This is a genomic window from Variovorax sp. GW821-FHT09B05 (assembly GCF_059418265.1).
On sequence record NZ_JBWKPN010000005.1, the window covers coordinates 485,006 to 529,111 of the forward strand.

Sequence of the window (44,106 nt, forward strand, 5' to 3'; positions counted from 1 at the left end):
CCATGAAGGACTCCAACATGAAAAAGACCCTCTTCATCCTCGCGGCCGCCCTCGGCCTGCTCGCTTCCTCCGGCGCCGTCATGGCCCAGCCCCATGGCGGCCCCGGCTACGACCGACCGCACATGGCACCGCACCACCGCAAGCACAAGGTCTGGGTGCCGGCCCACCGCGAACACGGCCGGCTGGTGCGCGGGCACTACGTCTGGCGCTGAGCCAGCCCAACGAAAAAGCGGCGCCGAGGCGCCGCTTTTTTCTTGATCGGTCGAACCCGGTTCAGGAGCGCCGCATGGGCGCCTGCGCCAGCACGCGGCACTGGCCGAACTCGCAGCGCACGGCCCAGCTGCCACCGTTCTCGCACGGCACGGTGTAGGCCTCGTAGCCCGGGCCCTTGGCCGTGAGCTCGGCGCGCGGCTGCAGGTTGCAGCGGCCGTTCTTCGCGATCCGCTCGACGTTGTAGGTGTCGACGCCGGTGCGGCGCGGCGCGAACGACTCGACCGGCGAGTAGCCGTAGGCATAGAAGCTGTCGCGCACGTTGGGGTCGAGGTTGCGGTAGCCGCGCTTGGCCATGCAATGGACCACGGCGATCTGCTGGTGCTCGGCGATCACGGCTTCGGGCGGGCGCGAAGTCATGTCGGCCACGACCGCGGCAACGCTGGTCCAGGCGGCGGCGCCCGCGATGCCCTGGCCGTGCACGGTGATCAGGCCCAGGCCGAAGGCGGCCCACATGCCGTTGTTGTCCTCGTTGCGTGCGGTGATGCGCAGGGCGGAGGTGCGGCAGTCGGCCACGTCGGCGTCGTAGCGCGCCTTGTCCACGCCCTGCATCGCCACCATGGGCACATAGGACAGGCCGCGGCCGGTTCCGGGCTCGGTCGGCGTCGGCGGCGTGCTGACGCAGCCGGCCAGGGCCACGACCGCGCACGCAAGGCTCAACAGCAGCTTCATGGGATCCCTCGTCCTCTACTTCGCGTAAGTTGCGGCGGATTTAACCATACATAAAGTTACTTTTGCATCGCCTCGTTGCGGATCAGCGACGCGCGCGTGCCGCGCTCCTACGCCGGGCGACCCTCGGCCTTGGGCACACTGCCCCCATGCAATCCACGAGCACCCGGCCCGGCAGCGCCATCCGCGAACTCTATGCAGCCCTGTGGCACTTCGCCGCCGGCGCGCGAGGCCAGCTGCTGGGCGCCACCGCGCTGCTGGCCAGCTCGCAGCTGATCCGCCTCACCCTGCCCTACCTGGCGGGCCAGGCCATCAACGCGCTGCAGCGCGGCGACTTCGGTGGCGCCGGCCGCTGGATCGCCACGCTGGCCGGGGTCTACGTGGGCGCCTGGGCGCTGCACGGGCCGGGCCGCATCCTCGAGCGCAACGTGGGCGTGAAGGTGCGCGAGACGCTGGCCGACCAGCTCTATGCGCGCATCGCCGCGGCACCGCTGGCCTGGCACGACGGCCACCATTCGGGCGAGCTGCAGCACCGGGTACACCAGGCCAGCCGCGCGCTGTCGGACTTCGCGCAGAACCAGTTCATCTGGCTCACCAACCTCGTCAACTTCGTCGGGCCGCTGGTGGCGCTGGCGCTGCTGTCGCGCACCAGCGGGGCCACGGCGCTCGCGGGCTACGTGCTGATCGCGGTCGTGATCCTGCGCATCGACCGCGCGCTGATGCGGCTGGCGCGCACCGAGAACGATGCCGACCGCCGCTACGTGGCGGCGCTGCTCGACTTCCTCGGCAATGCCTCGACCGTGATCGGACTGCGGCTGCAGGGCGCCTCGCGGCTGCTGCTGCGCCGGCGCATGCGCGCGGTGTCAGAACCGCTGAAGCGCACCGTGGTGCTCAACGAGGGCAAGTGGTTCGCGGTCGACCTGATGGGCCTGGCGCTGACCTGGGGGCTGGTGGTCATCTACGTCTGGCAGTCGCGCACGCCGGGCCAGGCCGTGATGCTGGGCGGCGTGTTCATGATCTACCAGTACGCGCAGCAGGCCGCGGGCGTGGTCACCTCGGTGGCGGCCAACTTCAGCTTCTTCGCGCGCATGCACACCGACTACGGCAGCGCCGCGCCGATCTGGGACGCGCCGAAGGGCGACTCGCTGACCACGCCACCCGAGCAGGTGCCCGCGGCCGAGCGCATCGATGCCGAGGCCGCCTGGCAGACGCTGGCCGTCGATGCGCTGGACTGGAACTACGCACCGCGCGGCGGCGCACCCACGACGACGACGGCCCCCAGCGAGGAGCGCCCGCGCGGCGGCCTGCACGCGGTGTCGCTCGCATTGCGGCGCGGCGAACGCGTGGCGCTGGTCGGCCCGAGCGGCGGCGGCAAGAGCACCTTGCTGCGCGTGCTCGCAGGCCTCTATGCGCCGCAGGGCGGCGTGCTCGCGCTCGACGGCCAACCCGCCGACTGGACGCAGCTGCGCCGCATCGCCACGCTGATCCCGCAGGAGACCGAGCTGTTCGAGGCCAGCGTGCGCGAGAACCTCGCCTTCGGCCTGCCCCTCGACGACGACGCGCTGCGCGCCGCGCTGCATGCGAGCACCTTCGACGAGGTGCTGGCCGCCACGCATGGCGACCTCGACACGGCGGTGTCGGAGCGCGGCTTCAACCTCTCGGGCGGCCAGCGCCAGCGGCTGTGCCTGGCGCGCGGCGTGCTCGCGGCCCAGGGCAGCTCGCTGCTGCTGCTCGACGAACCCACGAGCGCGCTCGACGCCGCCACCGAGGCGCGCGTGCTCGAACGCATCGCGCAGGCCTTTCCACGCGCCTGCGTGGTGGCCTCGGTGCACCGGCTGAGCCTGCTCGAGCGCTTCGACGCGGTGGTGCTGATGGAGGCCGGCCGCGTGGTCGATGCCGGCCCGCGCGACGCGGTGTTCGCGCGCCAGCCCTTCCTGCAACGCATGGTGGCGCCCGCGGCCGCGGCGCCCTGAGCCGGACCCCGCTGCATAGAATCTCGCGCTTTCGGGCACGAGCACCGCACTGCGCATGAAACCCAAGGCCGGCAAGGCGAGCATCAAGGACGTGGCCACGCTCGCCGGCGTGTCGCTGGGCAGCGTCTCGCGCGTGATCAACAAGGTCGAGAACGTGAGCCCCGCGCTGCGCGAGCGCGTCGAGCGCGCGATGCGCGAGCTCGACTACCGACTCAACCATGCGGCGCAGGCGCTGCGCTCGCGCAGTTCGCGCACGGTGGGCTGCATGTTCACCGATGTCGCCAATCCGCTCTACGCCAAGCTCTACCGCACCTTCGAGGCCAAGCTGCGCGAGGCCGGCTACATGGTGCTGCTGGCCAACAGCCTCAACGATCCGCAATGGGAACTCGAGATCCTCTCGATGTTCCAGGGCCGCCGCATGGACGGCGTGATCATCGCGCCGGGCAACGAACGCGACCCGGCGGTGCTCGAGGCGGTCGAGAAGCTCGGCATCCCGGCCGTGATCCTCGACCGCGACATGGACGTGGCGCAGGACCAGCTGCTGTTCGACCATCCGCGCGGCGTGAAGGAGGCCGTGCTGCACCTCGCAAGCCTGGGCCATCGCGAGATGGGCCTGGTGGTGGCCGACATGCAGAACCGGCCGATGCGCCGCCGCATCGAGGGCTTCGAGGCCGGGCTCGAGGCCAGCGGCCTGGCGGCGCGGCCCGCGCACATCGTGCGGCTGCCGACCTCCACCAGCCCCGCCTTCGACGCGGTCACGCAACTGCTCGAGGGCGCGGTGCGGCCCACCGCGCTGGTCACGCTCGGCACCAGCGTGCTGGCCGACGTGCTCAACGCCATCGCCGCGCAGGGCCTGCGCATTCCGCGGGACATCTCGCTCGTCACCCTGGGCGACCCCGACTTCGCGCGCAGCCACCGCCCGCCGATCAGCAGCGTGACGGTGGACCTCGACCGCGCGGCCGAGGACGGCGTGCGGATGCTGCTCGAGCGCATGCGCGACGCGCCCGATGCGCCGCCGCGCCATGTGCTCGCACCCACGCGGTTCGTGCTGCGCGGCTCGTGCGGGCCGGCGCCCGCGCAGGCCGCCCCGAAGCCGCGCAAACGCGCGGCCTGATCCTCTTCCACGGTGGCCCGTCCGAGCGCCCTACACCGATCGATGAAACGATTCACCCTGGGAGAAACACCGTTCGTCGGTGCCGGCCTCGCGACTTAAGCTGCGGACCATTCCATCCACCGTCCCCGGCCCCGCGCCCGCACCGTGAACACATCCACCGCCTCCACACCCCATGCCGAAGCCGCCAGCAGCAGCCTCGAAGGCCGCGTCGCGATCGTGACCGGCGCCGGCTCGCGCAGCGCCGAGATCGGCAACGGCCGCGCCGCCGCCCTCCTGCTCGCGCGCCGCGGCGCGCGGGTGCTGCTGCTCGATGCGCAGCTCGACTGCGCGCGCGAGACCGAACGCATGATCGTGGCCGAGGGCGGCAGCGCGCTCGCCCTGGCCTGCGACGTGTCGGACGCCGCGCAGTGCCGCCAGGCCGTGGCCCGTGCGGTCGAGGCCTGGGGCCGCGTCGACATCCTGGTCAACAACGTCGGCATCGGCGGGCCGGCCGGCAATGCGGTCGATCTCGACCTCGAGGAATGGGACCATGCGCTGCGCGTCAACGTCACCTCGATGATGCTGATGGCGAAGTACGCGATCCCCGAGATGCGCAAGCTGGGCCGCGGCGCCATCGTCAACATCGCCTCGGTCGCGGGCCTGATCGGCGGCACGCCGGCGCTGCTCTATCCGACCTCGAAGGGCGCGGTGGTCAACATGACCCGCGCCATGGCCGCGCACCACGGCGTCGAGGGCATCCGCGTCAACTGCGTGGCGCCCGGCATGGTCTACACGCCGATGGTCGCGGGCCGCATGACGCCCGAGGTGCGCGAGCAGCGCCGCAAGCGTTCGCTGCTGCAGACCGAGGGCTCGGGCTGGGACGTGGGCCAGGCCGTGGCCTACCTCGCGAGCGACGAGGCGCGCTGGGTCACGGGCGTGATCCTGCCGGTCGACGCGGGCGCCACGGCCGGCAACGTGCCCTCGCCCGGCCTGCGGCCCGACACCCGCGCCGCCTGACATCCACCGACCGAGGACCCAACACCATGCCCCGCGTTCCCCTGCTGCCCGAGCATCCCGAGGATCCCGCCGCTGCGGCGCTGTTCGAGCGCGTGCGCGCCGCGCGCGGGCCGGACTTCCACCTGCCCCATCTCTACCGCGTGCTGGGCACCGCGCCCGAGCTGTTCCGCGGCTGGCTCGACTTCGCGTGGCCGCTGCGCCTGAATGCGAAGACGCCGCGGCTGCTGCGCGAGCTGATGATCCTGCGCGGCGCGCAGCTCTCGGGCACCGCCTACGAATGGGCCCATCACCTGCCGATGGCCACCGAAGCCGGCGTGAGCGAGGCGCAGATCGATGCGCTCGCGCACTGGCGCGACAGCGATCTCTTCGATGCCGACGCGCGCGCGGTGCTGCAGCTCGCCGAGGAGGTCACGCGCGGTCCCTCGGCCTCGGCGGCCACCGTGGCGCAGCTCAGGGCGCGCGGCTTCGACGACGCGGCCGTGGTCGAGCTGGTGCTGACCGCGAGCTTCTATGTCTGCGTGAGCCGCTTCCTGCAATCGATGGACGTCGAGCTCGAGCCCGGCTACGAGGCGCATCGCGCGCGCATGTGAACGCCGTCAGGCAGCAGCAGACGCTTCGCTGAGCAGCCCCATGAAGATCGGCCGCACGTAGAGCGCGACCACCGAGGCCTCGCTCGCATCGGGCACCCAGCGGTGCAGCTCGGCCGCGCCGTTGATCAGGCCCACCACCAGCTGCGCCGCGATCGCCGCATCGAGCGGCCGCAGCGATCCGTCGACGAGACCGTCGACCAGCATCGCCGCCATGCGCTCGATGCGCTGTTGCAGCGTCCGGTGAATCCGCGCGCGGTCGGCCGCCTCGGGCAGCGCGCTGGTCGACGACAGGCGCAGCAGCGGGCCCTCGGCCGAGAGCTGGAAGCGCACGAGCATGCGCGCCGCCAGGCCCGCGCGCTGCCAGCCGCTGCCGCCCGTTTGCTCGGCGAGGTCGAAGGCGCGGCGGATGACCTCGAAGGTGCGCTCGAAGCAGGCCGAGATCAGGTCCAGCTTGTTGTCGTTGTGGTGATAGAACGAGCCCTTGGTGACATTGAGCCGCGCCGAGATCTTGTCGACCGAGGCGCCGCGGTAGCCCTGCTCGTTGAGCAGCGCAGTGGCCGCGCGCAGGAAGGCATCCATCGCGGGGTTGTCGGTGGGCGCGTGCAGCGCGGCGTCCTCGGACAGCGCCGCCGCTTCCCATCGTGCCGCCGGCGCACCGAGCCCATGGAGCACGATGTCGGCCACGCGCGCGGCCATGCGCGGGTACTGCGCCGGCTCGTAGCGGTCGAACCAGGCCGGCAGCCAGTGCACCAGCGACAGCAGCAGGTGGGTGCGCGCATTGCGCATCTCGCGCGGCCAATGTGCCGTCGCCCCGTCCTTGAGCAGCCCGCGCACGCGGCGGAACATGCCGGTGTAGGCGGTGTGCACGGTCTCGAGCTGCGGGCTCGGCAACGCGCGCACGTCGCTGAAGGCCACCACCGGCGGATGCTCGCCGAGCGCCACCGTCGCCAGCAGCGCGGCATGGCCCGCGAGGAAGGCACGCACCCGCGCCTCCACCGTGGCCTCGCGCGTAGCGGCCTCGGCGATGCCGTCGAACAGCACGATGGCGCGCAGGAAGCAGGCGGTGGCCAGGTCTTCCTTCTTGCGGTAGTAGTAGGTGACGCTGTTGGTCACCAGGCCCACGCTGGCCGCGATGCCGGCCAGGGTCGCGCCCTTGACGCCCTGTGCGTTGAACTGCGCCGCGGCCGCGTTGAGGATGGCATCGCGCTTTTCCTGGAAACGCGCGGTCTGCGGCTCGCGGGCGGTGACGGCGGTCATGGGGGCAAGCTTCTTCGGCGGCGGGAAGGACGGTGGGCCGCGATGATACCGAGCAGGAATCGAAGAACAAGTATTCGCGCATTCATCGGCATCAGCCATGCGAGTCACCTATGTTCCACCATTTTGGAATGACCGGTTTGTACTGGAACGGCGCCCTTGCTATCGTCGCCAGGCCCGGCTCGCGCCGGATCCGACCAACGAAGAAAGAGGAGACCGTCATGGACTTCACCCTGTCCGACAAGCAAGTGCACTGGCGCGATCGCGTGATCGCGTTCATGAAGGCGCACGTGTACCCCGCCGTGCCCACCTACATGGCGCAGATGCAGGGCTTCGGCGAGAACCGCTGGCAGGTCGTGCCGATCGTGGAGGAGCTCAAGGCCAAGGCGCGCGAGGCCGGGCTGTGGAACCTGTTCCTGCCGCTCGATTCGGTGCCCTCCGACAGCCCCTACAGGGGCGCCGGGCTCACCAACCTCGAGTACGCCGTCTGCGCCGAGGAAATGGGCAAGGTCGGCTTCGCCTCCGAGGTCTTCAACTGCTCGGCGCCCGACACCGGCAACATGGAAGTGCTGATCCGCTACGGCAGCGACGAGCACAAGAAGCGCTGGCTGCAGCCGCTGCTCGAAGGCCGGATCCGCTCGGCCTTCCTGATGACCGAGCCCGACGTGGCCTCGTCCGACGCCACCAACATCGAGACCTCGATCCGCCGCGACGGCGACCACTACGTGATCAACGGCCGCAAGTGGTGGTCCTCGGGCGTGGGCGATCCGCGCTGCGAGATCGCCATCGTGATGGGCAAGACCGATCCCGAGGCGCCGCGCCATTCGCAGCAGTCGCAGATCCTGGTGCCGTTGAACACGCCCGGCATCGAGATCGTGCGCATGCTGCCGGTGTTCGGCTTCGACGACGCACCGCACGGCCATGCCGAGGTGGTGTTCCGCGACGTGCGCGTGCCGGCGGCGAACCTGCTGCTCGGCGAGGGCCGCGGCTTCGAGATCGCGCAGGGCCGGCTCGGCCCCGGGCGCATCCACCACTGCATGCGCTCGATCGGCGGCGCCGAGGTGGCGCTCGAGAAGATGGTGCGCCGGCTGCAGTCGCGCACCGCCTTCGGCAAGCGCATCGCCGACCAGTCGGTGTGGGAGCAGCGCGTGGCCGAGGCCCGCATCGACATCGAGATGACGCGCCTGCTGTGCCTCAAGGCGGCCGACCTGATGGACCGCGTGGGCAACAAGGTGGCGCGGCTGGAGATCGCGATGATCAAGGTGGCGGCACCGCGCACCGCGCTGCGCATCATCGACATGGCGATCCAGGCCCACGGCGCGGCCGGCGTCACCACCGACTTCGGCCTGGCCAAGCAGTACGCCAGCATGCGCACGATGCGGCTGGCCGACGGACCCGACGAGGTGCACAACCGCTCCATCGCGCGCATGGAGTACGGGCGCTACGCGGACTGACAACTTCGAGGAGACACAAAACCATGTCCTTGTTCTCGCTGGCCGGCAAGGTGGCCATCGTCACCGGTTCCTCGCGCGGCATCGGCCGCGCCATCGCCGAGCGCCTGGCCGAGCACGGCGCGAAGGTCGTGATCTCGTCGCGCAAGCCCGAGCCCTGCGCCGAGGTGCGCGACGCCATCAACGCCGCGCACGGCGCGGGCGCGGCGATCTCGATCCCGGCCAACATCTCGTCGAAGGAAGAGCTGCGCCACCTGGTCGAGGAGACCACGCGCCAGCTCGGGCGCGTCGACGTCGTGGTGTGCAATGCTGCCTCGAACCCCTACTACGGCCCGCTGGCCGGCATCGAGGACGACCAGTTCCGCAAGATCCTCGAGAACAACGTGATCGCCAACCACTGGCTGATCAACTTCGCGGTGCCGCAGATGATCGAGCGCAAGGAAGGCTCGATCATCATCGTCTCGTCGATCGGCGGCCTGCGTGGCTCGCCGGTGATCGGTGCCTACAACGTCTCGAAGGCGGCCGACTTCCAGCTCGCGCGCAACCTCGCGGTGGAGTACGGGCCGCACAACGTGCGCGTGAACTGCATCGCGCCGGGACTGATCAAGACCGACTTCGCGCGCGCGCTCTGGGAAGACCCTGAGAACCTGCGCCGCCGCACCGAGAGCACGCCGCTGCGGCGCATCGGCGAGCCCGACGAGATCGCGGGCGCGGCGGTGTTCCTGGCTTCGCGCGCGGGGGCCTTCATGACCGGGCAGAGCCTGGTCATCGATGGCGGCGTGACCTGCTGAGCGCCGCGGCGCCGGGACCGAGCCGGGCTCAGTCGGCGCTGCAGGTCCAGGCGCGGACGAACTGGACCGCCTTGGACTGGGCGCGCTGGAAGGCGATGTCCCAGGTCGGCTGCTCGGAAATCACCAGGGCGCAGCGCGGGACGCCGTCCAGGAAGATCTCGGCCACTCCGGCGCAGGAGCCGTCGGCGTTCATCGTGGGTTCGAAGGCGCCGGTCCAGTGGTCCGGCAGTTCGAGAACGAGGGATGGGGCGTGCATGTGCGACCAATCTTAGGACGCACGCCCGAAATCGACAACAAAAGTTAACATTCCCGCCGGAACAAAGTCACGCTTCCCGCGCAAAAGCGGAAATGATTTGCTAGCAATCCGACGGGATTTCGCTGGGGGTTCCGATCTTCGGGCCGCCAGCGGGTGGCCGATGGCCCCGACTCAGGGCCGCGGCAGGCTCGAGAGAAAGGTCGAAACGAACAGCGACGCGGCGCGACCGACGTCGAGCACCTCCGACAGGTCGAAACGCTGCGGCGTGGCGCCGCTGTCGTCGCCCGCGTGCCTGACCTCGATCAGGACCTCGCTCGCGAGCTCGCGGTCGCCGCGGGCTTTTCCATTGGGCATCAACCAGGTGTCGAGCGTCTCGTGTGGAATCCGGCGAAAGATGGCGACCGCCGGAACATAACGAAAACACCGCTCTTCGGCCGTGGCGATGGGCATGCTGACGCGACAGGCGAAGCTGTCCTGCAATGTGTTTGTCACTCCCTGTACCTTTTTTATGTGACGAGTTACGTAAGTTAATTCCTCCCCGCATGCCAGAGAAGAATCAGGTTACGTTTTGCACTGGCTGTTTGTGAATAACACACGCTTGGGGATTCACAGTTCACGTTTTCACAGCCACATCGCGCGCCCTCCACGCGCTGGAGCGGCTCGATTCACAAGGCTTGGCAGTCCGGCGCTAAGGTTTTGACCTTCGTCACGTGCGCGATTCGGCCTACAGCCGAAGACATCAGGTAACTGACGGCAACGTTTGTTAAACGGCCCGACCATCGCTCCAGCCCATCGACAACAGGAGGTACTGATGAGCTTCAAGGAGATCAACGATCGTTTCGGCCTGCAGTTCCAACGCGGCAGCCGCGTGTTCTGCGACGGACGCCTGGGCACCATCACCGGCGCGACCCACTCGCACATCCGCGTGCGCTTCGACGGCCGCCAGAACGGCGCGCCCTGCGATCCGCTGGAAGTGCGACTGGTGGACAGCATGCCGGCGGTGCTGCCCGCCATGCCCGCTGCACCGCTGTCGGCGCTCGGGCAATAGGCGAAGCGATCGGGCGGCGGTGCGATACCGCTGCCGTGCTGTCAGGCCGCGAAGGAACGAAAAGAAGGAAGCGCCACCCAGAGCGCATTCCGAGCGGCCAAGAAAAAAGCCCAGAAGCAGCGATGCTTCTGGGCTTTTCCGTCCTTGGACTTTTGTCCTCGGCACGGGTCTTGGCGGAACCGGAGGGATTCGAACCCTCGATGAGGCTCTACACCCCATACTCCCTTAGCAGGGGAGCACCTTCGGCCACTCGGTCACAGTTCCTGAAAGAAGCCGAGATTATGCCATCACTCAGGCGGCTGGTTGGTCCAGATCGAAGGCTTTGTGCAACGCGCGCACTGCCAACTCCATATATTTTTCGTCGATCACGACCGAGGTCTTGATCTCGCTGGTCGAAATCATCTGGATGTTGATGCCCTCTTCGCTCAGCACGCGGAACATCTTGCTCGCCACGCCCACGTGGCTGCGCATGCCGATGCCCACGATGCTGACCTTGCAGATCTTGGTGTCGCCGACGATCTCGGTCGCGCCCAGCGAAGGCATGACCTTGGCCTGCAGCAGGTCGACGGTGCGCGCGTACTCGTTGCGATGCACCGTGAAGCTGAAGTCGGTCTTGCCGTCCTTGCTAAGGTTCTGGATGATCACGTCGACTTCGATGTTGGCGTCGGCCACCGCACCGAGGATGTGATACGCGATGCCCGGCTTGTCGGGCACGCCGAGCACCGAGATCTTGGCTTCGTCGCGGTTGAAAGCGATGCCGGATACGACGGCTTGTTCCATGTTTTCGTCTTCCTCGAAAGTGATCAGCGTGCCGGACTTGGCCTCTTCATTGATGTCGATGTCCCACGGCGTGAAGCTGGACAGCACGCGCAGCGGCACCTTGTACTTGCCGGCGAATTCCACCGAGCGGATCTGCAGCACCTTGGAGCCCAGGCTCGCCATCTCCAGCATCTCCTCGAAGCTCACGGTCGAGAGGCGACGCGCATCGGGCTCGACGCGCGGGTCGGTGGTGTAGACGCCGTCGACGTCGGTGTAGATCAGGCACTCGTTGGCCTTCATCGCGGCCGCGATCGCCACCGCCGAGGTGTCGCTGCCGCCGCGGCCCAGCGTCGTGATGTTGCCGGCATCGTCCACGCCCTGGAAGCCGGTGATGACGACCACGCGGCCCACCGCGAGGTCGGCGCGCACGCGGGCGTCGTCGATGCTCTCGATGCGGGCCTTGGTGTAGGAGCTGTCGGTGCGCACCGACACCTGCCAGCCTGCGTAGCTCACGGCCTCCACGCCCTCGGCCTGCAGCGCGATCGCCAGCAGCGCCGACGAGGCCTGCTCGCCGGTGGAGGCGAGCATGTCGAGTTCGCGGTTGTGCGCCTCGGCCGGTTTGCTGGGTGCGAGCTCTTTCGCCAGGCCGAGCAGGCGATTGGTTTCGCCGCTCATGGCACTCGGGACCACGATCATCTGGTGGCCGGCGCGCGCCCACTTGGCGACGCGCTTGGCGACATTGCGGATGCGCTCGGTCGAGCCCATCGACGTGCCGCCGTATTTGTGAACGATCAATGCCATGGGTGAATTCTGAGAGAAGAAAAATCCCGCGCTTCAACCATATGCGGCGCATGCGGCGAAGGCGGCGCCCCGCAGGCTGTCAGCGCGAGGCTGCTGGCGAGGGCGGGGCATTGTACCAATGCAGCCGATCCCCCCTGCGTTCGGCGAAACCGTCGGCCACCTTGAGGTGGATCCGGTGGCCGCGCGTGGTGCAGGCGCGGACCTGGTCGAGCAGTTGGTCGAGCTGCGCCGCGCTCGGTGCACGGCCATGCGTGCGCGCGAGCCAGTGGCGCAGCAGATTGGCCTGGCGTGCGCGCGACAGCGCCTGCAGCGCGGCGATCCGCGGCGGCTCGCCGGCGGTCTCCAGATCCTGCGCAGCGACCTCGTCGAGCAGCTGCTGCGCCTGCGCCGCATGGCCGGCACTGCGCGCGAAGGTGCCGCGGAATTGCGGGAAGGCCTCGGTCAGCGCGGGCAGCAGCACGGCGCGGATGCGGTTGCGCGTGAAGCGCGCGTCGCTGTTGGTCGGGTCCTCGATCCAGGGCAGCCCGGTGGCCGCGAGCCATGCGCGGATCTCGCTGCCTGGCACCGCGAGCAGCGGCCGGTGGAAGTCGATGCCGCCGCGCAGCGCATGCGCGGGCATGGCCGAAAGACCCGGCAGCCCCGCGCCACGCGACAGCGCCAGCAGCAGGGTCTCGATCTGGTCGTCGGCGTGATGGCCCAGCGCGATGGCGCGCACGCCCTGCTCGCTCGCCATCGCGGCCAAGGCCTCGTAGCGCGCGCGCCGCGCCGCATCCTCGGGGCTGTCGCCGGCCGCATGGCGCGCATCGACGCGCCGCACGCTCACGGGCACGACTAGCCGCTCGCAGACCGCGCGGCAATCGCGTTCGAAATCGTCGGCCGCCGACTGCAGGCCGTGATGCACGTGCAAGGCACGCACCTGGCCCGGCCAGCGCTCGGCACAGGCGGCCAGCAGTGCGGTGGAATCGGCGCCGCCGCTGAAGCCCACGGCCAGCGGCAGATGCGCCGGCTCGAACGCGGCCATGGCCCGTTCGAAAGCGGCGGTCATGGCGGTGCCGCGGCCGGCTCAGCGGCCGGCGTCGGCCTTGGTGTCGGTGAAGCGGCCGTAGCTTTGCAGGCGCTCGTAGCGGCGGTCGAGCAGTTCGCGCGGCTTCAGGTCGCTGACCTGGCGGAACGCATCGTTGAGCGCGCGCTTGAGGAAGGCGGCCATCTGGCGATGGTCGCGGTGCGCACCACCCACCGGCTCGCTCACGATCTTGTCGACCAGGCCCAGGGCCTTGAGGCGGTGCGCGGTGATGCCGAGCGCGTCGGCGGCTTCCTGCGCCTTCTCGCTGGTCTTCCAGAGGATCGATGCGCAGCCTTCGGGGCTGATCACCGAATACACGGAGTACTGCAGCATCAGCACCTGGTCGCCGACCGAGATCGCCAGCGCGCCGCCGGAGCCGCCCTCGCCGATGATGGTCACGATGATCGGCACCTCGAGCTGCGCCATCTCGAAGATGTTGCGGCCGATGGCCTCGGACTGTCCGCGCTCCTCGGCGTCGATGCCGGGATAGGCACCGGGCGTGTCGACGAAGGTGAAGACCGGCAGCTTGAACTTCTCGGCCGTCTTCATGAGGCGCAACGCCTTGCGGTAGCCCTCGGGCTTGCTCATGCCGAAGTTGCGCGCGGTGCGCTCCTTGGTGTCGCGGCCCTTCTGGTGGCCGAGCACCATGCAGGGCGTGCCGTTGAAGCGCGCGAGGCCGCCGACGATCGAGAGGTCGTCCGAGAAGTGGCGGTCGCCGTGCAGTTCGACGAAGTCGGTGAAGATCTCGTGGACGTAATCGAGCGTGTAGGGGCGTTCCGGATGCCGTGCGATCTTGGTGATCTGCCAGGGCGTCAGGTCGCTGTAGATGTCCTTGGTGAGCTGCTGGCTCTTTTTGCCGAGCTGATCGATTTCTTCCGAGATGTCGACCGCGGATTCGGTCTGCACATAGCGCAATTCTTCGATCTTGGTTTCGAGCTCCGCGATGGGTTGCTCGAAGTCTAGGAAGGTTCGTTTCGCCAACGTCTTCTCCTGTTTTTCAGTATGCGACGACCGGCGCCGGGTCGAGAGAGCGCCAAATATACCAAGTCGCCACGCTGCAATACGGGGCCCAGGCCACGGCCACGTCGCGGGCATCGCTGCGGCTAACCGGATCACCCGAAAAATAGTTGACGCTGATGCCGTTGAGCAGCCCCAGGTCGTCCACGGGCAGCACGTTGGGCCGCATCAGGTGGAAGATCAGGAACATCTCGGCGGTCCAGCGGCCGATGCCGCGGATGGCGACGAGCTCGTCGATGATGAGCTCGTCGGCCATGTCGTTCCAGGCGTCGACGTGCACCTTGCCCGAGTCGAAGTGCAGCGCCAGGTCGACCAGGTAGTCGATCTTGCGCACAGACAGGCCGGCCGCGCGCATGTCGTCGACCTTGAGCTTGAGCACGTTGCGCGGCGTGAGCTTGCGCGGCAGTGCGGCGAAGCGGTCCCAGACCGATTGTGCGGCCTTCACCGAGATCTGCTGCCCGACGATGCTGCGCGCCAGCGTGACGAAGGCGTCGCCATGCGATTCGAGGCAGGCATCGCCGAACTGCGGAATCAACCGCTTCATCACGCGGTCCTTCTTGGACAGGTGCCTGCAGGCCTCCTCCCAATAGTCCGGCGTGATGATCTCGACGCTCGTCTTGGGCAGGGTGGGCATGGGATTGGTCGTTCCGTTCACTGGGCAACGGCCCAGGTGGTGCCGGTGGGCGAGTCCTTGAGCACGATGCCCTGGTCGAGCAACTCCTTGCGGATGCGGTCGGCCTCGGCGAAATTCTTCGCGGCCTTGGCATCGGCACGCTGTGCGATCAGCACCTGGATGGCCGCGTCGTCGAGCGCGCTGCCCGCCTGCAGGAAGGCCTGGGGGCTGTCCTGCAGCAGGCCGAGCACGCCGCCCAGCGCCTTGAGCAGGCCCGCGCTCTCGGCCGAGCGCGTGCGATTGACCTCGCCCGCGAGTTCGAACAGCACGGCGATCGCCTCGGGCGTGCCGAAGTCCTCGTCCATCGCGGCCTTGAAGCGTGCCGCGTGCGGCTGCGTCCAGTCGAGCACGACCTCGGCGGGCGCCACCAGGTCGAGCGCGGTGTAGAGGCGCTTGAGCGAGTTGCGCGCATCGTCGAGATGCACGTTGCTGTAGTTCAGCGGGCTGCGGTAGTGCGTGCGCGCGACGAAGAAGCGGATGGTCTCGGCGTCGTACTTCTTGAGCACGTCGCGGATCAGGAAGAAGTTGCCCAGGCTCTTGGACATCTTCTCGTCGTCGACGTTGATGAAGCCGTTGTGCATCCAGGTGCGCGCGAACGGCGCCAGGCCGGTCGCGCCTTCGGATTGCGCGATCTCGTTCTCGTGGTGCGGGAACTGCAGGTCGGCGCCGCCGCCGTGGATGTCGAAGCGTTCGCCCAGCAGGTCGCAGGCCATGGCCGAGCATTCGATGTGCCAGCCCGGGCGGCCGGGTCCGAACTCGCTGGCCCACTTCACCTCGTCGGGCTCGCTGGGCTTGGCGCTCTTCCAGAGCACCGGGTCGAGCGGATCGTCCTTGCCGTCGAGCACGGCCACGCGCTCGCCCGCATGCAGCTCGTCGAGCGACTTGCCGCTGAGCTTGCCGTAGCCGGGGAACTTGCGCACCGCGTAGTTCACGTCGCCGTTGGGCGCGCGGTAGGCCAGGCCCTTCTGCTCGAGCGTGCCGATCATCGACAGCATCTGCGGAATGAACTCGGTGGCGCGCGGCTCGTGCGTGGGGCGCTCGATGCCCAGCGCATCGGCGTCCTCGTGCAGCGCATCGATCATGCGGTCGGTCAGCGAGCGGATGCTCTCGCCGTTCTCGACCGCGCGGCGGATGATCTTGTCGTCGATGTCGGTGATGTTGCGCACGTAGGTCACGGCGAAGCCGCTGGTCTTGAGCCAGCGCTGGACCACGTCGAAGGCGATCATCGAGCGCGCATGGCCCAGGTGGCAGAAGTCGTAGACCGTCATGCCGCAGACGTACATGCGCACCTGACCGGGCCGCAAAGGGGAGAACTCCTCCAGTTCACGCGAAAGCGTGTTGTAGATGCGCAGACTCATGAGATTCGGAAAGCGTCGTGTCGCGCTCGTGCGATGCGGGCGAACGACGGTGTTTTCAGGGGTGATGGGGCTGTGGCGACGAGGCGGCTGGACAGGGCCCCTCGGCTACAATGCCGGGCAGTATAAACGGCTGCCGCCGAGTCTTCTTCCGGGTGTTTTCGAGCCCTTGCGCAGCGCAAGGCTTGCTCCCGACCCGGCTCCACCCCGCCCCCAATTCCGCAGCATTCGTGCCGCACTTTTGCAGAGGCTTCATGAAGAACGCCGTGTTTCCCAGACTTTCGATCGCCATCGCCCTGCTGTTCGGCCTGTGGGCCTCCGCGGCCCAGGCCAACGACTACGACGACGTCAACCTGCTGCTGCGCCAGGGCAAATCGAACGAGGCGCTGGCCAAGGCCGACACCTACATCGCCGGCAAGCCGCGCGATCCGCAGATGCGCTTCCTGCGCGGCGTGATCCTCACCGAGCAGGGCAAGAAGGACGAGGCCGTCAAGACCTTCACCCAGCTCACGCAGGACTTCCCCGAGCTGCCCGAGCCCTACAACAACCTCGCGGCGCTCTATGCCTCGCAGAGCCAGTTCGACAAGGCGCGCGATGCGCTCGAGACCGCGCTCAAGCTCAACCCCAACTACGCCACGGCCGAGGAAAACCTCGGCGACGTGTATGCGCGTCTCGCCGCCCAGTCCTACACCAAGGCGCAGCGCTTCGCGACCACCAACACCAGTGTCGCGCCGAAGCTGGAACTGATCCGCCAGATCTTCACGCCGAAGACCGAGGCCGACGCGGCCGCACTGCCCGGCGCCGCGCCCGTGGTGCGCAAGCCGGTGGGCCGCACCAGCAAGTAGGCGGCGAAAGCCAGCCGCTCGCACGCACCCGCGCAGCCGCACGCCGGAACGTTTGCCGCAGGCTCGTGCTCTCACGGCCAGCCTTCATCCTTTTCATCCCTCGGACACGGAGCTCTTCCTTGACGATCCAAGCCCTCTCCCGTTTCAGCCGCCGCGGCGCCCTCGTGCTCGCGGCCACCCTCGCCATCGCCGCCACGGCCCATGCCCAGGCGCAGCAGCGCGTGAAGCTCGCGACCTCGGCCGGCGACATCGTGGTCGAGCTCGATGCGGCCAAGGCGCCGAAGACGGTCGAGAACTTCCTGCAGTACGTCAAGGACAAGCACTACGACGGCACCGTCTTCCACCGCGTGATCGACGGCTTCATGATCCAGGGCGGCGGCTTCACGGCCGACCTGCAGCAGAAGCCCACGCGCGCGCCGATCCCGCTCGAGGCGAGCAACGGCCTGAAGAACGACAAGTACACGATCGCCATGGCGCGCACCGGCAACCCGAACTCGGCCACCTCGCAGTTCTTCATCAACGTGAAGAACAACGACTCGCTCAACGCCCCCAACCCCGACGGCTACGGCTACACGGTGTTCGGCAAGGTGGTGGCGGGTACCGACGTGGTCGACAAGATCCGCGGCGTCGCCACCGGCAACAAGAACGGCATGCAGAACGTGCCGGTCACGCCCGTCGTGATCCAGTCCGCCACCCTGGCGAAGTAAGCCGGCCCCGCCAGGCATCCACCCCTTTCAAGGAGCATCAGCATGAGCAATCCCCAAGTCGACCTGCATATCCAGAACCTCGGCGTCATCACGCTCGAACTCGACGCCGCGAAGGCGCCGAAGTCGGCCGCCAACTTCATCGAGTACGTGAAGAAGGGCCACTACGACAACACGGTGTTCCACCGCGTGATCCCCGGCTTCATGGTGCAAGGCGGCGGTTTCGAGCCCGGCATGAAGCAGAAGCCCACCGGCGCCGAGATCGAGAACGAAGCCAACAACGGCCTCAAGAACGATGTCTACACCGTCGCCATGGCCCGCACCAGCGCGCCGCACTCGGCCACCGCGCAGTTCTTCATCAACGTGGCCGACAACGGCTTCCTCAACCACACCGCGCCCTCGGCCCAGGGCTGGGGCTACGCCGTGTTCGGCAAGGTGGTCAAGGGCACCGAGGTGGTCGACAAGATCAAGGCCGTGAAGACCGGCCGCAAGGGCTTCCATGACGACGTGCCGCTCGAGGACGTCGTGATCGAGAAGGCCGTCGTCGTCGGCGAATGACGGCACGGCCGACGGCGGCATGAACACGGCAGCCACGCCTCCCGCGGCCTTCGCGGAACTGGTGGCGCCTGCCGCATGGCGCACCGTCGACCTGATCTCCGACCTGCACCTGCAGGCCGGCGAGCCCGCCACCTTCGAGGCCTGGCGCGGCTATCTCGAGACCACGCCGGCCGACGCGCTGGTGATCCTCGGCGACCTGTTCGAGGTCTGGGTCGGCGACGACGCGGCCGCCGAACCAGGTTTCGAGGCCCAGTGCGCCGAGCTGCTGCGCCGCACGGCCGCGCGGCTGCCGGTGTTCTTCATGCACGGCAACCGCGACTTCCTCGTCGGCGCCGCGCTCGCCGCCCAAAGTGGCCTCACGCTGCTCGACGATCCCACGGTGCTGGTGCTGCACGGCGAACGCTGGCTGCTGAGCCATGGCGACGCGCTGTGCCTGGACGACACCGACTACCTGCGCTTTCGCGCCCAGGTGCGCACGCCCGAATGGCAGTCGGCCTTTCTCGCGCGCCCGCTCGCCGAGCGCCGCGCCCTGGCACGTGCGATGCGCGTGCAGAGCGAGGACCGCAAGCGCGATCCCTCGGTGGTCTGGGCCGATGTCGATGCCGATGCCGCGCGCGACTGGCTCGCGCGCGCCGATGCACGCACGCTGATCCACGGCCACACGCACCGTCCCGCCGACCACGACCTCGGCGGTGGCCTGCGCCGCCTCGTGCTCAGCGACTGGGATGCCGCCGCGCATCCGCCGCGCGCGCAGCTGCTGTGCCTGTCTCCCGCGGGCGCCCAGCGCGTCGATCTGCGCTAGGGGTTGCCGACGCAATGCTCGACTGGCTGCGCCGCCTGCGCCATCCGCGCGCCCTGCCCCCGATTCCCGAAGCCACCTGGCAGGCCACGCTCGCGCGCTATGCCTTCCTGGCCGAGCGCCCGGCCGCCGACGTCGAGCGGCTGCGCGTGCTCACGGCGCAGTTCCTGCGCGACAAGCAGTTCCATGGTGCCCAGGGCTTCGTCATCACCGACGAGGTCGCGCTCGCGATCGCGGCGCAGGCCGTGCTGCCGGTGCTGCACCTGCGCGGCGGCCTGGTCTGGTACGACGATTTCGTCGGCATCGTGGTGCATCCCTCCGAGGTGGTCGCCCAGCGCAAGGTGGTCGACGAGGCCTCGGTGGTCCACGAGTACGAGGAAGTGGTGGCCGGCGAAGCCATGGACCACGGCCCGGTGATGCTGAGCTGGCAGGACGTGCTGGCCAGCGGCGTCACCAGCGAGGGCGGCTACAACGTCGTGATCCACGAGTTCGCCCACAAGATCGACATGCGCGGCGGTGATGCCGATGGCTGCCCGCCGCTGCCGCCGGGCTTCGCGGGCAGCCGCAATGCGCGCGAGGCCCGCGCGGCCTGGCTCGGCGTGCTGCAGCCCGCCTACGAGGCCTTCCGCGAGCAGACCATCATGGCCGAGCGCTTCGGCGCCGAGCCGCCCTGGCTCGACGACTATGGCGCGACCTCGATCGGCGAATTCTTCGCGGTGGCCTGCGAGGCCTACTTCGTGAACCGCGCGAACTTCGGGCGCGATTTCCCGGGCGTGCTCGAACTCTTCGACCGCTTCTTCGGGCCGCCGCAGAGCCGAGGCTAGACGGCGACCCGCGCGCCCGGCGCGATCGTCGACGGCGCCGCGTTGAGGGTCTCGATCGCGAAGCCGGCCGCGGCCTTGTAGCGCGCCATGTAGGCCTCGCGCTCGGCCGCCGGAATGACCTGCTCGATGTCGTCGAACACGCCGCCGCAGCGCTCGTCGACCAGTCCCAGCAGGCCGAACGGGCCGGCACCGCGGTTGCGCAGCACCAGCGCCGAGATGTCGGCGCACAGGCGCTCGTCGTAAGCGCGCAGCGCCGCCGGCGTCACGCCGTGCGAGAGCATGGAAGCGCCGAGCACGCGCGCATCGACGATGGCCTGGCTCGCGCCGTTGGAACCCACCGGGTACATCACGTGCGCGGCGTCGCCGAGCAGCGCGACATGGCCGTCGACCCAGGTCGGCACCGGGTCGCGGTCGATCATCGGGTACTCGAAGACCTCCTTCGCGCCGCGCAGCATCGAGGGCACGTCGAGCCAGCCGAAGTCCCAGCCCTCGAAGTGGTGGGCGAAGTCGCTCAGTTCGACGCGCCGGTTCCAGTCGCCCTGCGTCCAGCCCTCGGCGTTGTCGACCGTGATCTCGGCGATCCAGTTGATGGTGGCCAGGCCCGTGGCGGGATCGGGCGGCGAGATCGGATAGAGCACCACGCGGTGCCGCAGCGAGCCGAGGCCGACGAAGGACGCGCCGCTGCGCACCGGCACGCCCGGCGTGGTGCCGCGCCACATGATGGCGCCGCCCCACTGGATCGGCGGCTGCTGCGGATGCATCTGCGCGCGCACGGCCGAATGCAGGCCGTCGGCCGCCACCAGCAGGCGGCCCTCGACCTCGCTTCGCTGGCCGTCGCGCGACTCGATCAACGCGGTGACGCCGTGCTCGCCGTTGCGATAGCCCGCGACCCGCTGGCCGAGCTGGATGGCCTCCGGCCCGAGCCGCTCGAGCGCCGTGCGGTACAGCAACATCTGCAGCTCGCCGCGATGCACCGAGTACTGCGGCCAGCGGTAGCCCGCGCGCAGGCCGCGCGGCTCGGCATAGACCTCGTTGCCGTTGCGCCCGACCAGCGCCCACTCGCGCGCCTGGATGCCGATGCGGTCGAGCACGTCGTTGCCGATGCCGAGCTCGTGCAGCTCGCGCACCGCGTTGGGCTGCAGGTTGATGCCCACGCCCAGCGGTTGCAGCGCGGGCACCGCCTCGAACACGCGGCAGGGCACGCCGATCTGATGCAGGGTCAGCGCGAGCGAAAGGCCGCCGATGCCGCCGCCGGCGATCAGTACGGGGGAAACGTCGGGGGTGGAGGCCATGCGGCGATCGTCGGAAGTCGGAAAAAGGAGGGGCCGCACGAGGCGGCCCGAGGAATGCCGGGCTCGCCACGGGCGCTCGGGCCCGCGGCGGCGCGCCGGTCTCTTACTTGCGCAGCAGCGCCTTCAGCGCGTTCTGCAGACGCCGTGCGCTGGTCGCGTCGTGCGCCGCCGCCAGCACCTTGCCCGCGTCCTGGCCCCAGGTCTGGGCCGGCGCCGGATCGCCGCGCTTGGTCAGCAGCTTGAGCTGCAGCGCACGGCGCGCCTCGAGCTGCTCGGCGGGCGTGGGCACTTCCGCGGCCATCTCGAGGCGCAGCAGCGCTTCGGCGGCCTCGTCGGCCCGCGCGGCCGGCGAGGCACCGATCGCCTGCGACCAGCTGCTGCGCACCGCCGGCGTGACCGCGCGGCCGAGCTCCTGCACGCTCGGCAGGCGCGCGGCATCGCGCTGCTCCCAGGCACCGAGCACCTGGGTCAGGGCTTCGCCATGGGCCTGAGCCGCCAGCTTGCGCAGCGCCATGTCGGCACGCTCGAGCGCCTCGCGCTGGGCGCGGAAGGCGGTGTCGCCCAGGCGAGGACCGCGGTCCTCGCGCGGCGGGTAGTCGCCGAAGCGGCCGCCCGGTGCGCCACGGTCGCCACCGCGATCGCCGCGGCCATCGGGACGCGGGCCGCCGCGGTCGCCGCCCGGACGGCCAGGGCCGCCAGGACCGCCGGGTCCGCGCCGGTCGCCGAAGCGGCCGCCGCCGCGGGTCGCGGGTGCCGCGGGTTCGGACTTGCGGTTGCCCGGACGGTCGTCGCCGCGCACGGCCACCACGGGGCGGGGCGCGGGCTTCGGCGGCGCGGCCGGTGCCGGGGGTTCGGCAGCGGCGGCTTCGCCGGCATCGTGCGCCGCGCTGTCGGCGCGCGCCGAGGCGTCGGCACCGTCGGCCGGTGCCACGAGGTCGGGCGTGGCGGCGGATTCATGGGCCGGCACGGCCGCGGGCGAAGCCTCGGCATCGCTGGGCGACGGCGCCTGCTCGGCGCTCTCGCCGAACTCGGCGGCGGCCTGGTCCGGTCCCGACACCTCGGTCGCACCGACCGAGGGGCCATCGCCCGATGCGGCCCGCTGCGGCGCCGGGGCTGGCGCCGGTGCCGGAGGCGGCACCTCGCCGCGCAGCGCGCCTTCGAGCTGGGCGATGGCGCTGCGGATCTTCTGCGCGTCGCCGCTGGCATTGGCCGCGTCGAGCGCCTTCGAGGCGTTGAGCACGTGGCGGTCGCGGTCGCTCATCGCGGCCGAGGCCTTCTCGCGTTCGGCCGACTTGCGGTTGAAGGCTTCGTCGATGGGCGCGCGGAAGGCGTCCCAGAGCTTCTGTTCCTGGCGGCGGTCGAGCGGCACGCCCTGCGCCTCGGCCTGCCAGCGCTGCTGCAGCGCCTTGACGGCATCGATGCGCAGCACGGGCTGGGCGCCCAGCTCGGTGGCCTCGGCGATCATGGCCTGGCGGCGTTCGATGCTGGCCTTCTGCGCGGTCTCGAACGGCGCGCGGGCGGCACCGAAGGCTTCGTTCCATTGCGGCTGCAGCTCGGCGAACACCTTCTCGCCCACGTGGCCGGCATCGCGCCAGCGGTCGGCGAACTGGTGCAGCGCGCGGTTGTGCGCCTTCAGGTCGGTGGCGCCCGCATGCTCGGCGGCCCAGGCCTTGACCTCCTCGATCAGGGCCACGCGCAGCGCGCGGTGTTCGGCCGCGTCGGCACGCACCTTCTCGAGCCAGGCCTCGACCACCTTGTGGGCCTCGTTGCAGGCCTCGTCGAAACGCTTCCACAGCGCGTGGTTCGGCACGCCGCCCTGGTCGGCCTGCTTCCACTGGTCGCGCAGCGCGCGCAGGGTTTCCTGCATCTTGCGGCCGCCCAGCGCCTGGCCTTCGGGGCGCTTGAGCAGGCCCTCGGCCTTGGCCACGAGGTCTTCACGGACCTTGTCGGCGCTCCAGCGCTGCCAGCCTTCGAGTTCGCCGGCCGCGACCAGCGCGGCATGCACGCGCGCCTCGAGCGGGGCCTCGACCAGCTTGCCGTGTTCCTTCAGCACCGCGCGCAGCGCGGCGGCGGCGCCGGCGCTGGCCTTGCCATGGCCCTCGGCGGTTTCCTGTTCGAGCTTGGCCAGCGCGGCCTGCACGGCGTCCTGCGCGGCGGCACGCACCGCGGGATCGACCTTGGGGGCCGGCGGACGCGCGGGTGCCGCGGCCTTGGGCGCGACGGCCTCGCCACGCGCGGCACGCAGTTCGTCGGCCCAGACCGGGACGGGCGGCAGCGGCGCGGTGGCATCGGCCGCGGCGGCAATGGCCTGCGCCAGCGCGCTGTGGAAGGCGTCGGACACGACGAGCAGCTGCGCCTTCGACGACTCGAGCTGCGGCGCGAACTTGGCGTCGAGGCTGGTCCAGTTGGCGTCGGCGACGATGTCGGCGGCCTGTTGCTGCCAGTGGGTGACGTCGGTGCGCAGCGATTCCTCGGCGACCTGGGCGTCCTGCCAGCCCTTGGTGGACAGCACCTCGAAGCGCTGCGCCAGCAGCACGGCGGCCTCGCGGTGGACCTGGGCGCGGTGCTGCAGGTCCTCGATGCCCTTGATGCGCTCGGCCAGCCGCACCTTGAAGCCGGCCAGCGGCTCGCGCGACAGCGGCGCGCCGGCCTTGGCGGCATCGCGCTGCCAGGCGAGCGCGTCGGCGATGTTGAGCTTGGACTGGCCCAGCAGCCCCTCGGCCTTCTGGGCCCATTCGGCGGCGATGGCCTCCTGCCCCTTGGCGCGCTTGAGCTCGTCGAGTTTCTCGCGCAGCAGGCGGGCGGCACCCTTGTCGCGGCCGCTCAACTCCTTGAAGACTTCCTGCATCTGCTCGGGTGCCGGGTTGCTCGCGAGCCAGTCGCGGATGCGCGAGGCACGCTCGCCCGAGGTCGGCGCGGTGAAGGCGCCGCCGGTCAGCGAATCGAGGGCCTGAAGGTCGTGTGGCTTGGAAGAATTAGAGGTCACGTGCGCGAGATCGTTGTCTGAAGAGAGAAAGCGAAGGCGCCGGCAGAGGCCGGCGCAGACCGCCATTTTGACCCACTTGCCGCGCGCCGTCGAAATCCACCTTGCGGCGCGGCCCGGCGATGCGGCGAAACGACGCCTGGATCGGTCGCGCCGCAGGGGGAAACGGTGCCTGCATATATAGCAGTGCCCCGTGAAAAACCAAGGGGCGCCGCGCGGCGCCCCTTTCGATGCTCAGCGCATCGCGAGCTTGAGCTCGGCGCCCGGCTTCCAGTCGTCGCCGCTGGCCGTGGTGCGCACCGCGCCGAGGAACAGGCGCTCGCTGGTGAGCTTCTGCGACAGCAGGTAGTCGCGCACGGCGGCGCCGCGCGCCACCGCCAGCTGGCGCATCGACTCCTCGTCGACCGGCACGCTCGCGAGCAGCAGGTTCTCCATCTCCTTGAGCGGCAGGTCCTTGGCCAGGCCGACCATGTTGCGCGGCTTGGTGATGTCGGCGCGCTTGTAGACGGCGGTCAGCAGCTCGGGGTACTCGGCGTCGGTGACCGGCGGCACGTCGGTGCCGGCCTGGCCCCCGCGCACCACGGCACGGCGCTTCTCGGCCAGGGTCATCTGGCGCAGGCGCTGGCGCTGGTAGGCATCGCGCTCCTTCTCGAGGCTGGCGGTGCCGATCACGGTCATCTCGAGCGTCGGCCGCTCGGCCAGCGCCTTCACGACCTTGTCGAGGCTTTCCTCGGACGAGGCGCTCAGCTCCGAGCTGCCGGGCTCGAAGGTGATGGTGCTCGACTCGCTGCTGCCGCCGCCGCCCAGGCCGCCGGTCAGCAGGCTGAACGGCGCGGTCACGGCCTTCACGATCAGGTTGACCACCGCCTTGAAGATCAGCGGCCCGATGCTGAACTGCGGGTCGTTAAGCGAGCCGCGCAGCGGCAGGTCGACGTCGATCACGCCGTTGCGGTCGGCCAGCAGCGCCACCGCGAGCTTGACCGGCAGGCTGTTGGGCGCGCCGGCGACCTCCTCGCCAAACTGCAGCTGGTTGAGCACCAGCTTGTTGGTGGCGGTGAGCTGGCCGTCGGGCGCGATCTTGTAGTTGACGTCCATGCTCATCTTGCCGCGCTCGATGCCGTGGCCGGCGTAGCGCACCGAGTAAGGCGACAGCGGCGCGAGGTCCAGGTCGCGCATCTTCGCGGTGATGTCGAGCTCGAGCGGCTTGGCCAGCGGATTGAGCTTGCCGGTGATCTCGAGCGCCGCGGTCTGCTGCGCCTTGCCGCGCAGCTCGAGCTCGGCCAGCGCCGGCCGGCCGCCCTGCCCGTTCGGCGGATTCGACGAGAAGGAGCTGAGCTTGCCGGTCAGCTCGCTGAGGTCGGCCGAGTAGTTGGGCTTGACGAACAGGTCGGTGAAGTCGATCTTGCCGTTGACCAGGCTCATCGGGCCGAAGTTGATGACCGGCGCCGGGCCACCGGCGGCCGGCGCGGCCTGGGCCACCGCGGCGGGCGCGGAGGCCGGCTTGGCCGGTTCGGAGGCGCCGCCGACCATCAGCTCGGCCGGCACCGGCGCGCCGCCCGTGGGTCGCTCCGGTCCACGCGTGGTGGTGGTCGTGCCGCCCAGGCTGCGGCGCGAACGGGTTTCGACGGCCGCGGCCGTGGCCGCGTTGGCCTCGGCCTCGCCCTTCTTGGTCAGGCTCAGCAGGTTGAGCTGGCCGTTCGGATCGACGATCACGCGGGCGAAGAAGTCGGTCAGCGTGGTCTCGCGCACGTCGACGGTGGGCGCCGCATTGGGCGCCAGGCCCACCTGCAGGCCGCGCAGGCTCAGCGTCTTCCAGCTCAGCAACTGGTTGTTGTTGCGGTCGAAGCCCGGCGACTGGGTCAGCGACACGCTGTTGGCGCGGAAGTCGTCGAGCGCGGTGTCGCCCGCCAGCTTGACGGTCATGCCCGCCGGGGCGGTCGCGTAGTTCACGCTGCCGCGGTAGCTGACGAAGGCCCGGCGGATGTCGACGTTGAGCGCGTCGGCGTAGTAGGCCTTGAAGGCATGGGCCGGGAACGAGGCCACCTCGAGCCGGCCTTCGGCGGCCAGCGGCTTGAGCACGATGTGGCCCTTGTAGTCGAAGCGGCCCGGGTCGGCGCGGCGGCCCGAGCCGATGCGACCCGACACCTGCAGCGGCGACTTGGTGGCGGTCTCGGGCGCGAGCTTCTCGGCATTGAGCTTGAAGGCCGTGATCTCGACCGCGACCGGCGTGGCGCTGGCCTTGTCGGCATACGAGAGGCTGCCGTTGTCGACCGCGAACGTGCCGACGGTCAGCGCCCAGGGCTTGGTGTTGGCGCCCGGCGGTGCCGATTCGGGGCCGCTGCCGGCCGGCTTGGGCGCGGCCACCTTGGCCTCGGCTTCGGGCCTGCCGCCCGCGGCGGCCGGCGTCTTGAGCCAGCGCTCGAACATCCAGCGCTTCTCGCTGTCGCGCTCGATGCTGACCTTGGGATTGGTGGCGGTGAACGAGCCCACGGCCAGCGTGTGCTTCGCCATGTCGACCTCGGTATCGCGCAGCTCGAAGCGGCCGACGCTCGCGAGCGCGGTCTTGGCCTGGGTCAGCGCCAGGTTGTCGGCCGCCACCCGCTTGGCCTTGAAGCGCAGGTCGGGCGGTGCCCAGGCGATGTCGATCTCGCCGCTGAGCTTGCCGTCGAGCGTGGGTTCCAGGCTGTGGGCCAGGTAGGGCGCGGCCAGCGAGAGCGGCAGCGCGTCGACCTCGGTCTGCACGTCGGCCGCCTTGTCGGTGCCGCTGCCCTTGAACTTGAGCGTGGCGCCGCCGACCGCGGTGCTGCCGCTGAACTGGGCCGGCTTCTCCATCGGCCAGGTGAGGGCCGTGACGTCGATGCCGAGCTCGGTGACGTCGATCGCCGCGCCGGGCTGCACGGTCTCGTCGCGCCAGCCGATGCGCCCGCCGCTGAGGGCGACCTTGTCGACCTGGACCTTGAGCGTGGGCTTGGGTGCCGCCGCGCCCGCCGCGCCGCTCGCGGCACTGACGGGCGGTGCCGGCGGCTTGGCCGCGACCACCTTCTCGGTCTGGCCCGTGGCCGGATCGCGCGCCATCAGGTTGAGCTGGCCCGAGGCATCGCGCGCCACCACCAGTTGCGGGCTCGCCAGCGCGACCTCGCTGAGGTGGAACACCGATTCGAGCGGCCGCACGTCGGCCAGCGCGAGCTTGAGCGAGTCGAAGGCCAGCAGGTCGCGCCCGCGCGCATCGGCCAGCTTGGCGCCGTGAGCCTCGACCGTGCCGGTGACCTTGAGGCCGACCGTGGTGGCCTGCTGGAAGTCGATCTTGAGGTCGGCGTCGAGGCTGCCGGCCTGCAGCTGCACCGGCAGGCCGCCCGGGATGTAGCCCAGATAGGGCGCGAGGTCGAGCCCCTTGAACTGCACGTGGGCGTCGGTCTTGCGGCTGGCGGCGAAGGGCGTGGTCAGCGCGGCCGAGTCGAACTTGCTGCCGTTGAGCGCGAAGGCCAGCTTGGGCTCGGTGTTGACCTCGCGCTGCGAGGCCAGGTTGCTGAGGAACGGCACCTTGAGCACGAAGTCGCGCAGCTCATGGCGGCGCTTGACGGTCTGGTCGTCGAAGTCGACCGCGCCCTCGGTGATCGCGATGTTGTAGATGGCGAAGCGCGCGGGCTCGGCCTTGGGGTCGGGCGGCGGGCCGGAGGCCAGCTTGGCCAGGATGTCGTCGATGTCGTACTTGCCGTCGGCCTGGTGGGTCAGCAGGATGGCCGGTGCCTCCACCGTCACCGCGTCGATCACGGGCGCGAGCCGGAACAACGACTGCAACTCGGCATCGGCATAGATGCGCCGCACGGCGACCTGGGTGTTCTTGCCGTCGGCGGTGGCGATGCGCAGGTTGTTGAGCGTGAGCTCGAGGGTCCAGGGCTTGAAGCCGATGCGCTCCACCGTGACCTGGCGGCCCAGCTTCTCGCTCGCGATCTTCTGCAGCTGGCTCTTGGCGATCGGCGGCACCGCCAGCCAGGCCAGGACCCAAAGGCCCAGAAGCACGAGCAGTGCAACGATCCCGCGTCGCACCCATTTGTTCTTTCTTAAGCTTTGTATCGAGGCGGCAGCATTCATTCGCGCGAGTGTGCCCCAAACAGGCGGCAAGCCAGAAACAAGAAAGCCCGGCGACGCGACGAATGTCATGTCACCGGGCTTGATGGCGGGCATAGACCCATTGCCATCGTTTCGCTCGACCGGAAGTCGATGGTTCCTGTCGTGCTGGCAGCAAGAGATTGCCGCCGTGGATCCTCCGCCGTTCGAGCCCGCGGCTTGCACCGTGACTGCCTGGCTTCGGAAAGCACCTGAAAACCTCAGGCCTGTTCAGCTTAGGCGCCCCTTCCCGGCTTTTCAAACCCGATTTTTCAAGGGATTTCCCTTAAGAAGGACGCGGTCCCAGACACGGATTTGAAACATTTGTTCGACACTTTTAAGAATTAAGACTGAATTCCTTATGCTTGACCGGGTATTTAGCAACGATAGAATCCCGCCTGCTCCGATCGCCCGACGCGACGGAACCACCCTGTATCCGCTGCCGACTCCCCCCGGCTTGATCAGACGGCCGCGCACCTTATCCCCCTGAGCGCGGAATCTGATTGGTACCAATCCAAGCGCCGCTGCCTCCATCCCATCGCCCTTCCCGGCGCTGCGACAGGTGCCGCACAGAAAGGAAGAGCGATGAACAAGGCGTTTGATGCCACGGCCCGCGGGCTGAGGACCTTCGTGTCCGATGTGGCAGACGGCTTTTTTGAAATCACGCACAACGGTTTCGCCCTGCTGGGCCTGGCCATCGTGTTCGCGGTCCTCGCCCTCGTGGCGCGGCCCGACCTGCGCCATCAAGGCGAAGAACAGCTCATGGGCTGGCTGCAGTCGCGCAAACCCGCGCCCGAAGCCACTGACCTCGAGCCGACCGCGATCGAGCGCACGACGGCCGCGAGCCCCGGCGACCTGCCCAAGCAGCAGGCCGCCGTGGCCTACTGGCTCAGCAAGAAGTACCGCGTCGCGGCCGAGCCGCTGAGCGTGCTCGTGGCCGAGGCCTACAACATCGGCAAGCACACCAAGCTCGATCCGACGCTGATCCTCGCGATCATGGCGGTCGAGTCCAGCTTCAACCCGTTCGCGCAGAGCCAGGTCGGCGCGCAGGGCCTGATGCAGGTCATGACCCGCGTGCACGGCGACAAGTACGAGCCGGCCGGCGGCACGCTGACCGCCTTCGACCCCGTGACCAACATGCGGGTCGGCGTGAAGGTGCTGCAGGAATGCATCGCCCGCGCCGGTTCGCTCGAAGGCGGCCTGCGCTACTACGTGGGCGCGGCCAACCTCGAGGACGACGGCGGCTATGCCGGCAAGGTGATGGCCGAGCGCGAGCGCCTGCTGCAGGTGGCCAGCGGCCGCGCGCCCTCGCCGTTCGCGCCGACGCCGCCGGTGCTGCGTCCGCAGCCGCTGCCCCTGCCGGTGGTGGCCCCGGCCAAGCCCGACGAGGCGACCGAGCCGGCCAACGGCCCCACGCCACCCAAGGTGGCGCTGCTGTCGGCCGTGTCCTGAATCTCCTTTCGCCCGCCGCCGGGCCGGTCCGATCCGCTACACTCGACCGGGTACGCGACTGGCGATAGGCGCGGTGCCGACAAGGCACCCGCGCTGACGTGGACTACCACTGGGAAGCGTACCGCCTGCGACGTCGCTCCAGACGCGCAGGCGATCAGCCGTTCGCCTGGGCAGCCCTTGTTTGGTTGAAGAACAAGGACCTCGTCTTCAAAGGACTGCCATGTACCAACGCAACATCCTGGTCGAACAGACCGATCCCGAAATCTGGGCTGCCATCCAGGCCGAAAACGCGCGCCAGGAACACCACATCGAGCTGATCGCGAGCGAGAACTACGCCTCGCCGGCCGTCATGGCCGCGCAGGGCTCGCAGCTCACCAACAAGTACGCCGAGGGCTACCCGGGCAAGCGCTACTACGGCGGCTGCGAGCACGTCGACGTGGCCGAGCAACTGGCCATCGACCGCGTGAAGCAGATCTTCGGCGCCGAAGCGGCCAACGTGCAGCCCCATTGCGGCGCCTCGGCCAACGAGGCCGTGCTGCTGGCCTTCCTGAAGCCCGGCGACACCATCATGGGCATGAGCCTGGCCGAAGGCGGCCACCTGACCCACGGCATGCCGCTCAACATGAGCGGCAAGTGGTTCAACGTGGTGAGCTACGGCCTGGACGCCAACGAAGCCATCGACTACGACGCGATGGAGCGCAAGGCGCACGAGCACCAGCCCAAGCTGATCATCGCGGGCGCCTCGGCCTACTCGCTGCGCATCGATTTCGAGCGCTTCGCCAAGGTGGCCAAGGACGTCGGCGCGATCTTCATGGTCGACATCGCCCACTACGCCGGCCTGGTGGCCGCGGGCGTGTACCCGAACCCGGTGCCACACGCCGACATCGTGACCTCGACCACCCATAAGAGCCTGCGCGGCCCGCGCGGCGGCATCATCCTGATGAAGTCGCAGCACGAGAAGGCGATCAACAGCGCGATCTTCCCGGGCCTGCAAGGCGGCCCGCTGATGCACGTGATCGCCGCCAAGGCGGTGGCCTTCAAGGAAGCGCTGTCGCCCGAGTTCAAGGCCTACCAGCAACAGGTGGTCAAGAACGCCCAGATCGTGGCCGAAACGCTCACGCAGCGCGGCCTGCGCATCGTGAGCGGACGCACCGAAAGCCACGTGATGCTGGTCGACCTGCGCGCCAAGGGCATCACCGGCAAGGAAGCCGAGGCCGTGCTGGGCAGCGCCCACATGACCATCAACAAGAACGCGATCCCCAACGACCCCGAGAAGCCGATGGTGACCAGCGGCGTGCGTGTAGGCACGCCGGCCATGACCACGCGCGGCTTCAAGGACGAAGAGGCCCGCATCACCGCGAACCTGATCGCCGACGTGCTCGAGAACCCGCGCGACGCCGCGAACATCGACGCCGTGCGCGCCAAGGTCCACGCGCTGACCAGCCGCTTCCCGGTCTACCGCTGACCTCGAAGAAGAAGCCCTGACCGCATGAAATGCCCTTTTTGCGGTCATCTCGAAACGCAGGTCGTCGAGACCCGCGTTTCGGAAGACGCCGACTTCGTGCGCAGGCGCCGCCAGTGCGGTGCCTGCGACAAGCGCTTCACCACCTACGAGCGCCCCGACGTCAATTTCCCGGTCGTCGTGAAGAAGGACGGCAGCCGCGCCGACTTCGACTCGACCAAGGTCCGCGCCTCGATGATGCTGGCGCTGCGCAAGCGGCCGGTGAGCATCGAGCAGATCGACAACGCGCTGCTGCGCATCGAACAGAAGCTGCTCGCCAGCGGCCTGCGCGAAATCGAGTCGACCAAGGTCGGCGAACTCGTGATGCGCGAACTCAAGAAGCTCGACAAGGTGGCCTACGTGCGCTTCGCCTCGGTCTACCGCAGCTTCGAGGACGTGGACGAATTCCGGCAGCTGCTGCGCGACATCTGAGCCGCGGCGTGTCGACGCCGGGCCGCGGGACGGCCGCTATCCACCGCCCTGCCCGCACACTCCAGTTCCGCACTCTCCCTTCCGATCGGGGTCGCAACTTCGAGGCCGCCCCGACGCCGAGAGGACGATGGCCGCGCGCCGCCCCGTCTCGGCCCTGAACGCGAGGCAGCCCGCGCCGAAGCCCGCATTGCGCACGCGCCGCGAGAAGCCATTGCCGTCGTAGTGCACCCCTTGCGCCAGCCCGTCGCCCAGTTCCCGGTCGACCGCGATGCCCGACGGCAGCCCGTCGAAGCGCCGCAGCACGTGCGGCGCGTGGTCGCCGCCAGCATCGGCCACCACCGCCCAGCCCGCATCCCAGCCGGCGCCGCCGTCGGCCAGCACGCTGACTGGCTCGCCGCGCCGGATGGCCTCGATCCGCGCCATCCCGAGCGCGGCCACGAAGGCCTGCGACACGGCCGCCAGCCGCTGGTGGAGCAGCAGCGCGCGAAAACCCGGCACGCCGACGGCGGCCAGGATGGCGACGATGGCGATCACGGTGAGCAGCTCGATCAGCGTGAGCCCACGTGCCGGTCCCGCGCGCTTCATTGCCAGCACCGCGCACGCTGCGCGCCATCGCAGCCGCGGCCGCCCGTGCTGTCCAGCCACAGGTTGCCGACCGGCGGGTCCGAGAAGCCGGGCTTGAGCCGGGCCGAGAGCCGCAGGCAGTCGTCGAGGCTGCGCTGGCCGTCGCAGTGCTCGCTGCGCACGAGGTACTTGCCGCCCTGCCCGCTCTCGGCGGAATCGCCTTCGTAGCGCCGGTAGCGGCCATCGACGGTGAAGTGGCGCTCCTGCTGCTGCATCTGCGCGAGCAGCGCCGACCGCGCCTCGGCGCGCCAGCCCCGGTGCACCGCATCAACGTAGGAAGGAAAGGCGATGGCCGCGAGGATGGCGACGATCGCGAGTGCGATCAGCACCTCGATCAGGCTCCAGCCGAGGGCCGCGCCGGCTCGATGGCCGTGGCGGGAGATCATGGCCATGTCCTTTGCGGGTCCGGCACCTGGCGCCAGTTGAGACGGCCGGCCCGACGCGACACCGTGGCACCGCCGGTCGGCTGCGCGACCGACACCGACGTGCCCTTGCGGGTACCGGGGCTGAGGACCGAGAGCCGCCGCGTCTCGACGCGCCGACCGGCCGGATCGGCGGCACCGTAGGACGCGTTGCCCTGCTGGACCACGAAGGGTGCACCGAGCAGCCCCGCCTCCGAGGGCACGCAGGTGCCACCCTTGGACAGGCCGGTCATCGCGTCGACGGCACAACTGCGGCCGCTGCCTTCGCCGCAGGCCGCCTGCGGCGGGATCAGCGTGTTGAAGAACAGGCGCCCATCGGCCAGCACGGACCGCTCGACCTGGCGCTCGCCCTGGTCGCGCGACGCCGGCAGGTCGAGGTACCAGCCGCGCCGCCGTGTCGTCGCGCGGTCGAAGGCGCCGTAGACGAAGGCCTGGCCCTCGATGGCCGTCAGCCCGCCCTCGATGGGTCGTGCCTGCCGTGGCGCCAATTGGGTCCGCGCTTCGCCCACACGGATCGGCGTGCCCGTGTCCTGCACCGCATACACGGTCTGGACGCCGCGACGCGAGGCGCCGAGGTCCGCCGGCTCGACGAACTGGCCGGTGCCGAACAACACGATGCCACCGCCGCCGGGCCCGAGCCCCACTTCCGGCGGCACCGTGATCGGCTGGCGCCGGCTGCCCGCGCCGCCGTCCATCGCGACCATCAGCGGCGCACCGCCGAAGCCCAGCGCGTTGGCCTCGCTCCAGGGCGCATCGTGTTCGAAGTCGAACTTCCACAGATTGCCCTGGGTATCGCCGGCATAGAGCCAGCGGACCGTTCCGTCGTCGGCCGCATGGTCACCGGGCGCGCTCGCGAGCGCATTGACGAGGCTGGCATCGGCGGGCCGGGGCAGCAGGATCTTGTGATAGTCGAGGCCGCGCCGCCAGGGCGTGCCGGCCGGCTTGTCGAGCGACAGCAGGAACAGCGCGGCGCGTTTCTCGGGGTTGCGGTTGTTGAAGCCCGAGGGCACGACCGCGAACCAGGCATGGGTGGCCGGGCGGCCCGCCGTCGCGGCCCTGGTGCGGAACTTCAGGAGGCGCGGCGGCTGCATCAGGTGGCCCATGTCGGGGTCGTCGGCGCTGCCGAACTCCCACAGCACCTTGTCGGCCGAGAAGGCCCGCGGATCGCTGACATCGAGCGCGAACACACCGGCGGCGCCCGCGCCCAGGCCCGAGACCAGCACGCTCTTCCACAGGCCGTTCGCCGTGCGCGCCTCGGCCACGGCGGGCGTGCCGTCGACATAGGCGCGATGCGCGCCACCGGGCTGCGCGAGTTGGCCCAGCGCAGGAAACAGCAGTCGCGGGACGTAGCCGAAAAGCTCCTCGCCCGTGCGCGCCGAGAAGGCATGCAGCATGCCATCGTTGGCCCCCAGATAGACCGCGGGCTCGCGCTGGCGATGCGTGGAGAGGAATGCCGGGTAACCGCTCTCATCCAGCACAGGGTCGGGCGCGCCAACGAACACCGGGGCCGCATGCGCGACATCGCCCATCACCGAGTCGCGCACGCGGAAACGGCCACCCGCCAACGAGGCTTCGTTTCGGCGCTCGCCACGCAGGTAGTTCAGGCGGTCGCGGGCCAGGGTGTCGGTGGCCCCGGCAGGCATCGGGGATGCGGGTTCGGTCTCCGTGCGCAGCGAGCGCCGCAAGGGCTCGTCGAGCGCGTCCCATTCGAAGGGAATGCCAACGCCTGCCGTCGACAGCGTGAAGAGCTTTCGCGGCGCCGATGCACCGGATTTCTCCACGCGTGCATCGAGCAAGGCGCCCGCATCCCACGACGGCGTGTCGGCCACGCGCAAGGCGCCCGTGTCCGGATCGGTGAACAGGCGAAACGACAGCAAGGTGCCAGCCCAGCGCCGGCTGTCGGAGCGCGGCAGGTAGAGGCTCGCGCCGGCCGCGCCCACCGTATCCGAGGAGATCGCGGCCGTGGCATTCGCGCCCAGCGGCGGCGCGGTGGCACGGCGCAGCACGCGGCGCAACGCATCCGCCGTCGATCGCTCATCGCTGGCGAGGAAGTAGTTGGCCGGCATCGGCTGCCCGTCGTGGTCGAGCCCTTCCGCCCATTCGGCGTTGCTGAACCATGCCGACTTGCCCGCTGCGTCCGGGGCGCCGAAAAGCGCGGAGCTTCGGAATGGATCGCCATCGCCGTTGCGGTCGACGAATCCGCCGTACTTCGCGGCCAGGTAGAGCGCGCTGCCGCGCTGGCGCGTACCCACCACAGCGCTCCGGTCGGCATCCAGGTCGACCGCGAAGGTCTGCACACGCGCATCGGGATGGTCGCCGCGGATCCGCTGCGTGTGCGCCCAGTACGCGAGCCCCGCCATGCCGAAGGAGCCCTGGGCCGAGCCCGCCCTCCGATTCTCGAAAGCACCGACGAGCCGGGCCCAGTGCGCGGTGTCGGGCGAAAAGGCCGCACTGCCCGAACCCGGCGCCGAACCATCACGCCCGGTGTCGAGGTCGCCGATGTTCAGGATGTGATGTCGCTGGCAGTTGCCGAGCACCGGGTCCGCAGGCGTCGGCAGCTTCGCCTGCAGGTAGCGCAGCGATTCATGGAACAGCTCGCCCGCAGGATCGAAGCGCGCGTAGTCGCCCGAGCGTCCGAAGCGGTTCACCGCCGCGATGACACCCTGCGCGGTGCCCGCAAGGTCGTCGCGGAACACGCCGGTGCGCGCATCCCATTCGGCCCGCGGGTTCTCGACCCCGTCGAACGCGGCGTCGGTCTTCTCCGGCCCGATGGACTTCATCGCTTCGCGCAGCACGCCGCCATGGCGCCTGGGATCGCTGCCAGGCAGGTAGCCGAACACCGCGAAACGCGCGTCGCCCGCATGGACCTGCAAGGCGCCCACGGGTTTGTGATGCCCGCTGGGATAGGCGGCGCAAAGATCGCGGCGCACGACGGCCTCGTCGGCGGCGCAGACCTCGACGCGCGCGAAGTAGAGATCGGCCCTGACCGCCGAGACGCAGCCGCGGTCCGCATCGGTGCGCATGTCCGCATCGACGACCAGCCGCTCCCCGCAGTTCCGGATGCGCAGCGTTTCGTCCGCGCGAAGCCCAGCACGCGGTGTCAGCCGCTCGAGATGCCCGCGCACGGTCTTGACGGGAAGCTCGACACCAGCCCCGATCGGCCAGGTCGCCCGCTGCAGCACGGTCCGCTCCGGCGTGTCCACCACGCGGTCGCCACCGGTCAGCGCCATGCGCAGCTGATCGAGCGGCGATGCCGTGGCCCAGTTCAGCAGATTGCCGCTCCACTGCCCGCGGCAGGCGATCTCGCCACCGGCGAGCGTGGTGGCCGTCGCGGTGCGGCGGAAGTAGCCCTCGACACGCAGGTAGTCGTAGCAGCCCTTCGCATCCCAATAGCCTTCGTAGACCTTGGCGGGTTCGAAGCCGCCGAGGTAAGCCGGTCCCGCGTTCGAGGCCTTGATCGCCAGGTCGATCACGATGTTGGGATCGGGCTGACCGGCCAGCGCGTGGACCGGCACGCTGGTCAGCAGCGCATCGGGCGGCGTCGTGGATGCGATGCCGGCCCCTGCCGGCGCGCTCCACGTCGCGCAGAAAACCAGGGCGATGCACACGATGAATGCGCGAAGCAAGGGCATGGCAGTCCGATCAGGAGGAAGGAGAAGAAGCGTCGGCACAGCCGGGACTCGCCGACGGCTTGGCCAGCGTGGTCTGCAGCAGCACGCGCGTCTCCTCGCGCGGCCCGTAGCCGATGGCGGTGACGCGGAAGACATGTGTCGCGACGGCCGCGCTCGCGCTGTGCAGCACGCCCTGCGGGCCGCTGCCCCGGCTGCGCAGGGCCTCGACGACATAGCGCGGCGCGCGCACGGACAGGCCACCGGCACCGGTGGCATAGACCTGCCCCGTAAAACGGCCATAGGCCACCGACCGGTTCGCATCGGGTGCGAAATCGACCTGCGTCCACGCCGGCGGATCGCCCACCGGCGCGGCCGCGCAGAGTCCCAGCCGTGCGCCGGTCCCGGCGCAATCGGCAACGAAGGCCGACACATCGCGGCCATCGAACAGGCACAGCCGCTGCGCCGCATGGTCGTTGGGCCCGAGCACGTCGCGCTCGGCATCGAGCAGCGCGGCCTCGGCCGCCTGGAAAGCCACCTCGGTGTCGCGGTCGTTGCGCGCGATGCGCTCGCCGACCAATGCGTTCTGCGCCGCGGCGAGGCCGAGCACCGACACCACGAGCAGCAGCATCAGCACGACGATCAGCGAGAAGCCACGCGAGGCGCGCACCGGCCGGTTCATGGCGCGGCCTCGCGTTGGCTGTTGCGCAGCGCCACCGTGAAGCTCGCGACACGCCGCAGCCGCCCATCGGCCGCGGGCCGGAAGCGCACCACCGGGAACTCGGGGCCGAGCGGATAGAGCTGCGCCTCCTCGGGCCGGGGCCAATTGCCCGGCCGTGCGCTGCGCGCCACCATCCCGATGCGCAACGCCACCACCTGCCGCCAGGCCGAGTTGCCCAGCGACGACGCGGCCGCCACCGCATCGAGCTGCGCGGCATCGAGCCACTGCTCGGGCGTGCCGTCGCCGTCGAGGTCACGCCCGAACAGCACGCGGAACACTTCGATGCCACGCGCCAGCGGCTCGGACCGAAAGCTGCCGCGCCGGTCGCCGCGGTATTTGCAATAGAGCTCGGGCTCCCCGTCGGCCGCCTCGGCGACATGGAAGATGCTCCAGGCCCGGTCGGCCGGCGTGGCGGTGCCGGCGCTCGGCGCGGGCTTCGCGAAACCCATGCAGTCGACCATGGTGCCGTCGGCCTCCGCGGCGCTGCCGTCGTCGTCGGTGCGCGAGCTGCCGGCAAAGCGCACCAGCAGCGAATCGCTGTCGTTCACGCCGCGTGCGTTGTGCCTCCCATAGCTTTCGCCGCTGGCGCCGACACGGGTGTTGCGAGCACCGACGATGTCGAGGTCGAGGGGATCGTTCACGGCGGACGCGACCGTATCGCCGGCCGCGCGATCGGCATAGCCGGCCTGCCGCACCGTGCGCCGCACGACGAAGGCGGCGAAGCGCAACGACTCCTCCACCGTGCGGGCCTCGGACTCGGCAACGAACAATTGCCGGCTGCCGCCGAAAGCCAGCATGGCCGCGAGCACCACCACCAGGCCGAGCGCCAGCGCGACCATCAGCTCGACCAGCGACACGCCACGCAGCCGCGCGCGCCCTGGGGGTTCGACATGCTCAGCCACCGCGCGGCCCCTCGCTGACCTGCGCGGGCATCAACGGCATCGCGAGCCGCGGCGCTGCCGATGCCCCCGCGCGGCGCTGCGCCTCGCTCGCGTTGCGCGGCAACCAGCCGAGCTTGACGACCAGCAACGGTCCGTCGGCCTCGCAGTCCCAGGCATGGGCGCCCGCTGCGTCGTTCCATGGATTGCCGTCGAAGCAGACCGTGATGCGCGCGCCCGGCAGGGCCTTCGCGGCACGGCGCTTCCACGCCTGCATGTCCCAGCGCGCGAGGTCCTCGGGCCTGCAGGCGGCGCCAGCCGCGGCGCAATCGGTGACGCCCGCCTCGCCCGCGGCAGACCCTGCCGTCCATTGCGCCACGAGGTAGCCATTGACCGCATCGCGCCGCCCCGCCACGGCCCGGTTGAGCCGCGTCTTCTCCGACAGCTCGCGCACCAGGTTCAGCGCCGCGCCGAAGTTCGCGGCCTCGCCGCTCGCGCGCACCGCATGCAGCAACATGGCCGCCGCGCCCAGCAGCCCCAGGCTCAGCAGCGCGATGGACACCAGCACCTCCACGAGCGAAAAGCCCGCGGCGGCATGCGCCGTTCGATTCGACCTTGCCATATCCGTCCTCCCCCCGTTCTCTTCCGGTGTCGCGTGTCTCGCGATCGAAGGGCAAGCGTACGAGCGCACCGGGCGCGAGCGCCGCGCCGTCCATCCGCATTCGCGCGCCGCTCGTATGATCCCGACGCACCCGTGTCAACTTTTCCTCGCGAAGCCTCCATGCCCTCCCCCCAACACGACGCGCAGCACATGGCGAGCGCCCTGCGCCTGGCCGCGTCGGCGCTGCTGATCACCGACCCGAACCCGCGCGTGGGCTGCGTGATCGCCGATGCGCAGGGCCGCGTGCTCGGCCAGGGCCACACGCAGAAGGCCGGCGGCCCGCATGCCGAGGTGATGGCGCTGCGCGACGCGGCCGCACAGGGGCATTCGGTCGCGGGCGCCACCGCCTACGTCACCCTCGAACCCTGCGCCCACCATGGCCGCACCGGCCCGTGCTGCGATGCGCTGATCGCGGCCGGCATCGGCCGCGTGGTGGCCTCGCTCGCCGATCCCAATCCGCTGGTCGCGGGCCAGGGCTTCGAGCGGCTGCACGCGGCAGGCGTGGCGGTCGAAGTGGGGCCTGGCGCCGAGGAAGCGCGCGAGCTCAACCTCGGCTTCCTCTCGCGCATGGTCCGCAAGACCCCCTGGGTGCGCATGAAGGTCGCGGCCTCCCTCGACGGCCGCACCGGCCTCGCCAACGGCGTGAGCCAATGGATCACGGCCGAGGCCGCGCGCGCCGATGGCCACGCCTGGCGCGCCCGGGCCAGCGCGGTGCTGACGGGCGTCGGCACGGTGCTCGAGGACAACCCGCGCCTGGACGTGCGGCTGGTCGAGACGCCGCGCCAGCCGCACCTGGTGATCGTCGACAGCCACCTGCAGACGCCACCCGACGCTCATCTTTTCATAGCAGGCCGCGCGGTCTGGATCTACGCGGCGGTGCGCGACGAAGCCCGCGCCGCGGCGCTCGAGGCCCGCGGCGCCACGGTCAGCTGCCTGCCGAATGCCCACGGCAAGGTCGACCTGCCCGCGCTGCTGCGCGACCTCGCGGCGCGCGGCGTCAACGAACTGCACGTGGAATCGGGCCACAAGCTCAATGGCTCGCTGCTGCGCGAAGGCTGCGTCGACGAGCTGCTGGTGTATCTCGCGCCCAAGCTGATCGGCAGCGGCCTGGACATCGCGAGCCAGATCCACGCCGACGGCCCGTTGGTCTCGCTGGCCGGGGCACTGCCGCTGAAATTCCGCTCGGCCGACATGATCGGGCCCGACCTGCGGATCGTGGCGTGCGTGGCCGGCCGGGACGCTTTCTGACGCCGCCCGCAGCGCGCCGGCTGCCGTCCACAGCCGCCCGGCAAGACGCCCGCGCGACCGCGCCGGCGGTCCCGAAGTGCCAGGAAATGCCGCGGGCCTTCCGGACCTGCGAAAATGCGCGGATGTTCACCGGAATCATCACCGGCGTGGGGCGTATCGCCGCCATCCACGACCTCGGCTCCTCCTCCTCCCACGGCAAGAGACTCGGCATCGCGGCGCCCGACGGCTACCTCGACGATGTCGGCCTCGGCGACAGCATCGCGCTCAACGGCGCCTGCATGACCGTCACCAGTTTCGACCCCGCGCAGAGGCTCTTCACCATCGACATCTCGGCCGAGTCGCTCGATAAAACAGCGGGCCTGACCGAGGAAGGTGCGCGCATCAACCTCGAGAAGGCGCTGCGCGCGAGCGACCGCCTCGGCGGCCACATCGTCTCGGGCCACGTCGACGGCATCGGCACCGTGAGCCGCTTCGAGCCCGTGGGCGAGAGCTGGGAGCTGCGCGTGGTCGCGCCGCAGGCGCTGGCGCGCTTCCTGGCCTACAAGGGCTCGATCACCATCAATGGCGTGAGCCTCACGGTCAACACCGTCGCCGACGCGGCCGACGGCAGCAGCGAGATCAGCATCAACCTGATCCCGCACACGGTGCAGAACACCTCGCTGGGCGACCTGCGCGCCGGTTCGCGCGTGAACCTCGAAATCGACACCGTGGCGCGCTACGTGGAGCGCATGCTCCAGGCGGGCGTGCTGCAGCCGGCCCGGCCGGCCTGACACCGACATTCCCCGCATCCAAGGACCCCGCCCCATCATGAACGCATCCGTCACGCCGATCGGCGCCTCGCGCGCCAATCGGACGCCCGCGCCGATCTCCCCGGTCGAGGAGATCGTGGCCGAACTGGCCGCCGGCCGCATGGTCATCCTCGTCGACGAGGAAGACCGCGAGAACGAGGGCGACATCGTGGTCGCCGCCAACCACATCACGCCCGAAGCCATCAACTTCATGGCCCGCCATGCGCGCGGCCTGATCTGCCTCACGCTGTCGCGCGAGATGTGCGAACGCCTGCACCTGCCGCCGATGGTGGCGCGCAACGGCACCAAGCACGCCACCGCCTTCACGGTCTCGATCGAGGCCGCCGAGGGCGTGACCACCGGCATCTCGGCCGCCGACCGCGCCCGCACCGTGCAGGCCGCGGTGGCGCGCAACGCCGTGGCCGCCGACCTGGTGCAGCCGGGCCACATCTTCCCGCTGCAGGCGGTCGACGGCGGCGTGCTGATGCGCGCCGGCCATACCGAGGCCGGCTGCGACCTCGCCGCCATGGCCGGCTGCTCGCCCGCCTCGGTGATCTGCGAGGTGATGAACGAGGACGGCACGATGGCGCGCCTGCCCGACCTGCAGCTGTTCGCGGCCGAGCACGGCCTCAAGATCGGCACCATCGCGGCGCTGATCGAGCACCGCAGCCGCACCGAATCGCTGATCAAGAAGGTCGGCTGCCGCGAGATCCAGACCGCCTGGGGCGCCTTCACGGCCCATGCCTTCGTCGACCAGCCCAGCGGCGGCGTGCACCTCGCGCTGGTGCGCGGCAAGTGGGCGCCCGAGGACACGGTCGACGTGCGCGTGCACGAGCCGCTGTCGGTGCTCGACGCGCTCGAGATCAACCGCTCGCTGCACTCGTGGAGCCTGGACGCCAGCCTCTCGCACATCGCGCAGCTCGACAGGGGCGTGGCCGTGCTGCTGAACTGCGGCGAAACGGCCCACGAGCTGCTGGCCCAGTTCGACGGCACCGCGCGCCCCGCGCAGGCGCCCGAGCGCGGCCGCATGGACCTGCGCAGCTACGGCATCGGCGCGCAGATCCTGCGCGAATGCGGCGTGCAGAAGATGAGATTGCTCGGCACGCCGCGGCGCATGCCGAGCATGGCGGCCGGCTACGGCCTCGAGATCGCCGGCTATCTGGCAAAGGACTGAACGACATGCAAGGTGCAAACCAGGGCGCGGCCGACAAGCCGCTGGACGGCAACAGCGGCAAGGGACTGCGCATCGGCATCGTGCAGGCGCGCTTCAATGCCGACATCACCGATGCGCTCGCCAGTGCCTGCCTCGACGAATTCGCGGCGCTGGGCGTGGCCGCCAACGACATCCACCACGTGCGCGTGCCCGGCGCGCTCGAAGTGCCGGTCGCGCTGCAGGCGCTGGCCGAGCGCGGCGGCTACCACGCGCTGGTCGCGCTGGGCTGCATCATCCGCGGCGAGACCTACCACTTCGAGCTGGTGGCCAACGAATCGGGCGCGAGCGTGAGCCGCGTGGCGCTCGACTACAAGCTGCCCATCGCCAACGCCATCCTCACCACCGAGAACCTCGAGCAGGCCGTCGCCCGCCAGACCGACAAGGGCCGCGACGCGGCCCGCGTGGCGGTCGAAATGGCGCGACTGCTGGCCGACCTTTCATGACCGACGACAACACCCAAGAAGACCAGGGAGGCGCTGCGCCGCAGCGTTCCGCACGACCGGACAAGGCGCGCGCGACGCGCACCGGCCTGACCTCCACCGGCGCGCGCAAGGCCTCGGCCAAGTCCAACCGCACCCGCGCGCGCGAGTTCGCGCTGCAGGCGCTCTACCAGCACCTGGTGGGCCGCAACGAGGCGGCCGCCATCGACAGCTTCACGCGCGACCTCGCGGGCTTCCACAAGGCCGATGCCGCGCACTACGACGCGCTGCTGCATGGCTCGATCGAAGGCGCCGAGCAACTCGACGCGCTGATCGTGCCGCTGCTCGACCGCAAGCTGGCCGAGATCTCGCCGATCGAGCATGCCGTGATGTGGATCGGCGTCTACGAGTTCCAGCATTGCCTCGACGTGCCGTGGCGCGTGGTGCTCAACGAGTGCATCGAGCTCGCCAAGGAGTTCGGCGGCACCGATGGCCACAAGTACGTGAACGCGGTGCTCAACGGCCTCGCGCCCCAGCTGCGTCCGCTCGAGGTCGAGGCCGACCGCGCGACCGGCAAGGCGCGGCCCTGATCCCTTCTCCTCTTCTCTCTTCTTTCGCGAAGCACCCCGCATGAGGATTTCGACCCGGGCCGAGCGCATCGAGCCCTTCTACGTGATGGAAGTGGCCAAGGCCGCCGGCAAGCTGGCGCGCGAGGTGGCCCACACCGACCGGCCGATGATCTTCCTGAACATCGGCGAGCCCGACTTCACCGCGCCGCCGCTGGTGCAGGAAGCCGCGGCGCGCGCGGTGCGCGCCGGTGCCACGCAGTACACCCAGGCCACCGGCCTCGACCACCTGCGCGAACGCATCAGCCAGTGGTATCGCGACCGCTTCGGCGTCGACGTGCCGGCGCGCCGCATCGTGGTCACGGCCGGCGCCTCGGCCGCGCTGCAGCTGGCCTGCCTCACGCTGATCGAGGCCGGCGACGAGATCCTGCTGCCCGATCCCAGCTATCCCTGCAACCGCCACTTCGTGAGCGCGGCCGAGGGCAAGGCGGTGCTGATTCCGACCACCGCCGAGGAGCGCTTCCAGCTCAGCGCCGACAAGGTCGAGGCCGCCTGGACCGACAAGACCCGCGGCGTGCTGCTGGCCTCGCCCTCGAACCCGACCGGCACCTCGATCGCACGCGACGAGCTGCGGCGCATCCACGAGGTGGTGAGTTCGCGCGGCGGCATCACGCTGATCGACGAGATCTATCTGGGGCTGTCCTACGACGATGCCTACGGGCAGACGGCGCTGGCGATCGACGACAACGTGATCAGCATCAACAGCTTCAGCAAGTACTTCAACATGACGGGGTGGCGGCTGGGGTGGCTGGTGGTGCCCGATGTGCTGGTGCCCGTGGTCGAACGGCTGGCGCAGAACCTGTTCATCTGCGCGAGCACGGTGGCGCAGTACGCGGCGCTGGCTTGCTTCGAGGCGGAGAGCATTGCGGAGTACGAGCGGCGGCGCGGCGAATTCAAGGCGCGGCGCGACTGGTTCATTCCGCAGCTCGAGGTGTTGGGGCTACCGGTTCCGGTGGTTCCCGATGGAGCTTTCTATGCCTGGGCCGATTGTTCGGGGCTGGCTGCTCGGCTCGGGATTTCGGGGAGCTGGGATTTTGCGTTCGAGGCTATGAAGCGGGCGCATGTGGCTGTGACTCCTGGTCGCGACTTCGGGACTGCTGATACTGCTAGCTTCATTCGGTTCTCTACTGCCAGTTCTATGGCGCATCTTGAGGAAGCTATTGGTCGGTTGCGTGGTTTGGCTGGATGAAGGTTTCGGCTTTCTGGTTTGAAGCTGCTTTTTTGTTAAGGCTGTTGGCCGGGATTTCGCCCCGGCGGGCGAGTCACTTTCTTTTGCTTCGCCAAAAGAAAGTAACCAAAGAAAAGGCGACCCCGCTGTCTG

At 69.8% G+C, this 44,106-nt stretch carries 40 protein-coding genes, 1 tRNA gene and 1 riboswitch; of the genes, 22 read left to right on the top strand and 19 right to left on the bottom strand.

Going from position 1 to position 44,106, the window contains the following annotated elements; all coding sequences use genetic code 11:
- Window positions 1–17: 17 nt before the first annotated feature.
- Window positions 18–212: a hypothetical protein gene (locus AC07RM_RS16530; RefSeq protein ID WP_143129176.1), complete on the top strand. Its 195-nt coding sequence runs from the start codon at window positions 18–20 to the stop codon at window positions 210–212.
- A gap of 61 nt (window positions 213–273) precedes the next feature.
- On the opposite strand, the gene AC07RM_RS16535 is transcribed toward AC07RM_RS16530, so the two are convergent.
- Window positions 274–942: a hypothetical protein gene (locus tag AC07RM_RS16535; protein WP_093344280.1), complete on the bottom strand. Its 669-nt coding sequence runs from the start codon at window positions 940–942 to the stop codon at window positions 274–276.
- A 146-nt stretch (window positions 943–1,088) separates the two neighbouring features.
- Between AC07RM_RS16535 and AC07RM_RS16540 the strand changes: the two genes are divergently transcribed.
- The 4 genes from AC07RM_RS16540 to AC07RM_RS16555 all read left to right on the top strand — a co-directional run bounded on the left by AC07RM_RS16540 (window position 1,089) and on the right by AC07RM_RS16555 (window position 5,612).
- A complete protein-coding gene (locus AC07RM_RS16540; protein ID WP_495335217.1) occupies window positions 1,089–2,912 on the top strand; it encodes an ABC transporter ATP-binding protein in 1,824 nt (607 codons plus the stop codon).
- Window positions 2,913–2,967: 55 nt separating this feature from the next.
- On the top strand, window positions 2,968–4,026 hold the full coding sequence (locus tag AC07RM_RS16545) for a LacI family DNA-binding transcriptional regulator (RefSeq protein WP_495335218.1): 1,059 nt from the start codon (window positions 2,968–2,970) through the stop codon (window positions 4,024–4,026).
- 144 nt (window positions 4,027–4,170) lie between these two features.
- Window positions 4,171–5,022 carry an SDR family NAD(P)-dependent oxidoreductase gene (locus AC07RM_RS16550; RefSeq protein WP_495335219.1) on the top strand — a complete coding sequence of 284 codons (852 nt, stop codon included), beginning with the start codon at window positions 4,171–4,173 and terminating at the stop codon, window positions 5,020–5,022.
- A 26-nt stretch (window positions 5,023–5,048) separates the two neighbouring features.
- Complete coding sequence (locus AC07RM_RS16555) at window positions 5,049–5,612, top strand: carboxymuconolactone decarboxylase family protein (RefSeq protein ID WP_431509197.1); 564 nt, start codon at window positions 5,049–5,051, stop codon at window positions 5,610–5,612.
- Window positions 5,613–5,618: 6 nt separating this feature from the next.
- Here the strand turns inward: AC07RM_RS16555 and AC07RM_RS16560 are convergent, their stop codons facing one another.
- Window positions 5,619–6,869, bottom strand: coding sequence for a TetR family transcriptional regulator (locus AC07RM_RS16560; RefSeq protein ID WP_495335220.1), 1,251 nt, complete (start codon window positions 6,867–6,869; stop codon window positions 5,619–5,621).
- Window positions 6,870–7,087: 218 nt separating this feature from the next.
- On the opposite strand from AC07RM_RS16560, the gene AC07RM_RS16565 reads away from it, so the two are divergent.
- Window positions 7,088–8,320: an acyl-CoA dehydrogenase family protein gene (locus tag AC07RM_RS16565; protein ID WP_495335221.1), complete on the top strand. Its 1,233-nt coding sequence runs from the start codon at window positions 7,088–7,090 to the stop codon at window positions 8,318–8,320.
- Between the two features lie 23 nt (window positions 8,321–8,343).
- Entirely contained in the window at window positions 8,344–9,108 is a 765-nt protein-coding gene (locus AC07RM_RS16570) for an SDR family oxidoreductase (RefSeq protein WP_495335222.1), read from the top strand.
- 28 nt (window positions 9,109–9,136) lie between these two features.
- On the opposite strand, the gene AC07RM_RS16575 is transcribed toward AC07RM_RS16570, so the two are convergent.
- Both AC07RM_RS16575 and AC07RM_RS16580 read right to left on the bottom strand, forming a co-directional pair.
- Window positions 9,137–9,364, bottom strand: a complete 228-nt coding sequence (locus tag AC07RM_RS16575; protein ID WP_093344290.1) for a hypothetical protein — start codon at window positions 9,362–9,364, stop codon at window positions 9,137–9,139.
- Between the two features lie 171 nt (window positions 9,365–9,535).
- The gene (locus AC07RM_RS16580) at window positions 9,536–9,844 is read right to left on the bottom strand and encodes a hypothetical protein (protein ID WP_444814290.1); all 309 of its coding nucleotides are present in this window, start codon (window positions 9,842–9,844) and stop codon (window positions 9,536–9,538) included.
- Window positions 9,845–10,175: 331 nt separating this feature from the next.
- Between AC07RM_RS16580 and AC07RM_RS16585 the strand changes: the two genes are divergently transcribed.
- Window positions 10,176–10,412, top strand: coding sequence for a hypothetical protein (locus AC07RM_RS16585; protein WP_093344293.1), 237 nt, complete (start codon window positions 10,176–10,178; stop codon window positions 10,410–10,412).
- A gap of 171 nt (window positions 10,413–10,583) precedes the next feature.
- Here AC07RM_RS16585 and AC07RM_RS16590 read toward each other — a convergent pair.
- The 6 genes from AC07RM_RS16590 to cysS form a co-directional block, all read right to left on the bottom strand.
- Window positions 10,584–10,676: transfer RNA gene (locus tag AC07RM_RS16590), tRNA-Ser, on the bottom strand.
- Between the two features lie 27 nt (window positions 10,677–10,703).
- The gene (locus AC07RM_RS16595) at window positions 10,704–11,972 is read right to left on the bottom strand and encodes an aspartate kinase (RefSeq protein ID WP_057594462.1); all 1,269 of its coding nucleotides are present in this window, start codon (window positions 11,970–11,972) and stop codon (window positions 10,704–10,706) included.
- Between the two features lie 79 nt (window positions 11,973–12,051).
- Window positions 12,052–13,017 (bottom strand): tRNA lysidine(34) synthetase TilS, encoded by a 966-nt coding sequence (tilS, locus tag AC07RM_RS16600; protein ID WP_495335223.1) that lies wholly within the window; start codon window positions 13,015–13,017, stop codon window positions 12,052–12,054.
- Window positions 13,018–13,035: 18 nt separating this feature from the next.
- Window positions 13,036–14,016, bottom strand: a complete 981-nt coding sequence (locus tag AC07RM_RS16605; RefSeq protein ID WP_093344296.1) for an acetyl-CoA carboxylase carboxyltransferase subunit alpha — start codon at window positions 14,014–14,016, stop codon at window positions 13,036–13,038.
- 16 nt (window positions 14,017–14,032) lie between these two features.
- Window positions 14,033–14,686, bottom strand: a complete 654-nt coding sequence (locus tag AC07RM_RS16610) for a DNA-3-methyladenine glycosylase family protein (RefSeq protein ID WP_093344298.1) — start codon at window positions 14,684–14,686, stop codon at window positions 14,033–14,035.
- Between the two features lie 17 nt (window positions 14,687–14,703).
- Window positions 14,704–16,083 carry a cysteine--tRNA ligase gene (cysS, locus tag AC07RM_RS16615; RefSeq protein ID WP_495335224.1) on the bottom strand — a complete coding sequence of 460 codons (1,380 nt, stop codon included), beginning with the start codon at window positions 16,081–16,083 and terminating at the stop codon, window positions 14,704–14,706.
- A 251-nt stretch (window positions 16,084–16,334) separates the two neighbouring features.
- Between cysS and AC07RM_RS16620 the strand changes: the two genes are divergently transcribed.
- The 5 genes from AC07RM_RS16620 to AC07RM_RS16640 all read left to right on the top strand — a co-directional run bounded on the left by AC07RM_RS16620 (window position 16,335) and on the right by AC07RM_RS16640 (window position 19,810).
- Window positions 16,335–16,925 carry a tetratricopeptide repeat protein gene (locus tag AC07RM_RS16620; RefSeq protein WP_093344301.1) on the top strand — a complete coding sequence of 197 codons (591 nt, stop codon included), beginning with the start codon at window positions 16,335–16,337 and terminating at the stop codon, window positions 16,923–16,925.
- A 119-nt stretch (window positions 16,926–17,044) separates the two neighbouring features.
- On the top strand, window positions 17,045–17,632 hold the full coding sequence (locus AC07RM_RS16625) for a peptidylprolyl isomerase (protein WP_093344303.1): 588 nt from the start codon (window positions 17,045–17,047) through the stop codon (window positions 17,630–17,632).
- 42 nt (window positions 17,633–17,674) lie between these two features.
- A complete protein-coding gene (locus AC07RM_RS16630) occupies window positions 17,675–18,187 on the top strand; it encodes a peptidylprolyl isomerase (RefSeq protein WP_093344304.1) in 513 nt (170 codons plus the stop codon).
- Window positions 18,188–18,206: 19 nt separating this feature from the next.
- Window positions 18,207–18,989, top strand: a complete 783-nt coding sequence (locus AC07RM_RS16635) for a UDP-2,3-diacylglucosamine diphosphatase (RefSeq protein WP_208510413.1) — start codon at window positions 18,207–18,209, stop codon at window positions 18,987–18,989.
- Between the two features lie 14 nt (window positions 18,990–19,003).
- Complete coding sequence (locus tag AC07RM_RS16640; protein WP_495335225.1) at window positions 19,004–19,810, top strand: M90 family metallopeptidase; 807 nt, start codon at window positions 19,004–19,006, stop codon at window positions 19,808–19,810.
- Here AC07RM_RS16640 and AC07RM_RS16645 read toward each other — a convergent pair.
- The 3 genes from AC07RM_RS16645 to AC07RM_RS16655 all read right to left on the bottom strand — a co-directional run bounded on the left by AC07RM_RS16645 (window position 19,807) and on the right by AC07RM_RS16655 (window position 28,177).
- Window positions 19,807–21,102 (bottom strand): flavin-dependent oxidoreductase, encoded by a 1,296-nt coding sequence (locus tag AC07RM_RS16645; protein WP_495335226.1) that lies wholly within the window; start codon window positions 21,100–21,102, stop codon window positions 19,807–19,809. The two genes, AC07RM_RS16640 and AC07RM_RS16645, sit on opposite strands and share 4 nt — an antisense overlap.
- 103 nt (window positions 21,103–21,205) lie before the next feature.
- Window positions 21,206–24,088, bottom strand: a complete 2,883-nt coding sequence (locus tag AC07RM_RS16650) for a DUF349 domain-containing protein (protein ID WP_495335227.1) — start codon at window positions 24,086–24,088, stop codon at window positions 21,206–21,208.
- Window positions 24,089–24,319: 231 nt separating this feature from the next.
- Window positions 24,320–28,177: a DUF748 domain-containing protein gene (locus AC07RM_RS16655; RefSeq protein WP_495335245.1), complete on the bottom strand. Its 3,858-nt coding sequence runs from the start codon at window positions 28,175–28,177 to the stop codon at window positions 24,320–24,322.
- A gap of 600 nt (window positions 28,178–28,777) precedes the next feature.
- Here AC07RM_RS16655 and AC07RM_RS16660 point away from each other — a divergent pair.
- The 3 genes from AC07RM_RS16660 to nrdR all read left to right on the top strand — a co-directional run bounded on the left by AC07RM_RS16660 (window position 28,778) and on the right by nrdR (window position 31,577).
- Window positions 28,778–29,644 (top strand): lytic transglycosylase domain-containing protein, encoded by an 867-nt coding sequence (locus tag AC07RM_RS16660; protein WP_093344313.1) that lies wholly within the window; start codon window positions 28,778–28,780, stop codon window positions 29,642–29,644.
- Window positions 29,645–29,688: 44 nt separating this feature from the next.
- A riboswitch (ZMP/ZTP riboswitch) is annotated at window positions 29,689–29,823 on the top strand.
- A 41-nt stretch (window positions 29,824–29,864) separates the two neighbouring features.
- Complete coding sequence (gene glyA, locus AC07RM_RS16665; RefSeq protein ID WP_093344314.1) at window positions 29,865–31,109, top strand: serine hydroxymethyltransferase; 1,245 nt, start codon at window positions 29,865–29,867, stop codon at window positions 31,107–31,109.
- Window positions 31,110–31,133: 24 nt separating this feature from the next.
- A complete protein-coding gene (gene nrdR / locus AC07RM_RS16670) occupies window positions 31,134–31,577 on the top strand; it encodes a transcriptional regulator NrdR (protein WP_057594475.1) in 444 nt (147 codons plus the stop codon).
- Between the two features lie 36 nt (window positions 31,578–31,613).
- On the opposite strand, the gene AC07RM_RS16675 is transcribed toward nrdR, so the two are convergent.
- The 6 genes from AC07RM_RS16675 to pilV are packed head-to-tail and all read right to left on the bottom strand — an operon-like array spanning window position 31,614 to window position 38,452.
- Window positions 31,614–32,162: a GspH/FimT family pseudopilin gene (locus tag AC07RM_RS16675; protein WP_495335228.1), complete on the bottom strand. Its 549-nt coding sequence runs from the start codon at window positions 32,160–32,162 to the stop codon at window positions 31,614–31,616.
- A complete protein-coding gene (locus AC07RM_RS16680) occupies window positions 32,159–32,587 on the bottom strand; it encodes a type IV pilin protein (RefSeq protein ID WP_296781923.1) in 429 nt (142 codons plus the stop codon). Before AC07RM_RS16680 ends, AC07RM_RS16675 begins: the two co-directional genes overlap by 4 nt.
- Window positions 32,584–36,255 (bottom strand): pilus assembly protein, encoded by a 3,672-nt coding sequence (locus AC07RM_RS16685; RefSeq protein ID WP_495335229.1) that lies wholly within the window; start codon window positions 36,253–36,255, stop codon window positions 32,584–32,586. The genes AC07RM_RS16680 and AC07RM_RS16685 overlap by 4 nt, the downstream gene beginning before the upstream one ends.
- 10 nt (window positions 36,256–36,265) lie before the next feature.
- Window positions 36,266–36,913 (bottom strand): pilus assembly PilX family protein, encoded by a 648-nt coding sequence (locus tag AC07RM_RS16690; protein WP_495335230.1) that lies wholly within the window; start codon window positions 36,911–36,913, stop codon window positions 36,266–36,268.
- Window positions 36,910–37,854 carry a PilW family protein gene (locus tag AC07RM_RS16695; protein ID WP_495335231.1) on the bottom strand — a complete coding sequence of 315 codons (945 nt, stop codon included), beginning with the start codon at window positions 37,852–37,854 and terminating at the stop codon, window positions 36,910–36,912. Before AC07RM_RS16695 ends, AC07RM_RS16690 begins: the two co-directional genes overlap by 4 nt.
- Window positions 37,847–38,452 (bottom strand): type IV pilus modification protein PilV, encoded by a 606-nt coding sequence (pilV, locus tag AC07RM_RS16700; protein ID WP_495335232.1) that lies wholly within the window; start codon window positions 38,450–38,452, stop codon window positions 37,847–37,849. The genes AC07RM_RS16695 and pilV overlap by 8 nt, the downstream gene beginning before the upstream one ends.
- Before the next feature lie 159 nt (window positions 38,453–38,611).
- Here pilV and ribD point away from each other — a divergent pair, with 159 nt between their 5' ends.
- The 6 genes from ribD to AC07RM_RS16730 all read left to right on the top strand — a co-directional run bounded on the left by ribD (window position 38,612) and on the right by AC07RM_RS16730 (window position 43,974).
- Window positions 38,612–39,739 (top strand): bifunctional diaminohydroxyphosphoribosylaminopyrimidine deaminase/5-amino-6-(5-phosphoribosylamino)uracil reductase RibD, encoded by a 1,128-nt coding sequence (gene ribD, locus AC07RM_RS16705; RefSeq protein ID WP_495335233.1) that lies wholly within the window; start codon window positions 38,612–38,614, stop codon window positions 39,737–39,739.
- 122 nt (window positions 39,740–39,861) lie between these two features.
- Window positions 39,862–40,509: a riboflavin synthase gene (locus tag AC07RM_RS16710; RefSeq protein ID WP_057594483.1), complete on the top strand. Its 648-nt coding sequence runs from the start codon at window positions 39,862–39,864 to the stop codon at window positions 40,507–40,509.
- 37 nt (window positions 40,510–40,546) lie between these two features.
- Window positions 40,547–41,701, top strand: coding sequence for a bifunctional 3,4-dihydroxy-2-butanone-4-phosphate synthase/GTP cyclohydrolase II (gene ribBA / locus AC07RM_RS16715; RefSeq protein WP_495335234.1), 1,155 nt, complete (start codon window positions 40,547–40,549; stop codon window positions 41,699–41,701).
- Between the two features lie 5 nt (window positions 41,702–41,706).
- Window positions 41,707–42,183 (top strand): 6,7-dimethyl-8-ribityllumazine synthase, encoded by a 477-nt coding sequence (gene ribH, locus AC07RM_RS16720; RefSeq protein WP_057594485.1) that lies wholly within the window; start codon window positions 41,707–41,709, stop codon window positions 42,181–42,183.
- Entirely contained in the window at window positions 42,180–42,749 is a 570-nt protein-coding gene (gene nusB / locus AC07RM_RS16725; RefSeq protein ID WP_208514089.1) for a transcription antitermination factor NusB, read from the top strand. The genes ribH and nusB overlap by 4 nt, the downstream gene beginning before the upstream one ends.
- A 40-nt stretch (window positions 42,750–42,789) precedes the next feature.
- On the top strand, window positions 42,790–43,974 hold the full coding sequence (locus AC07RM_RS16730) for a pyridoxal phosphate-dependent aminotransferase (RefSeq protein WP_495335235.1): 1,185 nt from the start codon (window positions 42,790–42,792) through the stop codon (window positions 43,972–43,974).
- The last annotated feature ends 132 nt before the right edge of the window (window positions 43,975–44,106 follow it).

What these genes read in the sequence shown, in the direction of transcription:
- AC07RM_RS16640 (WP_495335225.1), top strand. Translation starts at nt 19,004, where the DNA reads ATGCTCGACTGGCTGCGCCGCCTGCGCCATCCGCGCGCCCTGCCCCCG.
- AC07RM_RS16660 (WP_093344313.1), top strand. Translation starts at nt 28,778, where the DNA reads ATGAACAAGGCGTTTGATGCCACGGCCCGCGGGCTGAGGACCTTCGTG.
- AC07RM_RS16645 (WP_495335226.1), bottom strand. Translation starts at nt 21,102, where the DNA reads ATGGCCTCCACCCCCGACGTTTCCCCCGTACTGATCGCCGGCGGCGGC.
- AC07RM_RS16610 (WP_093344298.1), bottom strand. Translation starts at nt 14,686, where the DNA reads ATGCCCACCCTGCCCAAGACGAGCGTCGAGATCATCACGCCGGACTAT.
- AC07RM_RS16710 (WP_057594483.1), top strand. Translation starts at nt 39,862, where the DNA reads ATGTTCACCGGAATCATCACCGGCGTGGGGCGTATCGCCGCCATCCAC.
- AC07RM_RS16675 (WP_495335228.1), bottom strand. Translation starts at nt 32,162, where the DNA reads ATGAAGCGCGCGGGACCGGCACGTGGGCTCACGCTGATCGAGCTGCTC.
- AC07RM_RS16680 (WP_296781923.1), bottom strand. Translation starts at nt 32,587, where the DNA reads ATGATCTCCCGCCACGGCCATCGAGCCGGCGCGGCCCTCGGCTGGAGC.
- AC07RM_RS16620 (WP_093344301.1), top strand. Translation starts at nt 16,335, where the DNA reads ATGAAGAACGCCGTGTTTCCCAGACTTTCGATCGCCATCGCCCTGCTG.
- AC07RM_RS16545 (WP_495335218.1), top strand. Translation starts at nt 2,968, where the DNA reads ATGAAACCCAAGGCCGGCAAGGCGAGCATCAAGGACGTGGCCACGCTC.
- glyA (WP_093344314.1), top strand. Translation starts at nt 29,865, where the DNA reads ATGTACCAACGCAACATCCTGGTCGAACAGACCGATCCCGAAATCTGG.
- ribD (WP_495335233.1), top strand. Translation starts at nt 38,612, where the DNA reads ATGCCCTCCCCCCAACACGACGCGCAGCACATGGCGAGCGCCCTGCGC.
- AC07RM_RS16630 (WP_093344304.1), top strand. Translation starts at nt 17,675, where the DNA reads ATGAGCAATCCCCAAGTCGACCTGCATATCCAGAACCTCGGCGTCATC.
- AC07RM_RS16565 (WP_495335221.1), top strand. Translation starts at nt 7,088, where the DNA reads ATGGACTTCACCCTGTCCGACAAGCAAGTGCACTGGCGCGATCGCGTG.
- nusB (WP_208514089.1), top strand. Translation starts at nt 42,180, where the DNA reads ATGACCGACGACAACACCCAAGAAGACCAGGGAGGCGCTGCGCCGCAG.
- AC07RM_RS16655 (WP_495335245.1), bottom strand. Translation starts at nt 28,177, where the DNA reads ATGAATGCTGCCGCCTCGATACAAAGCTTAAGAAAGAACAAATGGGTG.
- AC07RM_RS16570 (WP_495335222.1), top strand. Translation starts at nt 8,344, where the DNA reads ATGTCCTTGTTCTCGCTGGCCGGCAAGGTGGCCATCGTCACCGGTTCC.
- cysS (WP_495335224.1), bottom strand. Translation starts at nt 16,083, where the DNA reads ATGAGTCTGCGCATCTACAACACGCTTTCGCGTGAACTGGAGGAGTTC.
- ribH (WP_057594485.1), top strand. Translation starts at nt 41,707, where the DNA reads ATGCAAGGTGCAAACCAGGGCGCGGCCGACAAGCCGCTGGACGGCAAC.
- AC07RM_RS16530 (WP_143129176.1), top strand. Translation starts at nt 18, where the DNA reads ATGAAAAAGACCCTCTTCATCCTCGCGGCCGCCCTCGGCCTGCTCGCT.
- AC07RM_RS16730 (WP_495335235.1), top strand. Translation starts at nt 42,790, where the DNA reads ATGAGGATTTCGACCCGGGCCGAGCGCATCGAGCCCTTCTACGTGATG.
- AC07RM_RS16535 (WP_093344280.1), bottom strand. Translation starts at nt 942, where the DNA reads ATGAAGCTGCTGTTGAGCCTTGCGTGCGCGGTCGTGGCCCTGGCCGGC.
- AC07RM_RS16575 (WP_093344290.1), bottom strand. Translation starts at nt 9,364, where the DNA reads ATGCACGCCCCATCCCTCGTTCTCGAACTGCCGGACCACTGGACCGGC.
- AC07RM_RS16685 (WP_495335229.1), bottom strand. Translation starts at nt 36,255, where the DNA reads ATGCCCTTGCTTCGCGCATTCATCGTGTGCATCGCCCTGGTTTTCTGC.
- AC07RM_RS16560 (WP_495335220.1), bottom strand. Translation starts at nt 6,869, where the DNA reads ATGACCGCCGTCACCGCCCGCGAGCCGCAGACCGCGCGTTTCCAGGAA.
- AC07RM_RS16595 (WP_057594462.1), bottom strand. Translation starts at nt 11,972, where the DNA reads ATGGCATTGATCGTTCACAAATACGGCGGCACGTCGATGGGCTCGACC.
- AC07RM_RS16635 (WP_208510413.1), top strand. Translation starts at nt 18,207, where the DNA reads ATGAACACGGCAGCCACGCCTCCCGCGGCCTTCGCGGAACTGGTGGCG.
- AC07RM_RS16540 (WP_495335217.1), top strand. Translation starts at nt 1,089, where the DNA reads ATGCAATCCACGAGCACCCGGCCCGGCAGCGCCATCCGCGAACTCTAT.
- pilV (WP_495335232.1), bottom strand. Translation starts at nt 38,452, where the DNA reads ATGGCAAGGTCGAATCGAACGGCGCATGCCGCCGCGGGCTTTTCGCTC.
- AC07RM_RS16690 (WP_495335230.1), bottom strand. Translation starts at nt 36,913, where the DNA reads ATGAACCGGCCGGTGCGCGCCTCGCGTGGCTTCTCGCTGATCGTCGTG.
- ribBA (WP_495335234.1), top strand. Translation starts at nt 40,547, where the DNA reads ATGAACGCATCCGTCACGCCGATCGGCGCCTCGCGCGCCAATCGGACG.
- tilS (WP_495335223.1), bottom strand. Translation starts at nt 13,017, where the DNA reads ATGACCGCCGCTTTCGAACGGGCCATGGCCGCGTTCGAGCCGGCGCAT.
- nrdR (WP_057594475.1), top strand. Translation starts at nt 31,134, where the DNA reads ATGAAATGCCCTTTTTGCGGTCATCTCGAAACGCAGGTCGTCGAGACC.
- AC07RM_RS16555 (WP_431509197.1), top strand. Translation starts at nt 5,049, where the DNA reads ATGCCCCGCGTTCCCCTGCTGCCCGAGCATCCCGAGGATCCCGCCGCT.
- AC07RM_RS16585 (WP_093344293.1), top strand. Translation starts at nt 10,176, where the DNA reads ATGAGCTTCAAGGAGATCAACGATCGTTTCGGCCTGCAGTTCCAACGC.